Genomic DNA, 57,671 nt, shown 5'->3' on the forward strand with positions numbered 1-57,671 from the left:
AGTCTGCAGATGGAATTGGCCGCTCTACAAGCGGAGGAGTCCCGAGAGGAGATGAGAATTCTCGGTGATTTAACCTCTCTGGCCGAATCGTATAACCGTGAAATCGCACTGAACACCGAAACGGTTGGTGTATTGGACTTCCTGTTTGCCAAAGCCAAATATGCGGCCACCATGGACGGACGTACCGTTCAAGTCAATACTCAGGGTCACATCAGCCTTCAACGTGCACGTCATCCGTTCATGGGTTCTTCCATGGTTCCGCTTGATTTTGCCATTGGCAGGACGTATTCGTCACTCATTATTACGGGCCCGAATACCGGGGGTAAAACGGTCGCACTCAAAACCCTTGGTTTGTTAACCCTGATGATGCAATCCGGTTTGCTTATTCCGGTGGAGGAAGGTGGCGAGATGGCTGTTTATAACGAGGTAGCGGTTGATATTGGTGACGGGCAGAGTCTGGAACAGGCGCTCAGTACATTCTCAGCACACATTCGCAATATGATTGGCATACTGGAACAGGCCAATACGTCAACCTTGGTGCTTATTGATGAGATGGCTTCCGGCACAGATCCCGGTGAAGGTGTCGGACTGTCCATTGCCATGCTGGAGGAGCTGCACAGCCGCGGAGCAACCGTTGTGGCGACAACTCATTTTGGTGAAATCAAACATTTTGCTGCGGCCACGCCAGGATTCGAAAATGCCCGTATGGAATTTGACACCGTTACTCTCCAGCCGCTGTATCGATTGCGTATCGGAGAAGCTGGTGAGAGCTATGCTTATTCCATCGCATTAAAGCTGGGCATGCCACAGCGAATTATCGAGCGCTCCAAGTCCCTGTCAGATCAAAGTATTTCGAGAGATCGTACAATGGTGTTCACGTCACCTCCTATGGAAACTCCGATCCTGACGCCAAAGCGTTCCGCTAAGGAGGCAGACGACCCGACAGAGTTATCCAAGCTGAATCAGTTGAATCAGACGAAGCAATCCAAAAATTCAATCGGTCTCCACAAACAGAGAACAACCAGAGAGTCGAATTCTCTTGCTCCTGCCAAAACGTTTCGCAAAGGGGATCGGGTGTATGCGGCCTATCTGAATCAGTCGGGAATCGTATGTGATGTGGAGGATAGCCGTGGAAATATCGGGGTCATGCTACGTGGACGCAAAGTCAAAATCCATAAAAAACGCCTGACCCTGCATATATCTGCCGATGAGTTATATCCGGGTGACGATTATGATCTGGACATTGTGCTGGAGACAAAAGAAAACCGCAAGAAACGCAAATTAATGGGACGTAAACATGTGGAAGGCCTGCAGATTGAACTACCGCCTGAAGAATGAATAACCCCTGGGAGAAACAGATGTGGTGGTAAACTGGAAGTCATATATACACAGTGAATTCCATAATCACTGACGCATTTCTGTTATACTGGGAGCAGTATGTTCAACTTCAGCTCGTAGCTATTCCACAGGGAGGGAAGAACTGTATGTCTGCAGAACAAGACGATCAAGAGCACATCCCTATCGATGTTCTTGTCTGCCCATTATGCGGTGAAGCTAATCGCTGTTCTTATGCCGCAGGACATCCTCATTCGGAATGCTGGTGTAACCGGGCTACTTTCCCCGAGGGTGTATTTGACCGCATTCCGGCAGAACAGCCCCGAAAATCGTGTATATGTCAGCGCTGTTTGGATGAATATGCCGATAAACATCAACCAAAAGAAGAGCCACACAGTTAACAACTGTATGGCTCTTCTTCATTATGCCTCATCTATATTGTTAGCTGGCTACCGCTGCTCTTACATTTGGTTATACTGGGCAACAGCCTGTTCAAGCACCGGATGATGCTCATCCATCGACGTGTAATGGTGGAGCGCAGCTGTAATTCCCTTCTGGCGAATCATGTCCTGTAATTCCACTGCTTCCGGATCATCGGAGACATCGAACTTGCAGGCTGCTGCCATGCCCATAGCCAGATAGATCGTTTCGGTTCCATCCGCATATGCCTGAAGGGCAGGGCGAACCAGACGATCATTCGGAGACAATTTACGCAGCGGGGAACGACCAACACGAGTAACCTCATCAGTGAGATACGGGTTGACGAACCGTCCCAATATTTTGACAATATACTGCTCATGCTCTTCCGGGTTGAATGCAAAACGCTTCACCAATACTTTCCCGGTTTCCTGCAAAGCACCGTATACAATCGATTTCACTTTCTCATCGGCAATAGCCTTCTGAATCGTGTCATACCCGTGTACATGACCGATATATGCTGCAACGCAGTGTCCTGTATTCACCGTGAACAGCTTCCGTTCGATATACGGCTCCAGATCATCAACATATAGAATGCCCTCAACCGGTTTGAATGCCGGGGCCATCTGGGAACGATCCACCACCCACTCGTAAAAAGGCTCCACCTGTACATGCAGAGGATCTTCATGATGCTGGATAGGCACGATCCGGTCTACGGCCGAATCTGGAAAATACACATACTGATCCGCAAGGGAACGTGTCTCATCATTGAGCAGAGCATATACATGCTCTTTCAATTGTGTACTGGCTCCAATTGCGTTCTCGCAAGCAATAATGTGAAGAGGGTTTTGTGCAGGACCGGAATTCAGTCTTTTTTCAAGTCCCTTCACAATACCTGGTGCAATATGTTTCAGTACGCCCACGCCCACTGCGGTTGTGATCAGATCAGCTTCCACAACGGTTTGGGCAACCGTCTCCAGCTGGGTTCCATCGATCGCATTTACGCCTGTCACAGTCTCCTGATCCTTGCTCTCGTTAGCCAGTTCCACAGTATACTGCCCCCGTTGCTGAAGAGCGGTTACCAATTCCTGATTAACGTCGGAGAAAACAACCTCATACCCTGCACGAGACAGAATCAATCCAATAAAACCGCGTCCAATGTTACCTGCTCCAAAGTGAAGGGCCTTCATAGCTCCATTTCACTTTCCAGAATAGCGATAACTTCTTCGGCTGTTTTCGCGAGACGCAGGGCCTCCATGTTCTCATCCTCAGCACAGATCACCGCAATGCTAGTCAAGATCTCCATATGTTCCCCGCCTTGAGCCGCGATACCAATGACCATATAAGCCTTCTCATCGCCAAAATCAACACCCTGTGGGTACTGAATAACGGAAATGCCTGTGGATAAAATGAATGCTTTGGATTCCTTCGTACCGTGCGGAATCGCAAGACCGTTCCCTACATAGGTTGAGACAATCTCTTCACGTTCAATCATCTTCTCAATGTAATCAGCGGTAATATGTCCCGCATCCTTCAGAATCTGTCCTGCCATACGAATCGCTTCGTATTTGTCCTGAGCCGTCGCATTCATGATGACTTTATCTGTTGTTAACATACTCATAGTGGTTGACCTCCAATTTCGGTTTTACTGCGATAGAATCCAACGAGTTCCTGGGAAAGGTAATGAATGAGTTCATCCCTGATTCCCTTTTCCAACAATGTAATCATTTCTTCCTGCAATAACAGGGCACTAATCTCACTGAGAACCTCCAGGCTTTCCTTGGATAATTCTCTCGGACCGAGCATCAAAAGAACATGGGTAACTCCTGCCGGATCATCCGGCGTACGAAGAAGTGGTTCCGTGAGCTGAAACAAGCTAATGGACGGCCTGTATATTCCCTCACTTCGTGTATGAAACAGAGCAAGTCTTGTGCCGGGAATCTTCTGACTCCCCACTGCTTCACGTGCCTCCAGCCGTTTTGCGATCTCCTCTGGCTCCTTCAACACGCCCGTTCCATGGAGCACGTTGCACATCGCATACACCGTTTTATAGAACCCGATATCCTGATTATCCAGCGGGTACACCTGAAACTTGCCGATAATTCGGACGATTTCAACTAAAATAGCTTCCATTCCATCAGGGTCTGAGTAACGACTTGTTGTCTGAACCTCTGCTCCACGGGGCTTATTATGCTGTCGTTGTAACGTTGTTGTTCGGATAAAATGACGCAGACGTTCGCTCTCTTCTGCCGTAAGCAGTGGACTCACTTTGTAATACTGATGCTCATCCATCGGCAGATCGACCGTCGATAACACCAGATCATACTGATCTGTAGGTATCCGGGCAGCTTCATACCAGGACACGCTATCCATGATTCGAATCTCGGGAATCTCCTTGGACAATCGGCTGGATAGCATGCGTGATGATCCAATTCCGCTTGTACACACGATGATCGCCCTGATCTCCCGTTTCAATGTACGCAACCTCTCGATGGAAGCCCCAAAGTGCATGACCAAGAAACCAATTTCCTCATCCGGAACGTCTGTGCCTGGCCAAGCTTGCCCAACAGATTGTTTGACCTCTTCGAACAGGGAGTCATAATCTTTGCGAATCTGCTGCAGTAGCGGATTACGTATCATCTGTTGCCCTTCAATTCGCTCCATTACAGGTTGCATATGACCAAGCAGACCTTCACGAAGCAATCGATCCTCATGAAAGGTGTAATGCGTTCTTGCCTGCATCTGATCAATCAGTGAATGTACCCTGTCCAGTAAAATCAAGTCGTCGATTGGCAACAGCCGCGAAGAGTGAATTCGCTGCTCTGTCTCAACTAATAATCTGTGAAAATAAGCTTGCTCATCTTGGGAGAATGTCAGCCCCAGTTGAGTGGATAACACACCGCATAAGCGGGAAGCCATATAAGGTGGAACCTTCATCTCATCCTGCTCTGCAGTTGCATCTTCCATGTTCTCTCGCGGAGAAATACGGCCAATGCCAAAGCCTTTACGAATACGTACAACTGCGACGGATAATTGAATCAGCAGCTTCATGTATTGGCGTTCCGGGATGTTCTCCAGCCATTCGATATCTGGTTGCCATAACGCATTTTCGATCGTAAGCACATCACCGTGTCCAATCATATCCAGCAATTTTTGGTTTACGATGGAGCCACCTTGTTCAGGTTGTCTTCCGAACAGGTCGGATTCATCCAGAAATTCCAAAGCAAGTGCAGCTATGGCTGTGCGATGAATCGTCTCACTCCCGTTAATCTTGACGCCATATCCACGTCTGCGAACCAGCTTCAGTCCCGCCTGACGAATCCGTGACTCCAGATCATCCAGATCTGTGGTTACGGTGGATACGGTCACTTTCAAATCCGAAGCCAGAGCGAGTAACTTCACAGGCTCCGCTTCATCAAGCAGGATGCAAAGCATGAAGAGCTTACGCTCTTCCGGCGTAAACTCTACATATTCTTTACCCTCCAGTTGCTGGCGCAATACAGCCAGATCATCGGAACTGGCATCAATTCGGATACCGGTTCCTGATTTTTTTTCCAGCCTCATGCCCAAAGGTTCAAGCCATTGTTCAATCATTTGCAGCTCCCGGTGAACCGTTCGGGTACTAACCTTTACTTCAACGGCAATTTCACCGGCAGTGACTTCATGTGGATGCTCCAGCAGAAACTCCACGATTTCACGTTGTCTTTTGGTAATACTCATATCTCAGCCTCCGGCTCAGGGAAAACGAATGCGCGCAATTACTTCAGACGTTCAACAAGCGCATCGTATTCCGGGCTTTTTAGGAAGTTGTCGATGGATATATGTTCTGCGTTCGGCGCAACGGAGCGGGCACGATCGGTTAATATTTGTTGTGTGATTACCACATCTGCATCCGGCGGGATATCACTGATGGCTGTATTGGTCACCGTAACGTCAATCCCCTCTGCCTTCATCTTCTTGCGGAGAATGGAAGCACCCATGGCACTCGACCCCATGCCTGCATCACAGGAGAAGACAATCTTCTTCACATCTGTTTTCACTGTAGAAGAAGCCTTATCTGAAGCTCTGTCTGCTTCACGATGACTAGCTGTAATGCCAGCGTTCGGTACGTTTCCTTGACTCTTCATGTCTTTCATCCGACTGGATGCGGACTCCAAATCTTCGTCCTTTTGTTTACCCGTTTTCAGCAACACTGCTGCAATCAAGAATGAAACGACTGCTGCTACAAGCACCCCTGCGAGCATTGGCAGGTATCCACCTTTTGGTGTTAACAGGAAATACGCGATAATACTACCCGGTGATGGTGCCGAAACAAGTCCTGCTCCGGTGAGCATGAATGTTAATGTACCTGCGACGCCACCCGCGATTGCGGCAAGAATCAGAATCGGTCTCATCAGAATATAAGGGAAGTAGATCTCATGAATTCCCCCGAAGAAATGAATGATAACGGCACCTGGTGCAGAAGATTTGGCCATTCCGCGTCCGAAGAAGCAGTAAGCAAGCAAGATACCAAGTCCCGGACCCGGGTTGGATTCAAGCATGTATAGAACAGATTGTCCTAATTCTCTTGCCTGATCTGTTGCAATTGGTGTTAGAATACCGTGGTTGATTGCATTGTTCAGGAACAACACTTTACCTGGTTCGATAATCAGGTTGACCAGCGGTAGCAAGCCCAGATTCATCAGACCTTGCACACCGGCAGACAATACTTTGCTAATCGCTTCTACAGCTGGCCCAATACCCAGTAGAGCAAAAATCCCCAAGATCCCGCCAATAATACCGGCTGAGAAGTTGTTAACCAGCATTTCAAATCCGGCTTTAACTTTACCTTCAATGGATTTATCGAACTTTTTGATGATCCATGCTGCCAGTGGTCCGGCAATCATGGCACCGAGGAACATCGGAATATCACTACCCACGATGACCCCGATGGTCATAATGGCACCTACGACACCACCACGCTGACCATGCACCATCGTACCCCCGGTGTAACCAATTAACAGTGGGAGCAAATATTTAATCATTGGATCAACTAACTGTGCTAGTGTCTCGTTAGGGAACCAGCCTGTTGGAATGAACATGGCCGTAATTAATCCCCAAGCGATGAACGCTCCCATATTCGGCATGACCATACCACTCAGGAATCGGCCAAAACGTTGCACACCTACCCGTAGCCCACCTTTGGAATTGGACGATTGGTCCAAATTACTCATTGTATTATCCTCCTTGGATCAAGTGATTATGACTTATGAAAGGGGTATCATTTCTCCCCTGCTGTAATCCTAAGCGAGAATGCTCTCCTGTTCAATGAAATGAAAGCGTACTTTCGTCATGAACAATGATGACAACATTAGGTTATGTAATCGTTTTTATTGATGCATAATGGCTAAAACCATTGGTACACAAGGCTTTTCCTGCCTATGACTTTTGTCATTTCCAGCATCATTTTCTAACCTATAGCTTGGTCCAATCAGGTGATTTACATCCCTAATCTGCCTCGATCCCTATTCAAAACCATTCCTGGAAAGCACAAAAAACCTGTGCAAGCATCCGGCTCACACAGGTCGAAACAATATGAAGCTAATTTCATTATTTTATAAAGTATATGTTAATAAGTACAAGTCCGTTGAGCCTATTCTTCCGTATGTTTACGATACGCATCTGCATTCATCAATGTAGACAACGCTGCTGTCAGATCTCCCTCAACACGGATCTCAATCATCCAGCCTTCCTCGTAAGGAGAACTGTTCACAAGTTCAGGCGAGTCCTGCAACGAATCATTCACTGCAATAATTGAACCTGTGACGGGAGAGAACAAGTCCGACACCGTTTTGACCGATTCAATCGTTCCAATGCTGTCTTCTGCTTTTACATTGGATTCAAGGTCAGGCAATTCCACAAACACAATGTCACCCAGCTGATGCTGCGCGAACTCGGTAATGCCAATACGTACAGTATCCTCCCCTACGGTTTGCACCCATTCGTGCTCTTCACTGTACAGGAAATCACTTTTCAATTCGCTCATCGATATCCGCCTCGCTTTTCATTAATGAGTGCATGCGTTCTTTGACCTTAACCTTTTTCCCAGAACATAGCGTATGATATTTCGGATTCAAATGTCAAGATACCTCACAATTTATTTGATAACGGCCTCTCCAAACCGTAACCTAAATACACTCTTTCTACATATACTGGTGAAAACTAGAATAGTAAGCGCAGTCTTTTTAAATACACGAACAATATCATTTAAAATACAATAAATATTCGGTTTTAATTCAATATCAATGATATCGTTCTTGACATCAGTAGTGGATTCACGTTTTAATGAGGAGAGTAAATGTGTTTATTGGACTATGTTATACCCGCGGATGAATGTAAAGGGAGAGATTACCTGTGCCACCCGATTCGGGATGTACATGAGGTAACGCCGAAGGAGTAAACCACCGATAAGCGGGGGTGAATCTCTCAGGCAAAAGGACTTTTACGGGACGCAACTCTGGAGAGCATCTATTCGCCCTGTACGGGCGTTATGATCACCCAAGGGGAAACCTGTTGTACAATACAGCGGGGTAACTCTCAGGTACAAGGGACAGAGCCTTAGAATACAGCGTGCTACTTGGCATGCCGATTCTTTGGCCTGTCCTTTTCCTTTTTCCCAAAAAAACGAAAAACAGGATTTCAATCGGCGCTGCCATAGCTGCCTTACCATACTTATCTACGAATGACTTCTAGCTGAAAAATTAAAAAATACCCTGGTTCATTGATCCACGATTGCATATTCGGCCGTTTGACGGCCCATGACGAGGTGATTTGATGTCCGATTTGCTTAGAACACCACTCTTTCCCCTGTATCAGCAATACGAAGGCGTACGGTGCATTGATTTTGGAGGCTGGGAGCTTCCGGTGCAATTCAGCGGAATCCAGAAAGAACATGAAGCGGTGCGTGAGCGTGCTGGACTGTTTGATGTATCCCATATGGGCGAATTCACTGTACAGGGTGAGCAGGCTGAAGTTTTTTTGCAACAAATGACAACCAATGATGTAACCACGCTGGTTCCCGGTCAAGCCCAGTACACCCTGATGTGTTATCCAGATGGTGGTGTGGTGGATGATCTGCTCGTGTATAAGCTGGAAGATCAGCATTATATGCTCGTCGTTAACGCCTCCAATATCGACAAGGACTGGGCGTGGCTGCAAGATCACTTGATCCCTGGCGTAAACATGACCAACGATTCGGAGCAGACGGCGCTACTTGCCCTGCAAGGTCCACTGGCTGTGGATATTATCGGAAAAGTTACCGAAACGGATGTATCCACGATTGAACCGTTTCGTTTTGTGCAGGATGCCGAAGTCTGTGGAGTAAAATTGCTGTTGTCCCGTACCGGTTATACCGGTGAAGATGGCTTTGAACTATATATTCCAGCAGATCAGGCCGCTACCGTCTGGAACGGATTAATGCAAGCTGGAGAAGAGCACGGGCTGGTTCCCGCTGGACTTGGTGCAAGGGATACGCTGCGTTTTGAAGCCAAGCTGCCTCTGTATGGGCAGGAATTATCTGCAACGATCTCTCCGCTAGAAGCTGGCGTTGGTATGTTTGTGAAACTGAATGCTGGACCTTTTATCGGACACGAAGCCTTGTTACAGCAAAAAAATGACGGGCCCGCCCGTAAACTGGTCGGCATCGAAGTGCTGGAGCGCGGTATTCCTCGCCCCCACTATCCGATTTACGCCGAAGGCGTACAGATCGGTGAAGTGACAACAGGCACGCAATCACCTACATTGAAGCGTAATCTGGGGCTTGCCCTCATCGACAGCAAATACGCTGCGCTCGGAACCCCACTTGAGATTGAGATTCGAGGTAAGAAACTAAAAGCCGAGGTCGTAAAGACCCCTTTTCATAAACGGACACGTACGTCAAAGACACCTACCCAAGGAGCTGATCAATCATGAGCAAGCACCGCTACATTCCCATGACAGAACAGGATCAGAGTGCCATGCTCGCAACCATCGGTGTGGATACGCTGGAGGAACTGTTTCAGGACATTCCTCAGGAGATTCGTTATCAGGGCGAGCTGCCCGTATCCTCCAAACTTGATGAATATGCGCTGACACGGCACATGTCCAAACAAGCTGGTGCCAACGCCAATTTCGAAACACACGCCAGCTTCCTCGGCGCAGGCATATACGATCATCATGTTCCTTCCGTCATCAATCATGTCATTTCACGTTCCGAGTTCTACACTGCCTACACACCTTATCAGCCTGAGATCAGTCAAGGTGAACTACAGGCCATTTTCGAATTTCAATCCTACATTTGTGAATTAACCGGTATGGCTGTAGCCAATGCCAGTATGTATGACGGCGCAACCGCCTTTGCTGAAGCAGGTAATCTGGCCGCAGCGGCAACTCGTCGCAAACAGCTTATCGTATCCCGTACCGTTCATCCGGAAGCCCGTCAGGTATTGCAGGCGTATGCGCACGGACTCCGTCTGGAGATTATCGAGATCGGTTATAAGGATGGGGTCACGGACTGGGATGCCCTGCAAGCCGCCATATCGGATGATACCGCAGCTGTCATGATCCAGAGCCCGAACTTCTTTGGTGCCGTGGAAAATGTAAAACAAGCGGCTGACCTTGTGCATGCGCACAAGGGCCTGCTCGTCGTAAGTGCTAACCCGCTATCGCTGGGTCTGCTGGAAGCCCCAGGCAAGCTGGGTGCCGACATCGTCGTTGGCGATGCACAGCCCCTCGGCATCGCCGCTTCACTCGGCGGCCCGACATGCGGATATTTCGCCGTATCCCAGCCTCATATGCGCCGGATTCCTGGCCGAATTGTAGGCCAGACAACGGATCGCAACGGCAAACGTGGATTTGTACTCACACTGCAAGCGCGTGAACAGCACATCCGCCGCGAAAAAGCGACATCCAACATCTGTTCCAACCAGGCTTTGCTTGCGCTCAGCGCATCTGTATATATGTCCATCATGGGTAAACAAGGCATGATCGATGTCGCGGATCTGAATCTGCAAAAGAGTCATTACACCTTAAATACATTAACTGCGATTCCCGGTGTTAGCCTGACGTTTAAGGCGCCAACATTTAATGAATTTGTGATTAAGCTGCCTGAAGGAACTGACATCGATGCCCTTCAACTAAAACTGCTGGATGCGGGCTTTATTGGCGGCTATGAACTTGGACGTGATTATCCGGAGCTTGCCGGACATATGCTGATCGCCGTAACCGAACGACGTAGCAAAGAAGAGATCGACGAATTCGCACGAGTATTGGAGGGATCGCTGTGACTCAGGAAACGACAACAACGACAACATCGATAAAAGGACAAGGACAATCTGAAATGGGTGCCTCTGTCTCCACTCCGGCTCAATCTGAGACAGCTACAACATTCAGCGCACAGACCTTATCTCCTGCTCCGGAACAATCATTGATCTTTGAACTCAGCAGCCCTGGACGTGTCGCTTATTCCCTGCCGGAATGTGACGTTCCTCGTCAGGCTGTTGATACGTTGATTCCCCGGGAAATGCTCCGTTCGGAAGCAGCGGCACTGCCAGAAGTATTTGAGGTAGATGTTATCAGACACTATACTGCGCTGTCCCGTCGTAATTTCGGCGTAGATAACGGATTTTATCCGCTGGGTTCTTGTACGATGAAATACAATCCGAAGATTAATGAGGATGTTGCACGTTACAATGGTTTCGCCAAAATCCACCCTTATCAGCATGAATCCAGCATTCAAGGTGCACTTGAACTGTTATATACATTGCAAAATGACCTTGCGGGGCTGACAGGTATGGATGCGGTAACCTTACAACCAGCCGCTGGTGCCCATGGAGAATGGACTGGACTTATGATGATTCGTGCGTACCACGAAGGTCGTGGTGAACAACGTACCAAAGTCATCGTGCCCGATTCATCTCATGGCACCAACCCGGCAAGTGCAACCGTTGCAGGATTTGAGACCGTGACGATTCCATCCCGCGCAGATGGACTGGTTGATCTGGACGCACTCCGTGCAGCCGTTGGTACGGATACAGCAGCATTGATGCTGACGAACCCGAATACACTGGGTTTGTTCGAGAAAGACATTCAGGAGATTGCATCCATCGTACACCAAGCTGGTGGCTTGCTGTACTACGATGGCGCGAACTCCAATGCCATTATGGGCATTACCCGTCCGGGTGATATGGGCTTTGACGTGGTGCATCTGAACTTGCACAAAACGATGAGCACGCCTCATGGCGGTGGTGGACCTGGTGCCGGACCCGTCGGGGTGAAGAACCGTCTGATCCCGTTCCTGCCTAAACCGATGGTGATCAAGAATGATGATGGTGTGTATTCACTGGACCGTGAAGGAGATCAATCCATTGGCCGGGTCAAAGCGTATTATGGCAACTTCGGTATTTTGGTACGTGCCTATGCCTACATTCGCACCTATGGACCGGAAGGCTTGCGCCGTGTATCGGAGTGTGCGGTACTGAATGCCAACTATATGATGGCCCGTCTCGCACCTTACTACGAGATTCCGTATCCAGGGGTATGCAAACATGAATTCGTCATGTCTGGTCGGGGATTGAAGCAGTATGGTGTGCGTACACTGGATGTTGCCAAACGATTACTTGATTTTGGATATCACCCGCCAACGGTGTACTTCCCGCTCAACGTTGAGGAATGCATCATGATCGAGCCGACGGAAACCGAAAGCAAAGAAACGCTGGATGGATTCATTGATACGATGATACGGATTGCCAAAGAAGCGGAAGAGACACCAGAGTTGGTACTCAACGCACCTTACGGAACACCGGTCACTCGTCTGGATGAAACAACAGCAGCTCGTAAACCTGTACTGAACTGCGCTTGCAGTTAATCCAATCATTGTTCTCACACAAGCTCTTACTGACATTCCGATCAGCAAGAGCTTTTCGAATTGCCTTCCCTCCGAATCAGATTACCCCGCTCATAACAAAAAAAGCCGATATCCACAATGAATCGCGGATACCGGCAAAATTGCTGCACGACTGCAGCTTTTTATCGGAAAAAGAAACCCTTAAAATCGGGTGGAAACCCCTTAAAATTACATTATGCTTGAATGCTTTGAACCAATTCAACGACTTGTTCAGCCGTTTGCATATCCAGAGCTTTAGCAGCCAGTTCCTGCATATCCGCACGGGACAGCTTGGTGATCTGACTACGAGCTGGCAGAATGGATGTTGCGCTCATGCTGAACTCATCCAATCCAAGGCCGAGCAGCAATGGAATTGCTGTTTCGTCTCCTGCCATCTCACCGCACATGCCAACCCATTTGCCTTCACGATGCGCTGCATCGATAACCATTTTAACCAAACGCAAAATGGCTGGGTTGTAAGGTTGGTACAGATACGATACACGTTCGTTCATACGGTCTGCAGCCATAGTGTATTGAATCAGATCGTTCGTTCCGATACTGAAGAAATCCACTTCTTTGGCAAACTGATCCGCGAGAACTGCAGTCGAAGGAATTTCGACCATGATTCCGAGTTGAATGCTGTCAGAAACAGCAATACCTTCAGCAACCAGCTTCTCTTTCTCTTCGAGCAAGACAGCTTTTGCTTCACGGAATTCACCCAGTGTTGCGATCATTGGGAACATGACACGCAGGTTTCCATGTACGCTTGCCCGCAGCAATGCACGCAATTGTGTACGGAAGATATCCAGACGGTCCAGACACAGGCGAACTGCGCGGAAGCCGAGGAATGGATTCATTTCTTTTGGCAGATCCAGATATGGAAGTTCTTTGTCTCCACCGATGTCGAGTGTACGAACAACAACAGGTTTGCCTTCCATTTTTTCCAGTACCGCTTTGTAAGCATTATACTGAATGTCTTCGGAAGGAAGCTTGTCTCTACCCATGTACAGGAACTCGGTACGGTACAGGCCTACAGCCTCGCCGCCATTCTCCAGAACACCCGTTACATCATTTGGTGTACCGATATTGGCTGCAAGTTCAACATGAACGTTGTCCACGGTTACTGTTGGCTCATCACGCAGTTTTCTCCACTCTGCACGTTGTGCATCATACTGTTCCTGTTTGGTACGGTATTCAGCAATAACTTCATCAGTAGGGTTAACCAGTACGTGACCATCCAGACCATCAACAATGATCATATCGCCTTGTTTCGCTTGAGCCAAGATGTCCTTGGTTCCAACAACAGCTGGAATTTCAAGAGAGCGAGCCATGATTGCTGAGTGAGAAGTACGTCCACCAATGTTAGTTGCGAAACCTTTAACAAATTGGCGATTCAATTGAGCCGTATCGGAAGGCGTCAGATCCTCCGCAAGCACGATCACTTCTTCATTGATCTCAGCCGGACTCATGAAGTCGATACCAAGCAAGTGATTTAGCACACGTTTGGTAACGTCACGCATATCTGCTGCACGTTCCTGCAGGTAGGCACTCTTCATGTTCTCAAACATGGAGATAAATTGCGATGCCGTTTCATTCAAAGCATATTCTGCATTGATCATGTTATCAGCAATACTCGCTTTAACCGGATCAATCAATTCCGGGTCATTCAAAATGAGCAAATGCGAAGCAAAAATCTCTGCTTTTTTCTCGCCAAGCTCTTGTAAAGTACGCTCTTTGATCGCCTCAAGCTCAGCCTGGGACTTGCCCAGAGCTGAGTCGAGTTTTGCGATCTCTGCGTCAACGTCGTTAATTTGGCGTTTTTCTACAGAGTAGTCAGGATGCTCCAAGATAAACGCCTTGGCGATAGCAATACCCGCCGAAGCCGCGATCCCGGAGACATTAAGCATTAATTTCGCCCAACCCTTCGTTAACCATAACGTCAGTCAAAGCTTGAAGAGCTTCTGCTTCGCCTTCGCCTTCAACGATAATGCTGATGGTGTCGCCTTGTTCCAATCCGAGGGAAAGAACACCCAAGATGGATTTCAACGTTACTTTTTTACCGTTAGCTTCTGCAAAGGATTCTGCACCTTTGAATTTGTTTGCTGTATTAACCAGGGCTGTCGCCGGACGTGCGTGGATACCATCTTCGTCTGTAATTCTGAATGTTTGTTGCATTACAATCATCTCACTTTCAGTAGTTTGGTTTAGGCATTGCATATATTTACACTTGCTTGCCATCGTCGTAACACTTCTTATTTTATCTCAATGATTGGCTGATCGCCAACTTTGAGCACTCCACTCTTCTTCAGGGTTACCGTGGAGCCCTCTGGCAGGTTGGTGAAAATAACTGGCGAAATGATCGATGGAGCGTTTGCTTTCACATACTCCAGATCCACTTCCATAATCGGCTGACCCGCCGATACCAGATCACCTTCCTGTACCAGTACGTTAAAGCCTTGACCCTTCAGCTTCACCGTATTGACACCTATATGAACAAGCACTTCCTTGCCTCCGTCGGACATGATGCCCACGGCGTGTTTGCTTGGAAATACATTAAACACCTTACCATACACAGGAGAAGTTATTGTACCATCATGTGGCAAAATTGCGAATCCATCACCTGTCATTTTCTCAGCAAAGACTGGATCAGGTACATTCGTAATGTCCATCAACTCACCATTGACTGGCATGACGATGTCCTCAGCAACGATACGCTCGCCTTGCTCACCTTGTGCCTTCTCCTCTTCTGGAGTTGGTTTGGCTGCTACTGGCGTTGGTGCTGGTGTTCGTCCTGCAATAATATCCTGCATTTGAGATTTGATCGTGTCGGAACGTGTTCCGAAGATGGCTTGAACATTATTACCCACTTCAAGCACACCAGATGCACCCAATTGTTTCAAACGATCTTTTTTCACATTGGATTTCTCATTAACTTCAATCCGCAAACGAGTAATACAAGCGTCCAGATGTTTGATATTTTCCTTGCCACCGAAAGCTTCGAGAATATTATGGGGCAGATCATCCGTTGAACCGGAGCCTCCACCAGATTCGGTTTCAGGCGTTGCATCTTCACGTCCTGGTGTTTTGAGATTGAATTTGCGGATGATAAACCGGAAACCGAAGTAATAGATTACCGCGAGAATCAATCCGACAATAATAACGTCCCACCATGGTGTACGGTTTGGAATAATACCAAAGATCAGGAAGTCAATGAACCCACCGGAGAAGGTCATACCGATCTTCACACCCAGAATTTGCATGGTCATGAAAGACAAACCTGCAAAGATGCAGTGTACTGCAAACAGGATTGGTGCTACAAACAGGAACGAGAATTCAAGTGGTTCTGTAATCCCTGTCAGGAACGAGGTCAGCGCAGCTGAACCCATGATACCTGCAACATACTTTTTGTGTTCCGGTCTTGCTTCATGGTACATCGCAAGAGCGGCCGCTGGCAAACCAAACATCATGAACGGGAATTTACCAACTTGGAATGTTCCCGCTGTGAGGTTAACACCATCACGCAATTGATTGAAGAAGATTTGCTGGTCACCACGAATGACATCTCCAGCTTTGTTCACATACTCACCGAATTCAAACCAGAATGGGGAGTAGAAAATGTGGTGAAGACCAAACGGAATTAATGACCGTTCCACGACACCGAAGATAAATGCCGACAATGTCGGGCTTGTATCGACCATGAAGTGAGACACAGCATTCAATCCATTTTGAATTGGTGGCCAGATAATCACCAGAACTAACCCCAACAAGAGGGAAACAACAGAAGTGACAATCGGAACAAATCGTTTACCTGCAAAGAAACCCAGGTAGGACGGCAGTTCAATTTTGAAAAATCGATTGTAACAGAGCGCGGCGGCAATACCTATGATAATACCTCCGAACACGCCTGTACTCAATGTTGGGATACCCAGAATGCTGGCATAACCCGGTACTTCGCCGATCATTGCTGGTGTAACCCCTACGGCTGTACCCAGTGTGACGTTCATGACCAGATAACCGATGATGGCTGCAAGACCCGCAACCCCTTCGCCACCAGCCAATCCGACGGCTACACCGACCGCGAACAGCAATGCCAGATTGTCGAATACGATCTGCCCTGCGTTCATCATAATTGTTGCGATCGAATTCACCCAAGGGGTGTCGAGCGCCGTTACATATTGCAAGAAATCTGGATTAACCAGCATGTTACCGATTCCAAGCAGCAATCCTGCCGCAGGTAGAATGGCTACAGGCAACATAAGAGCTTTACCTACTCTTTGCAATACACCAAAAAGCTTTTTAAACATCGCGTCGTATCTCCCTTTCGTCTAAGTTATATGTCGTGATGCAAGCAAGGAAACACAAAAAAAGGCATGAATTAATAAAGTGAACTGTGCCAACCTTCGGGTATAGCATACCCTGTATAAGGTAAGAACAATCACACTCAAATTAACTCATGCCTGATCGAGTCAGTAACACGTCGCTTATGTTTATTCAGTTGCTTGATTACGGACACCATTGTAGCACCAGTTCTAATCTATTGCAAGCCTTTACACCAAAAAAATCAATCCGTCATTCCATCACTGGTCACTTATCCTCTTCTTCTTTCCGCTGATTCAGCCGTTGCAGGTGAATGGTTAGATAGCCTACCTCTGCAGGATAAACAGGCAGATTCAGTCTTTTCTCCATCACTTTGGTCAGTTTCCATGCAAGCGAGTACATTTCGGGATACTCCAACTTCAGCAGGGAATCCAACTTATGAAGCTCTTCCACTTTGTCTCCACGGCGAACACGCTCAAGAGCGAACCGAAGATGAGTCAGCAAACGAGAGTAATCAAGCGATTCCGTTTCAAACGAATAATCGAGTTGATTAGACACCAGGTTCACCAAATCCGTGATCAATTGAGAATGCTCACGTACTTGGGATATATTTTGATTGGTCATTGCACTATAGATATGGAGCGCAACAAAACCAATCTCGTCCATCCCGAGATCTACGCCCATTCTCTCTTTGATCAGACGAATGGCGTAATCTGCCATTCGATATTCTTCCGGATAAATCTCGCGAGTCTCATATAAAAATGGATTTTGTATGACAATACCCTGCTCTTTGCGTTTTAACGCGAAAGAAATGTGATCGGTTAATGCAATATGGATATGTTCATTCAGAGGAACATCTGTACGCTCTGCAATATACGTAATAACTTCGTTAATAATCTCGATCAGCGCTTCATCCACCTGTGGAAGAAGCTGTTTGTACTGCTCTTGCTCCTGCTGGTTTTTCAGAATAAACATTTTCTCCACAGCCATCAATGGAATGTGATCACTAGGTTTTCGGTTAAAGCCAATGCCTTTTCCAATAACAACGACTTCCCCGTGTTCAGGATGCTGTGCAATGATTACATTATTATTTAGCGCTTTATCTACATGCAGGCTGCTCATTGTTTGCACCTCTTTTTTCACACCATCTTAGGTGCGATTAAGTCACACCCTGTTACGAACGAAAAGACACCCGGAGCGGGCAATCCGCGCCGGACGTCTCGCTTAAAAAGTAACAAAAATTCGCCTTAAGGTCAATAGAGCAACCATGCAAGATTCGAAGTACTTCTTACTCGTCAACCCCAGCTCTCTCCACAATCTTGTCGATAATAGAAGGAGTTGTAACAGCCTCGCTCTGTTGAATGGCAACTGGAGCAGGTGTTTTGGACTTGGTAAGGCCTTTAATCAGCTGCTCTACATCGATGCCGGATACACTCTTCAGCATCTCTGGAGCCGTCGCCATAAGTTCGGTAACATAGTTACTCACTCGCGCTGCACCTTCACCTTTACCTGTATCTACCACCGTCAGTTTATCAATAGATGCAATTGGCTCTGCAATTTTGCCAGCCAGTTCAGGCAGCATTTTGACAATGATATCGAGTACAGCCGCTTCGCCAAACTTCTGGAACGCCTCGGCCAGTTTTTCCTTCGCTTCGGCTTCTGCAAGACCACGCAAACGAATAACTTCTGCATCCGCTGTACCTTTGGCAAGTTCTGCATCCGCCATGGCCTGACCTTCGAGTCGCTTCTGTTCAGCTGTTGCTTTGGCATGTGTTTCAATGGAATACTGCACAGCATCGGCTTCCCGCATTCTTTTGGCTTTATCCGCCTCGGCAGCCTGCTCCACCGCATAACGATCCGCTTCTGCCTTTTTCTTCACTTCAGCATCATATTGCTTCTCACGTACGACAATTTCTTTTTCCTGGAGATCGATCTCACGTTCCTTACGAACGAGTTCAACTTTCATTTCTTCTTCCACTACGGTTTGTCTAGCACGTGCTTCATGGATATGGTATGCCTGATCAGCTTCCGCTTTGGCTGTATCCTGATCCCGCTTAAATGTGGCTACTTTCAGTTCCTTCTCTTTGGCTGCCTCGGCGATATTGGTATCACGCAGCAACTCTGCTTTTTGACCCTGCTCTTCTGCATTGGCCTTTTGAATACGTGCATCACGCATCGCTTCCGCTTCGGCAATCTCGGCATCACGCTTCACCGCCGCAATTCTTGGTTTACCGAGAGCATCCAGGTAACCCTGTTTGTCACGAACATCTTTGATGGTAAAGGAGACAATTTGCAGACCCATTTTCTTCAGATCTCTAGCGGCTACGCCTTGAACCTCTTGTGCGAAACGATCCCGGTTCCGATATACTTCTTCTACCGTCATTGTACCGAGGATGGCCCGCAAATGCCCCTCCAGTACCTCCTGTGCTTCGCTTCTCAGCGCTTCTACAGGTTTACCGATGAATTGCTCAGCTGCCGTAGCAACGTCTTCTACAGCGCCTCCAACCTTGATAATAGCTACACCGTCAGCAATAACCGGAACCCCTTGCTCCGTGTACACTTCAGGTGTAGAGACATCCAGCTTGTGGGACAACAAAGAGATGAACTCCGATTGCTGGAACACGGGCAGGATAAATGCACCGCCACCACGAACAATTTTAATTTTTCGGCCAGAATCATCATCGGAGATATTCTTGCTACCCAGGAAAGACCCCGTAACGATCATCGCTTCATCCGGTCCAACCGTTTTATATCTCGCCCAGAAAGCCAAGCCCAGAATCAGTATTACAGCAACCACAACTATAGGAATCAACAATACATCCCAATTCAAATTCAAACTATCCATTCCACATCTCTCCCCTTATTCATTCATGATGAGTGCTCAAAACTACTTAGGTGACAAGAATACTTTATAAATCTTTAAGTACATTTTCATCCCATTCCGACACACGCAGTACGCCATCTACGACATCCACAACAACAACACGGGCTCCCGCCGCAATGGGGAGGTGTTCAAAACTGGATGCCGTTTGAATCGTACTGCCGGATGCAAAGCGGATCATGACTTCACCAAACCCTTTTTCCGGCACCGGAATGGTAATTTCCCCAATTTTCCCAGATAACTCTTTCATTGAAAATGCAATCGAGACATCGCTGTTACGCATCGGTTTGATATATGCGAAGAATACCAGCATGGCTGCAGCAATACCTATAAGCAGGGATAATATTAGACCCGACATCGCACTTAATGAACTGTAACGTGTCAGCATAATGCCTGCCCCACCGAAGGTTGTAATGGAACCAGCTAACGCAACGGGTTTGAAAAAATCAAGACCTGGCATCTCAAAAGCCCCGTCCAGCAAGCCGTCAATCAAGTCACCCAGCACCAGGCTGACAACCGCAAATATGGCCCCTCCGATCAGACACCCCCAATAGATCGTCTCCATCCCCTGTTCCTCCTCTCTCTGCCGCAAATTCATCCTAACTGGGCATTCCACATGTAAATAAATACGTAGCTAACATCAAAATGTTTCAAAATCTTTCCTCAAATGTATTCTGGAACCGATAATGGGTATTATCACGACATTCTTTACTTCATGCTTCAAGATCCTCCATCATTCGCGTACGCATCCAACACATAGAAAAACCGCAAGCCCCCATAAAGGAGACTTGCGGTTTTTGGACAACAGGATGTGTCCGTTCACTTGTATGTGATTATAGAATTACAGAGAAGCCTTGTAGATGGATACAACATCTTCCCGTTGCAGTTTCTTGAAGTTACCGAATGGACCAAACAACATAGCTTTATCAGCCATAACATCGATCTGGCTATCATCGATATCGTAATCAGCCAAACGGTTAGGGGCACCGATGGATGTCCAGAATTGGCTCAGCGCATCGATACCTTCTTCAGCAATCTGTCTGTCCGACTTGCCTTCAGGATTCACTTCGAATACATTAATTGCCAGACGTTTGAATCGATCCACATTGACATCCAGGTTATGTTTCATCCAGTGCGGGAACAAGATCGCCAGTCCGCCACCATGCGGGATATCATACACTGCGGATACCGCGTGTTCGATATTATGTGTTGCCCAGTCTCCTGCGAGACCCATATTCAGCACACCATTCAATGCCATCGTTCCGCAATACAGAATCGTTTCGCGCAGTTCATAGTTCTCCAGATCCTCAACCAGACGAGGTGCTGCTTCCATTACCGTACGCAGAATCGTTTCACAGAAACCGAGTTGAACCGGTGTGTTGGCATCCAGATGGAAATAATGCTCCAATACGTGGGACATCATATCCACCATACCATATACTGTTTGGTCCAGTGGAACAGTGTATGTATTCACCGGATCCAGGATGGAGAATGCAGGGAATGAGTATGCACTACCCCAGCCCAGTTTTTCTTGTGTATCCTGATTTGTAATAACCGAACCGGAGTTCATCTCTGAACCCGTTGCTGCCATCGTTAATACGGTACCAAGCGGAAGAGCGTCTTGTGCAACGGCTTTGCGCTGAGCAAAATCCCACATGTCGCCATCATATTTAGCACCTACAGCAATCGCTTTGGAGCAGTCCAGTACACTACCGCCACCTACAGCGAGAATCAGGTCAATGTTATTCGTTTTGCAAAGGTCTACCCCTTTATGCACTGTAGAAAGACGTGGGTTAGGTTCAACGCCTGCCAGTTCAGTCACTTCTGCTCCAGCTTCCTTAAGCAATCCGATCACTTGATCGTACAGCCCACTGCGTTTGATACTGCCGCCACCATATACAAGCAGAACCCGTTTACCGTATTTCGGCACTTCTGTCTTTAATGCTTCCAGTTGTCCTTTACCGAATATCAGACGGGTTGGATTATAGAATTGGAATGATCTCATATCTATTGTCGCCTCCAATGGAGTTTAGAATTTTTTGTGCAACTCCAATTATAGTACCCCGTTTATAGAAAAACAAATCGATAGCCACTCACTTTATAACAATCCGTTAATCTCCAAATGTGCTCTAAACATCTCGCTCGTTGAAGGCAAATCCTCAGCGTCCACCCATGTTTCATGGGCCCATAACCCAGCCTGTTTGAATGCTCGCGGACAATGAATAAAGCACTCTTCCACATCCACAATGACAGCTGCACCTATGGTTTTACCACTCCATCCCATGCTCGCAATGAATTCTTCATCCTTGGTGATGGAAGCTGTACCATTGATACGCAGCACTTCATTCATTCCCGGAATCAGAAAGAGCATACCGATACCTGGGTCAGACAGAATGTTCAACAAGGAGTCTATCCTTCGATTGCCTGGGCGTTCTGGATAAACGAGTCGATATGTATCATACACTTTTACGAATCCTGCTCCATCGCCCCGTGGAGATACATCACTTTTACCATTATGATCGGACGTGGAGAGGAAAAATAATGGTGACATGGATAAAAAATTCTGAACATGTGAATCCACAAATGAAATTGCCTTGTTACGCACATGTTCATGCGGTTCACCCACCATGCCTTGCAGTTCCTCAGCATCTGTAATCAACGTAATATCCAATGCCTGCTTTTCCAACATATTAACCCCATTTCCTCAATTCATTGTGGTACTCTAGGACTTCACTCCATTATAACTGGCTCGGAAGTTCATTCCAATGCACACAAATATCAAGAAAGACAAGAACACCCGCTCATGATTGGGCGGGTGTTCTTGGGTTATGTTAATTATGTTGATTCCTATTCCGTGTATCCCATGCTGCTTACAAAACGACGGAAAGCCTGGCGTCCTGCTTCATCATATTTGTAGACACCTGCATGTTCGAGAATCTCGGCAAATTTCAAGCCGACTTCCTGCTGTACGATGGAAATGGCTTGTTCTTTGTCCAGGTTAGGCCCAAATCGTTCAACCAACTCTTCGGCCCAGCCCAGATGTTTGTTCAACACATGATCAGAAGCTTTGGCTGCTTCAGCAAGTTTGGCATCTCCAGCGAGAATATCCGCGATACTGTCCAGCTCTTCCTTCAAACGGCCCGGCAGGATGGCAAGTCCCATCACTTCGATCAGACCAATGTTTTCTTTCTTCAGATGGTGCATTTCACGGTGAGGATGGAAAATCCCTTCAGGATGCACATCATTTGTGCGATTGTTACGCAAAACGAGATCCATCTCGTAGCCACCGTCTGCACTGCGGCGAACGATTGGTGTTACCGTATTGTGTGGTACCTGTTCACCGTCCACTTCACTGAATGCTTCGATATCCACAGCCGAATCACTGTAAACCTTCCACGCTTCATACACAGCGTTACCGGCTTCAAGCAGCTCTGCAGGATCGTGTGAAGCCAGACGCATGACGGACATTGGCCATTTCACAAGACTCAAAGTAAGTCCAGGTGCATCCGCATGGCGGAAGACTGCCTCTGCCTGTGCATTTTGAATGGCAAACGTATGACGTCCGCCCTGGAAATGGTCATGTGTCAGGATAGAACCGCCAACGATCGGCAGATCTGCATTAGACCCGATAAAGTAATGCGGGTACTCCCCAACAAAAGCAAGCAGCCTGCGCAGCGTATCTTTGGTCAGTTTCATCGGCACATGGTCATGATGGAAAATGATACAGTGCTCGTTGTAGTACACATATGGCGAGTACTGGAACAACCAAGGCTCGTTGTTAAGCTCCAGCGGAATGACTCTCAAATTCTGACGGGCTGGGTGATTTACCCGTCCCGCGTAGCCTACGTTTTCACGACACAGCTGGCATTTTGGATATACCGGTGGCGGAAGCAATTTCGCCATGGCAATTTCCTTCGGGCTTTTCTCCGGTTTGGAGAGGTTAATGGTAATCTCCATCTCCCCATAAGCCGTATCCTGCGTCCAATAGACGTTCTTCGAGATGCGATCCATCCGAATGTAGTTGGAGTTAATGGATAAGTCATAGAATTGGGATGTGGCCGCCTCAATGCCTTCCGTCTGCTCGGTGTGGCGGAATGCGCGTACCACTTCCGATGGGCGTGCCATCAAATGACCCATGATTTTGGCATCCAGCAAATCACGGAACGTATCGCTATTTTCAGGAATGAGTCCAATGGTAAATCCATAATCGATCAACGTATCCAGCATCGCCTGTGGACCATCGGGCACTGTTGTGTCCAACTCGCCGGCATAAGGCTCCGAGAATCCGAATTGTTCCAGCAAGAGGTTGCGGCTGTAATCCCAATCCGCTTCCTCAATTAATTGTTTCTGCAAGGCAAATGCAACCAGACGTTCAATGGCATGCAGTGCTTCCTGCTGCTCCGGTGTCCGCTCTGTGGCACCTGCTGCAATATGAGTCTGTGACATAAGGTGTTCGCCTCCTAGTTTTTTCCGTAGCCGTCAGGACGTGATTGGTGCCAGCTCCAAGCGCTTTGAATGACATCTTCCAGATTGGTCCATTTTGGATTCCAGCCCAGAACAGATCTCGCTTTTGCAGATGAAGCTACTAGCACTGCCGGGTCACCCGCACGACGTGGTTCCTGTACAACCGGGATATCGAGGCCAGTCACTTTTTTAGCTGTTTCGATCACTTGTTTTACCGAGAATCCTGTGCCGTTACCCAGGTTAAACACGTTACTGTTCTCACCTTTACGCAGGTAATCCACTGCACGCAGATGTGCATCAGCCAAGTCGCTCACGTGGATGTAGTCACGGATACATGTTCCATCTTCGGTTGCATAGTCGTCACCAAACACAGCGATATGCGAGCGTTGTTTCAAAGCCGTTTGCAGTACGAGGGGGATCAGGTGACTCTCTGGCTGGTGATCTTCACCAATTTTGCCGCTCTCATGCGCACCGGCTGCATTGAAGTAACGCAGGGAAACGTACTTGATATCCTGAACTTTATCGAACCATGACATCATGCGTTCCATCATCAATTTCGTTTCACCATATACGTTGGTCGGCTCTGTACGATCGCTTTCTTCGATTGGCACTTTCTCAGGCTCACCGTAGGTCGCTGCCGTGGAAGAGAAGACGATGCGACGTACATTTGCTGCATTCATCGCTTCCAACAGACACAGTGTACCAAACACGTTGTTGTCATAATATTTAACCGGGTCTTTCATACTTTCGCCTACGAGTGAGTTGGCTGCGAAGTGAATAACCGCATCAATTGAATTTTCAGCGAATAGCTTCGCCAGAATTTCTTTGTCACGAAGATCTCCTTCATACAATTTACCGCCCAGCAGCGCCTCACGATGCCCTGTCTGCAAGTTATCCAGTACAACAACCTCTTCTCCACGTTCCAACAAAGCCGCTACCGTATGAGATCCAATATACCCTGCTCCACCTGTCACCAAAATTGCCATTTTACTTCGCCTCCTTCAATTCTTTAACACCGTCACCTACGCCGCATACATAAAAATCACCTTTGAGAGTGGTACGTGCTTCATATGCAGCGCCCACTTCGCTTACAAAACGCTCGACATCATTTTCATGCACCAGCGATACGGTGCAACCGCCAAATCCTGCGCCAGTCATTCGGGCACCAAGTGTGCCAGGAATCCGCTGAGCTTCTTCCACCATAACATCCAGCTCATCACAGCTTACTTCGTACAAGTCGCGAAGCGATTCATGAGAAGCGTTCATCAATTGGCCGAAGGTTTCCAGATCATTACGCTGCAATGCTTCGACTGATGCGAGCACACGCGCGTTCTCTTCCACAACATGTTGTGCACGCTGTCTAACTTTCTCATCCTTGATCTGATCCTGTAGTGTTACGAACTGCTCTGGCGTCAATTGAGCCAGGTAATTCAGTGCAGGCAGCTGTTCCTTCAAGATGGCAAGTGCCTGCTCGCATTGGGAGCGACGTTCATTGTACGCCGAATCCACCAGCCCGCGGCGTTTGTTTGTGTTCCCGATGACCAATTTGTAAGAGCCTGTACGGAAAGGAACCTTTTCGTACTCCAGTGTGTCACACATCAGCAGAATCGCGTGATCCTGCGCACCGTTTGCAACAGCGAACTGATCCATGATTCCACAGTTGACGCCTACGAACTCATTTTCGGCTTTCTGGGACAGAAGTGCCAGTTGAACCGTATCAATATCCGACACGCCCTCCAGAGACTGAATCGCGAATCCGGTAAGTACCTCCAGAGATGCAGATGATGAAAGTCCTGCCCCGTTCGGAATCTCCCCGTGGTACAGGAAGTCGTACCCTTTCGTTACATTCACACCTTTGCCTTGCAATTCCACCATGACACCAACAGGATAGTCGGTCCATTCACCCGTTTTCTCCTTACCAATAGTGGAAGTATCCAGTGCTCCTTCATAAGACATGTTCGTGGAAGCCAGTTGCAACTTGTTGTCCTGACGCTCACGGATTATTAATGTTGTTCCAAATTCAAGTGCTGCCGGAAGCACGTATCCACCATTATAGTCAATGTGCTCACCAATCAGATTCACACGACCAGGGGCATGAAATACACGGATGTCCGCTCCACTCTCTCCGTACCTCTCAATAAACTTTTGTTTCAATTCAGTTACGTTCACTGCTTCTGCACCTCGCCTCGTTGTTGTGGTTTTCTTAATGTTATTATATAAGAAAGCGGTGCCTCATGTAATGCAACCATGTGTGTTTCATATGGATAAATGTGACCTTAAGGCGTATAATGATCAGAGCATCCCGGAAAGAAGGAAACAACTATGGCAGATCAATCCAACGCCAAGAAAGACCCGTTTGCATCTTCAATAGAAAGAATACAGGAATCACCTTCCGGTAAAAGTGGAGCACTCAGTTATTCGGTTGCCTCCAATCCAGTCTATTATGTGCAAGGCGCACTGCATGTCCTGTTTGCGGGAGCAAGTCAGACCCTTCCGGGTCACGCCCTCGGCCCTAAATTGTTTGATTATTATCTGCTGCATTATGTAGAAAAAGGGGCGGGTACGTTCCGTACCGAACTGCACACCTACGAATTATCCGCAGGTGATTGTTTCCTCATTCACCCCGGGCAGCTGGTGAGCTACCAGTCACATGCCCGTAACCCATGGCAATACCGCTGGATCGCCTTTACCGGCAGCCAGGCTGCCCAGCATGCCGAGGAGGCAGGATTCCGCCCGGAGAAGTCCGTTTTTCATGCCGGACCTTCCTGTGGAATATCCGATTGGTTATCCGTGATGCAGGATGCTTTTGCCGAGCGCAAAGAAAGCTCCCATTTCACATCACTGGGTACGTTATATATGATTCTAGCCGAAGCACAGAATCACCTTTCGCAGGGTCAAACCTTAATTCCAGGTGAATCCTCCATCCGACGTACGGTGAAACAAATGATTCAATATATGTCCACCCAGTATGCCTATCCGGTCTCCATTGAACAAATGTCTGCGAGTCTCGGGTATAATCGTGCGTATCTTTCTCGTATTTTCAAACAGGAAACCGGACTTTCGCCAGTCACTTATCTGCTAAAACTGCGGATCGACAAGTCGCGCCAACTCCTAAGAGAACGCCCGGATCTGTCCATCGAACAGGTATCTGCATCGGTCGGACTGCCAGACGCGCTGTATTTCTCCAAACAGTTCAAACGATTCCACGGTGAAGCGCCCAGCTTGTATCGAGAGAAAATCCTCTCGCGTCCACGACATCAGGGGTTACAGAAGAATGCTCAACCTAACAAACGGTGATCAACATAATGGACCAAGAATCATATACGACAAAAAAGGTGCATTCCGCCATTATGGCTAAGATGCACCTTTTGCACGTTAATTATTTGTCATCAGACTTGGGTGACAGAATGGACTCAATCCGTTCCAATTCCTCTGTAGAGAAATCCAATTGGCTGAGTGCAGCCACATTCTCTTCAATCTGGGAAGGACGGCTTGCGCCAATCAGCGCAGATGTTACCCTGCCATTACGTAGAACCCATGAAAGTGCAAATTGGGCCAAGCTCTGACCACGGGCTGCTGCAATCTGGTTGAGCGCACGCACTTTGCGGAGCGTCTCCGGAGAGATGTTGCTCTCATTCAGGAATACCGACGGTCCTTTGGCACGTGAGTCTTCCGGGATACCATTCAAGTATTTGTTCGTGAGTACACCTTGTGCCAGTGGACAGAAGGCAATACTGCCTGTTCCATATTCATCCAACACGTCCTGCAGACCATCTTCAATCCAGCGATCCAGCATCGAATACTTCGGTTGATGGATCAACAGCGGCGTACCCAAACTTTTGAGAATCTCAGCGGCCTCTCTCGTCTGGTCTGCGGGATAGTTGGAGATTCCCACATAGAGGGCTTTACCCGAGCGAACAATATGATCCAGTGCCATCATCGTTTCTTCCAAAGGCGTTTCGGGATCATAACGGTGGGAATAGAAAATATCCACGTAATCCAGGCCCATACGCTTCAAGCTCTGATTCAGACTGGATACCAGGTTTTTGCGTGAGCCCCACTCGCCATACGGGCCGGGCCACATATAATATCCTGCTTTGGTGGAGATCACAAGTTCATCCCGATAAGGTTTCAGATCCTGGGCAAGCACCTGTCCAAACAACTGCTCTGCCGAACCTGCCGGTGGACCATAATTGTTGGCAAGGTCAAAATGGGTAATACCCAGATCAAATGATCGGGTGATCATATTTCGTCCATTCTCAGCGTTATTGATACCGCCAAAATTATGCCACAGCCCCAGTGAAATCGCTGGCAGTTTCAAACCTGAACGTCCAACGCGGTTGTATTTCATCGTTTCATAGCGAGTATCGCTTGCTACGTAGACCATCATGAATCCCTTCTTTCCCCAGGTTCCGCCTCCTGATCCGGTCAACACCGGAGAATGCGGTTATTCAGTCCATACGTTTAACCAAGAAGCTGGTCCACATCATTCATTACCTCACCAATCGGCTCTGTAATCAGCAAATCCGCCCTGCTGTCGTAAGCGGTAGGTGTAGCATTGAGCAGAACGGTATGTTTTCCCTGAAAATACGTAATTAACTGGGCTGCTGGATATACCGTCAGTGACGTGCCGCCCACGAGTAACAGGTCTGCGGAAGACAATGCATCAATAGAGCGATACAATGTTGTCTGATCCAGCTCCTCCTCGTACAGCACCACATCCGGCTTGATCACACCACCGCATGCGGTACAGCGAGGTACGATATCTTGGGATTGTATAATATCATTCAGTGCATAAAACTGCTTGCAATCCATACAGGCATTACGATGAATTGAGCCGTGTAGCTCCAGGACATTGCTACTGCCTGCCTTCTGATGCAATCCATCGATATTTTGCGTGATCACTGCCTCAAGTTTTCCCTCCTGCTCCAGACGGGCTAACAGTCGATGGCACCCATTCGGCTCCGCATCTGGATGAAGCATTTTGCCTCGATAAAAATCATAAAAAATATTGGCATGCTGATCAAAAAAATGCCGGCTTAACAACTCTTCCGGTGGATAAGGGGAATGCTGCTCCGTCTGATACAGACCCGCAGCCGAACGGAAGTCGGGAATCCCGCTTTCCGTTGAAGTCCCGGCCCCTCCGAAAAAAACAATACGGGAGCTTTCCTGAATCCAGGCAGCCAGTTGTTCTGTTGCGTTCATCCTCTCTCCTCCTTTTATATACAATATAAATTGAACTAAAGAATATTTACACTGACCACTCCGATGACAGAACAACCTTCCGATCGCTGTTATCCCCAGATTTTTTGATTCCTTCTATGAAGGGTAAATCCGGGGATAGCATATGCTTCCGATGTAGCTTTATTCTAAAAAGCTTTTAGACGAACGTTCCACTTCTTCAGGTTAATTCTGCCCTCTCCGTTTTGTGTAAATGATTAGTTCAATTTATATAGTTCAATCTGGCCAGAGCAACTTATATAATCACACTTAGCTCATTATAATGGCGAATAATGGCATGGGCATCAACCAGGTGCGATCCTTGATCTAACTGCGGACAGTAACCCAGCGTATAGGATACCTCTGCATGCCGTCCCATCTGCATATCCCCATTACTGTCTCCAATGACAACGGCCATCGCAGGATCGATATGTAATTCCCGGCAAGCCAAAAGTGCTGCTTCTCCATCCGGTTTGCCCTGGGTCACCCGATCACAGCCTACAATGGATGTAAAAAAGGAACGGATTCCCATCCAATCCAGATGTGTCTCTGCTGCAGCTGTACTGTCTGAAGTAACAACCGCCAGAGGTATGTCCGCTGCCTGGCAACTCTGCAAGAAATCCAGCAATCCTGGCATCGGTTCAGCCGATTTGCGCTCTCGTACCGATCTCATGGCTACACTTGAGAATTGCCGTATCGTTGTGATCGCTTCATTCCATGGCATGCCTGCTGCATATAGCTGCCCGGCAAGCAATCCCGTGCACTCATCCACAGTTGCAATCGCGAGGGGACCTTGCGGATCATAACCGACAATATGCCCCTCTGCATTATGGGTGGTGCCCAGAACGTGCTCCAGTTCAACCGTAAATGAAGCACCAAGTTCGTTCATACGTGATTGTAACTGATTCAGTAACGTCTCTGCCCACGGCCCCCATAACTGGAGGAATTCCAGCAGTGTTCCATCTTTATCGAACAGGATACCTTTACATGGGATCTGCGCTCCATTCACTTGAAGCATGGCCATCCGTATCACCTCCATCATGTTATGCTATAAATGCATACAGTCCTCAATGCAGACAGATTAATCTAGATCACTTAATGGTACTTAACCAACCCAGGACTGTCTTGACGGTCTGATTCAGCTGTTCTTCTCCACTCACTTCCGGCTCGCCATCCCCTTTTTGATGACCATAATCACCAAACTGGGCGTGGTTTCCACCTTCAATGGTGTAATATACCGTATCTTCTGGAAGATACATCCGTCCACTCTGATACTTCGTAGCATTCACGACCTCATCTTTGGTACCCAGAATAGATAAAGCAGGTATTCCGAGTGACTTTACGCTTCCTTTTTCATCCGGGTAAGATGCCAGGAAGAAGATGCCCTGTAGTGCATCAGGATGCGATGCTACATAACGTGCAGCCATGGACCCACCAAGAGAATGCCCACCCATGACGAATTGTTCATCTGGATATGCGGCCAGAATCTCATCTGCCAGGTTTGGCTTGAGCACTGCCAGGTTAACTGGCATCTTGGCAATAATCGTGTGATGACCAGCAGCAGCCAGCTCATGGGCAAGTGGTGCATAACTTTCCGGTTTTACCAGTCCGCCGGGGTAGAAAAGAACACTCTTACCCGCCGGTTTGTCTGGCGCAAAATCAATCCAGTTCTCTTGTTCGCTCACCGTCACCTGATTGACTGTTTCCATGGCCGTTTGAGCTGTTTCCTGTGGACCGTATGGTGTGAATAATTTCCACGCAACAAATCCACATCCAATAACAATGAGCGCCAGAAGTACGAGCAGGAATTTCCCGATGCCCCTCTTCTTGCGCCCTGTATTATACCGATTTCTCAACGTTAATCACCTTTCTTCACTTCCGCAGGTGCCGCGGCTCACAGAATTGGGAGCCTTCGTTAATCAGGCTCCCCTCTCCGGATTGAAAAAATATTATTCAGCCTTGGCCTTGCGGTAAGCATCCATATATTGTTCTGCTTTGCGACGGACATGACTCAGGTCACCCGTCTTCACAGCTTCCGATGTCAAGTCGGAGCCGATCCCTACAGCCACTGCTCCACCCTTGATCCAATCCCCCAGATTAGATAAGGATACTCCGCCAGTTGGCATAAAATTCGCCTGCGGCATAGGACCTTTCATCGTTTTGATAATCGAAGGATCGTACAGATTACCCGGGAACAACTTCACAATGTCCACACCAAGTTCCAAGGCGCGTTGAACATCAGCAATCGTCATCACACCAGGCAGGATCGGAATTCGATACAGGTTGCAGATCTGAACGGTATCCGGATTTAGGGAAGGACCGACGACAAACTCGGCACCCGACATGATGGCCGCTCTTGCCGTTTGCGGTTCTAGCACCGTTCCCGCACCAATAATCGCGAACTTCTCTGGATCTTGTGTGTTCCAATGGTATACACGGCTTAATTTTTCAATGGCTTTGAGTGCACTGGGTACGGTCATCGTAATCTCGATAACTTTAATGCCACCCGCAATCGCTTGCTCGGCCATGGCAATGACCTGATCCGCAGAATCTGCACGCAGAACTGCCACAACCCCATTGTCCGTAATCTTTTGCAACAGCTGAAGCTTCTTCATTTCATTCTCTCCCTTGTCAATGTGGTGGTTGTGTATACAAGCCTTACATTTGAAGAACGAAGATGAGCCATATATGATTTCAGCAGCGACTAGCGCTCAACATGGGCAACGTTGTTCAGCTTGGCCTCGACCTGCCCCCACGTCGGGAGCGCCTCCCAATCGCCAACAGCCTGTATAACCATGGAACCGGTCAAATTGCCGAGACGAGTTGCTTCCTGCGGGGAGTATCCTTTTAATAGACCTGATAAAAATCCCGCGCAGAATCCGTCTCCTGCTCCTACCGTATCCAGAACATGATCCGCCTTAAAGTACGGAACTTCCGTTAGGGTACCATTCGCCAATACGTAGGTCAAATCAGGGCCACCCTTCACGATGCACACAGCATTCATGGCAGATAAACGCTCAAGTACTTTTTGATCATTTTCTTCGTTGTATAGAAGTTTCATCTCATCCAGACCCGGTAAAAAGTAGTCCGCCAGTTCAGCCAGACGCAGTAAAACCGGACGGGCCTCATCCGCTGACCACAGTTTGAGACGCAGATTTGGATCAAAGCTTACTTTCACACCTGCCTGTTTGGCAATATGTATGGCAGCTTCTACCGTTTCAAGTCCAGACGAACTAATGGCGGCTGTAATACCTGTAACGTGCAATATTTTAGCTCCGGCAATATATGCGGGATCCAGATCATCTGGTGTAATCGCACTTGCTGCCGATAGCTTCCTATAATAATGTACCGAGGCTTTCCCGGAAGCGTTCTCACGAATCATCAAACCAGTGGGCTCGTGATCACTTAACCTTGCACGTGATACATCTACACCTTCACCGCGAATGGCTTTCAGAATCATGTTGCCGATCGGATCATTGCCCAAACGTCCAAACCAGCCACTGGTATGCCCGAGCCGGGATACACCAATAGCCAGATTGCTCTCGGCACCCCCAAACGACTTGTCCAGTGTGGCTGCATATTCCAGCCCTCTTGTATCTTTGGCAGTCAGCAAACCCATACTTTCCCCAAACGTAATAATTTCCGGGCTTGGATTGGGACTCGTTGACATGATTTCTTCCCTCCTTATCGTTACATTTCCTCATCTTCTGTTACTATTGTCATCCTCTATGCAACCGTTGTCAATCCCGGAGCGTTCATTTTGTTGTCACAGCTTTGAGAAAAGATAACGCTTACTAATGTGAATTAAATCACAATAGATAATGTACATCCGTATTACCCTTATTACAGATGCAAATGACCTTGCAGCTAGGGTCTATAAGGGGGCTACACCATGAAAAATCAGACACTGATCCAGGATGATCAGGAATCTTTCTTTTACAATCTGCGCTTTATGCTTATCGTCTGTGTCCTTGCCGGTAATGCACTGGAACCACTCATCACACGCTTTGCAGGAGCAGAAGCTCTGTTCTTGTGGATATATACGTTTCACATGCCACTCTTTGTATGGGTGACCGGGTATTTTGCGACACACTCACTTCAAGGGGCCTCGGGGCGAAACGTCCTGAAACAGATTGCCTTGCAGTATGTGCTATTTCAGTCCTTATACGCATTAATGGACTTTACTGTGTTCCACACACCCCATATGCGACTATCCTTCTTTGCACCATACTTGCTGTTATGGTTTCTCGCGAGTCATTTCTGTTGGCGACTGTTGCTTCGTCTGACGATTTCATGGAAACCGATATATCGGCTGATTGGATCGATTGCGCTCGGTGTCATTGCCGGGTATTTGCCCATCGACGGATTCTGGCTCAGCTTCAGCCGTACGTTTGTGTTCCTGCCGTTCTTTGTCATCGGTTATGACTATGGGGCATCCATCCGTTCTCGTTTATTATCCGGTTGGGGGCGAAGAACCGCAGCCGTCCTCTCCGCTGCATTGTTGGTATGGATCGGGTATGGCGGTTTAAATATTACATCGGGATGGTTACTCGGCAGCATGACTTACGCCGAATTGGGCCATCACGAATGGTATGCCGGCATCTTCCGACTTGGCATCTATTTGCTGGAAATCGGATCGGCAGCACTATTCTTGGCCTGGGTACCCTCCTTGACTTCCAGACTGACGGACCTTGGAAAACGCACACTCTATGTATTCCTGCTGCATGGTTTTCTCGTTCGTCTCGCAATCTGGTCTGGAGTCTACAGTTATATGGGAAGCTCGGCGTATATTCCAGTCATACTTGTCATCGCCTTACTCTTCGCAGTCACATTGGCTCTGCCGGCTGTTCGCCACACGTTCAAACCCTTGATCGAACCGGATATATCCCGCTTTTCTTTCAATCGACATGAGGTGTTTAAACGGTCGGCCTAATCCTCTGACGGATTCTCTTCGCCATCGATTCTAACCTGGTTGGTTGTTTCAGGCTGGAAATGATGTGGTAATTTAGGGATACGCGCTACAAAAAACAACTTATTGTTGTAAGGAGTGATTTGTAATGGCACGTCAACCGACGTCAGAACGCAAGATGAGCCGTGAGGAAGCCGGAAGATTAGGTGGGAGAGCCACCTCCAAGAACCATGATCGAAGCTTCTATCAGATGATTGGAAAAAAAGGTGGAGAAGCGACTTCAGATGCCCATGACACTGACTTTTACAAGCAGATTGGCCGCAAGGGCGGCGAAGCAACCTCCGAAACCCATAATAAGGAATTCTATCGTGAGATTGGACGCAAAGGCGGAAGCAACTAATGATTTCCGCTCCCACATCGAAACATGATCATAGTTTTCCCGCAAATCAAGAAGTCTGATTCCATGAAAATGGTTTGAGGCTTCTTTCTATTGATTGTAGAAATATGACGATGGTTGTGATAGACTCAATAGAAAAACCGGGTGTTCACGGGTTTAAAGCAGCAAAGAATTTCACAAACTACGGGGAGCTCGACACCGGCAAACCGATCTTTTTTTTAGAGTACGGATGAAATTAAACGACAGATGCACTGCCATTTACTTTTCCATTCATGTTGCTCAATATTATATATTTGGGGGGAAACACACCATGTCAGCCAAGAAGATGCGTTCCGATATGATCAAAAAAGGTTTTGACCGTGCACCGCACCGGAGTTTGCTCCGCGCAGCGGGCGTTAAAGAAGAGGATTTCGGCAAGCCATTTATTGCCGTATGTAACTCTTACATCGATATCGTGCCCGGCCACGTCCACCTTCAGGAATTCGGTAAAATTGTAAAGGATGCTATTCGTGAAGCCGGTGGCGTTCCATTCGAATTTAACACCATCGGGGTAGATGACGGAATTGCCATGGGACACATTGGTATGCGTTACTCGCTGCCAAGCCGTGACATTATCGCGGACTCCGTGGAAACCGTTGTATCTGCTCACTGGTTCGACGGCATGGTATGTATCCCGAACTGCGATAAAATCACACCCGGCATGATGATGGGTGCACTCCGCTGTAATATCCCTACCGTGTTTGTCAGCGGTGGACCGATGAAAGCCGGTCGCGACAGCAATGGTAAAGCTCTTTCCCTGACTTCCGTATTTGAAGGCGTAGGTGCTTACCAAGCAGGTAAAATCGATGATAAGAGCTTGCTTGAACTTGAACAGTTCGGTTGTCCAACTTGTGGATCATGCTCCGGTATGTTCACAGCAAACTCCATGAACTGTCTGGCTGAAGCGATGGGACTGGCGATGCCAGGTAACGGAACCATCCTGGCTGTTGCTCCTGAGCGTCGTGAGTTTGTTAAACAATCTGCCAAACAACTGATGGAACTTATCAAAATGGATCTGAAACCACGTGATATCGTTACTGTAGAAGCGATCGATAACGCGTTTGCTCTGGATATGGCGATGGGTGGATCTACGAATACAGTACTGCACACGCTGGCACTGGCTCATGAAGCGGGCATCGAGTACCCAATCGAACGCATCAATGAAGTAGCTAACCGCGTTCCGCATCTTGCTAAACTTGCACCAGCTTCCGATCTTCACATCGAAGACGTTCACAATGCAGGCGGCGTAAGCGCAGTGCTTAACGAATTGCTCAAGAAACCAGGCGCGATTCATGGGGATTGTATTACGGTTACTGGTAAAACGATTCGCGAGAACGTTGAAGGAAAAGAAATCCAGGATACCAATGTCATTCACCACTTGGATAACCCGCATTCCGAAAAAGGCGGCCTGGCTGTATTGTTTGGTAACCTTGCACCACAAGGCGCTATCATCAAAGTTGGTGCGGTTGATGCTTCGGTTGGTGGATACCACAAAGGTCCTGCTATCTGCTTTGACTCCCAGGAGCAAGCGCTCGAAGGCATTGCTAACGGCAAAGTAAAAGAAGGACATGTTGTTGTTATCCGTTATGAAGGACCAAAAGGCGGACCAGGTATGCCTGAGATGTTAGCTCCTACTTCCCAGATCGTTGGTATGGGGCTTGGTGCCAAAGTTGGTCTGATCACCGATGGACGCTTCTCTGGCGCATCCCGCGGAATCAGTATCGGACATATCTCACCAGAAGCAGCTGAAGGTGGTCCAATCGCCTTTGTTGAAGAAGGAGACATCATCGAGCTGGATCTGAACAACCGTATCATCGAATTGCACATCAGTGACGAAGAGTTTGAACGTCGTCGCGCAGGTTGGAAAGGCTTTGAACCGAAAGTAAAAACCGGTTACCTGGCTCGTTATTCCAAACTGGTTACCAATGCAAGCAATGGTGGCGTACTGAGTATCTAATTTACGTATTCCATACTTGACCTATTGGAAACAATCTAATAAATAAAGGGTTGCTCTTCTGCCAAATCTGGCGAAGGGCAACCCTTTTCTTTTGCTGGTTGGTGTAATTAGTCCGTTTAATTCCGCTCTGGCAATATCTCTTGTTCAATTAACAACGATTCATCTCTGGATTCTTCTATCGTTGCAGCCACCTGTGTCGTATGTTGACCGTAACGTTCCAACAATATATCCAGCGGCATGGCAATCATCTTGGGTACCAATTGTTCTGTACGCTGTTTCAAGCGTTTGGTTCCTGCCGGATGGATCACACTTAAGAGCAGTTTAAGGTATACTTTGGATGCAGCGCTGAACGGTCCAGGGGGCAATTCTTGTATGGTAAATCCAAATTTTTCAGGACCTCTGTTTATCATACTTACACCGTATATGGCTTTGGCAGAGCGTAACTCAGGATCGAGCGCCACCATATGTGCCAAATCCGGCAATTGCTGTTCCATCGTACGAATCATGCGAATAGCCAAATGCATACTTGAACGCGAAGTCACTCCAAGTTCGAATAACTTCTGATTGTCAAAATGCAATTCAATGACCGGATCTCCGTTTTGGATGACATGGCCATCGCTCATCTCCATTCGTGCTCCGTGATATACACGAGATCGAAAGTGTAACATGGGATCTTCGGGCGAAGCCGTCCGCAGATGATATACCCAGTGGAACAATTTCTCCCAGCCAAGCCATAAGGCAACAACGATCCGCTTCCATAGCTTTAACGTTGTCTGTGGTTGATTCTTGTTCTGAGATTCGCTCACTGTAACACCTCCCATCAACGTGTCGACACGTACGCTTTGCAGACCCAGCCTTTCAGCTTCCTGCAATACGACTTCCAGCGCCTGAAGCATCTGCTCCGGCGCGTGTGCATCAGCACCAAGAGTCGTTCCTCGATCATGCAGCAGCATGACCTCTCCGCCTCTTAACTCCTTCAGCATCCGTTCGGTCAGTCGCTGGACACCTACTCGGCTTCTCCAGTCTTCAAACATGGAAGACCATAGTACAATCTTTCGTTCTTTCTTGCTGAAAAAATCAAACAGATTCATAATGCCCCATGGTGGACGATAAAAACAAGTTTTCACACCGGTTACTTCATGGATAATCTGACCTGTTCGCTGAATCTGGTCACGAACCGTACGCGGCCGCATAAGCCAGTTCGTCTTGTGAATATAATTATGAATGCCAATAAGGTGGCCTTCGTCATGTATGCGCTGAATGAGTTCAGGATGACTCGCGGCATGTTCTCCCACGACAAAAAATGTTGCTTTTGCTTGATGCTGACGAAGCAGATCGAGCAATCTCGGCGTATACTTCGGATCTGGCCCATCGTCAAACGTTAATGCAAATTGTGTATCACTTCTCCCCCGTCTAAATACACGAAAACCGAAAATCCTGCTGATCAAACTTGGAATAAAGGCGTAAAAGGATGAAAGATACAATAACCACAGTAGAATACTCTGAAGTATCGTTGTCATGTTGCAAGCTCCCCACTTCTCCTGCTGAATTACGGTGCGCTATGGCACTATCAAAAATAAACCGCCTTTAATTTTATCATAGTTCAGACTTTTCTTGAATCCTGTTTTCCCAAAAAGATAGCTATCGTGTACAATATATACATTATAATGATCTGCCTGCAAAGGAGCCATGTCCATGCTACCGCTTTACAAAAAATACGGGCGAACTGTCTTTGATATCGCTTTACTCGTATTAACCGTGTACGTCATCATGTACAGTTTTAGCCAATTATATCAAATCGCTGCACCGGTTTTTCTCTCATTTATCGTGTACTGGATGATTGAGCCATTAGCCAAATTTCTACATCGCAAAGGACTGCCCAAGACGCTTGGAGCTGCCATATCCGTCCTGTTATTTCTCGCGATAATTATCGCGGCCTTTTTTGGTGTGGGCTTGATTATTATCTCACAGATATCCAATCTTCAAGATAATTTTCCTGTATACATTGAAATGATACAGCGTGAGTTTACCAATCTGGTGTTATTCATCCAGGACAAGTCAGACGCTCTCCCTGATGGGATTATGGATAAAGCTAATGATTATTTTGCAACACTGACCGGCTTTCTTTCCAAATGGGTAACGAGCGGAGCGCAATTCATTGTAGGTTTCCTCAGTTCATTCTCTTCATTTATTACGAACTTCGGAATTGCGATTATTCTGGCCTTCTTTCTCAGTATCGAGATTGAATCCTGGCGCAAGTTTGCCCGTGCGAAGACGCCTAAAACCTTGAAGTTAGCTATTGAATTCATGCGTAATCACGTGTTCAAGACGATCCGTTCGTATCTGAAGGCACAGATGATCATGATGCTCATTACGTTCGTATTGATTTATGCAGGTTTGTTGATTTTGGGAACCTCTAACGCCTTTACCATTGCAGTCGTCTGTGCAGTTTTTGATCTGGTACCATTGCTAGGGGTTCCTGTTGTATTCATTCCATGGATTATCTACTTGTTCATTATAGGAAATAGCAGCCTGGCCATCGGCCTGATTGTGATTCTGGCAGTGACGATGCTGACACGACAATTGTTGGAACCGAAGATATCGGGTAACTCGATTGGTGTATCTTCGGCGTACTTGATGCTTTCGTTCATGCTAATCTCCCTTTCGATCTTCGGCCTGGCTGGTGTAGTGTTATCTCCAGTGCTGCTGATCCTTTTGAAAGAATTATTACAACAAGGGTACCTGCAAAAGTGGATTCACCTGCCAAAAGATGAATTTGAATCTTCTCCATTGGTTATGGACCCGCCCGTTAGCACGGCCTCAACGAGTTCTGCCGAGTCCGCGATGCATACGCCTGTTCCTGCGAAGGATCACGAGGACCCAGCCAAATAGTCCATGACCTTCCTGAAGAGAGCTGTCGCCTGATGATGGCTGTCTGGAGAGACATTTTGAACAAGCACAGCTACGGCGTACTTGGGTTGTTCTATCGGTCCATAACCGATGAACCATTGATGATTACGCTTCTCCCCATGTTTCTGTACCTGAGCTGTACCTGATTTCCCTGCAACTTGCCACTGCGCATGCTGCAGGGATTTTCCTGTTCCCTCACGGACTACCTTATTCATCCAGGATAACAGTTTATGCGCAGTTGCGGGAGCAATCTGCCCTGCGGCTGAAGGAGAATCATGCAATGGCATCTCCAGCATGATGCCACCATCCGCATATCGGATTCTCTCAACGAGACGTGGGGCACTAACCTTTCCATCATGTAATAGTGTCACAATCAGATTGGCGGCTTGCAGCGGTGTGACCAGCACATCTCGCTGACCAATGGCTGTCTGTATTTTCGCACCTTCATCACCAGAAGAAACAGCCTCTGTTCGCACACGCCCGTGATCTTCGTGATCAAAGTGTCGCAAGACGGGCATTCCTGCCATCTTTTTCCCCTCCCAACCAACAGGTCGCGCCAGTCCCAGACGATCTGCCGTGTTCTCCAGTTGCTCCATGCTAAGCCTGCGCGCCGTTTCCGCGAATACGACGTTGCAAGACTCCGCAAATCCTTGTTCCAGATTCAGGTTACCATGCCCATGCTCTTTCCAGCAGGACAAACCATACTTTCCATACTCACCACCACAATGAAATTCTTCTCCATGAGAAACCGCATGGTATTCCAGCGCAGCAGCCGCAGTGACAATTTTGAAAATGGAACCCGGGACGGCTCCCTGTACTGCACGATTTCCCCAGGCCGATTGTTTGGGGTCCACATGTTGTGGCTGATAGAATGGACTTGAAATCATGGCGCGAACATCTGCGTTAGCCGCATCTAACACAACAACGGCCCCTTCTTGTAAGCCAGCTTCTTCTGTCAACTGCTCCAATCCACGCTGCAACTTGGCATCCACAGTCGTTTCTACACGTAAAGGATAATGGCCATTGGCCGGTGCAATAACGTGCGGCTGAATTTCAGGGATAATCTCCCCACTACCCGAGACCATACGTGATACAAGCGTAGGACCAATTCCCCTCAACAGGGGTTCTAGTGTCCTCTCCAGTCCAGCTGCCCCTGATTTCATGGCAAATGGCTGTTTTACTTCATCCTGATGCCCAGTTAGAGCTCTGGAGGACTCAGGCTGTTCAGCCAGATAACCCATCCACTGCATTCCCGTATGCCCCTGAAGATACCTTGTCATCATTGGATAGATACCCGCTCCTTGCAGGTGCAGATTACGCAGACACTCCACCTGAGCAGCTGTCAAATGAACAGGCTGAGTTGCACCTGCTGTCCAGAAATGAGGTGCATTTTCCCGATTCCATTCCTTCTTCAATTGATCCAGATCGGTATGTAATATAGCTGCCAACTGCGTCATCTCTGAGCCTTCTAATGCCTCTTGCTTGCGTAGTTTACCTGATGGCACTGCCTGTGGGAAAAGAACCAAGCCCCATTGCAGCTTACCCGTCAATGCCTCACCTTTGTAATCCGTAAATTGTCCACGGCCCGGATCTAACATCACCCCGCGTTCACGCTGCAATACGGACATTTCACGTACCGTTCGGTGAAATCCAGGCATCGTCTGATTCACCTGAACGATCTGGACCCATCCCAATCGCAATATAAGCAATCCAAAGACAAGAGTTAGCATAATACAAGCTATATAGATTCGCCGTTTCGCAAGGAGATGCATCCCAGTCTCACCCTTTGTCGTTTTGACATATTATTGCTAATACAGCTTGGAATTATCCGGTAAACAGCAAGAAGGCCTGTCCCATGTACGGGACAGGCTCCTTAGCAATATTAATCCGCATATTTCACGGATATGCTTTATTTTTTTGTTACACCGTAAAGCGTGACAACGTTTCTTTCAGTTCCGTGGACACATTCTCCAGCTTACCAGACAGATTTACCAGCTGATTACTGATATTTTGCTGTTCACTACTCAAGGAAGCTACTTCTTGGGACGTTGCAGAAGATTCTTCAGCTACAGCGCTAACATTGCTCATGGCTTCAGACAACGTAGCTTGAGATTGGTTTAATTCTCCAATGGAACCTGTCACCATGCCCAGACGCTCCACAAATGCCCCCATCTGTTCCTGCACAGAAGCAAAGATGACGTTGGTATCTTTAACCGCATCCATCTGTTCCTTAAATAACGGATAGGCTTCAGACAAAGCATCCACGGTCTCGTTCATTTCGGTCATGATTTTGTCTGTGATCTCTCCAACCATTTCAATGGATTGTCTGGATTGAGCCGCGAGCTGTCGGACCTCATCAGCCACCACCATGAATCCGCGTCCGGCTGCACCGGCACGTGCTGCTTCAATGGTTGCATTCAGGGAAAGAATATTCGTCTGTTTTGTGATATTTTGCAGCACTTCAAGCACTTTAAGAACAGAGGATGTACTCTCTTTCAGCGAATCTACCTTATTCACCAGTGCACCAATCATTTCTTCTGTCTTCTGAGTTTTGGTCATCAACTGATTCAGATGTTGTGTTCCTGTCTGACTGGACTTCTCTACATGACGAGCAGAATCACCCATCTGTTCATTAGTAGCGATTACACTCTGCATCTGACGAGAGATATTGTCCGTTAATTCATTGCCACGTTCCGCTTCGGTTGCCAAACTGCCTGCACCGCCTGCGATCTCTTCTGTGGCTACGGCAATCTCCGAAGCGGATACAGCCGTTTTCTTGGATGCACTGCTCAGCTCAGACGCCGTATCCAATACTTCCTGCGCAGAACGATTCGTTTGTTCAACCAGCTTCGTAATCTGCTCCATCATCAGATTAAAGGCGGTAGAGAGCTGACCGATTTCATCTTGGGAGCTGTACGGTGTTCGAACTTTAAGATTACCTTTAGCACCTTCCTGCATCAAGTCTTTCAGTTTGCCGAGTGGACGAGCAAACATACGCACCATCCAGACCCCGATCAATACTGCAATCCCCGCATCAACCAGCGCCATCCACAAGGTCAGGGTCAGAATGCCTTTTGCATCCTGAACCAACACAGAGGTAGGTATCATACCAACCAGTTTCCAATTGGATGTATCCATCGTGCTGTATACAGCCAGCATTTCCGTAGATTTTCCATCTACAAGATACTTCGTATTCGTGCTACCTGCTGGTTCGGTCAACTCTTTGACAAATGCAAGATCTGTATCTTGTCCCGTACCATCCGAGATGGAGGATGCGACCACTTTATTATCCGGAGCAATCAGTTGAAGAACAGCTCCTGGCCCCAGATCAAGCGATTTCAATTGTTCCTCCAAAACTTCCAGCTTCAGCTCAATAACCAGAACATACGACTGAGTAGTCCCCTGCAAGTTTTTCATGGAACGTGCAATTTTGAACGTTGGCGTTGAGCCATCTTCCTTGACCTCGGTTGGAAGCCAGCGATAACCGCCCGACTCAATCAACTCAGTGTACCATGCTTCCTGACGAATACCGCCCATGGATGAACTGTTGTTGCCCGTACCCATAACGGACTTTGTTTCGTCTGTAGGCACCAAATAAATCGCTTCCATAGATTTATTTGTAAATGCAACATTGGACAGTTGCTTGTTGATTGAACTTGAATTCACAAATGTATCATACGCAGTCAGATTCTTATCTGACATCTTTTGCAGCAAGGACTGCATTTCCGGATCAAAGAAAATCTGTGTGGATGTATCCACAAATCTCTCCAAAATAATGTCCATTTTTTGTTTGGTCTGATCAATGGTCTCCTGATTGGCACGCGAAGCATTTTTCTCTATCGTACCCTTGGCTTTTGAATAGGATAATAGACCCAAACTCACTACAAAAATCATGATCCCCGCAAAAAAGATCAAGAACAGTTTAACCCCTACGGATTTTACCGGATTTGCCTTCCTAATTTGTTTAAAAGAAGCTCCCCCAAGGTTTTTCCAATCCCGGTTTTTGAATTGTTTCTTTACCCAATCGGTCTTGATCCAGCCCAGCTTCAGTTTACTACGATCAAGCTTAAGTAATTTTTTCCCATTCCCTGTAATTTTACTTTTACCTACTTTTTCTTTCTTCACTTTCTGAACCTGCTCAGGATTAACCTGCTCATCTTTTGTCACTTGCTCTCCACTGTCTTTCTGCTTCTTTTGAACCAATCCCATTCACCTGCCAGTTATTTACTTGTTAGATTTTTGTGTCTCTCCCCTATAATTATGTAGTATTCGACAGCTTTCTTCGTTCACCTTTCATTTCCCAGAAATTTTTTACAACTTTATTCCTATTTTTCTATAAAAAAAAGACCCCCATATGCCGATAACGGAGGTCCTTCCTGTTGATTTCATAACACTATTTTGTTAAATCATAATACTATTTTGGCACATTGTAGGTATTTGAACCTACTTCTTTTTTCTCATCATGTCAAAATACGAAACCGGCTGATCCACTTTCATTTTAACCAGCTGTAAAGGGTGACGAGCAGCATCTAGAACATTGCCTTCTTCATCCTGTATTTCGCCGACCACCTGTTTGAAAAAGTGACCTCCCGGACCAAAAAATTCGATTTCCTGTCCTGGTTTGAAGTGATTGCGTTGTTGAATGGTTGCCATTCCTGTTTCGGCATCATACCCCATAACCAATCCAGCGAAGTCAAAAGGTACAGCTTTTTCTTCCGGTTCATAGATATGATCTTCATGGTCTGGTGTATCATAGAAAAACCCGGTATTCAGCGGGCGATTCGCCGCTTTGTTCATTTCTTCAACCCATTCAGGTTTCAGAACATAATTCTCCGGATCTGCCATATAGGCATCAATGGCTTGACGATATACGTTAACCACGGTTGCCACGTAGTGAATCGATTTCATACGTCCTTCGATCTTGAAACTGTCCACACCCACATCAATCAACTCGGGAATATGGCCAATCATGCACAGATCCTTTGATCCCATGGAGAATGAATTATCCTGTTCCTGGAACAGGGGAAGCTGGTTCTCACCCAGTTTGAATGGTGCAGGTGTCTTCATCTGCACGTCCTCTTCGCTAACCCACACTGCATCTTCTCTCGCATCCTCAAACAAATCATACTTCCAGCGGCAAGACTGGCAACAGCCGCCCCGGTTGGAGTCGCGATCCGTAAAATGGTTGGAGAGCACGCAACGTCCGGAATACGAGGAACACATTGCCCCGTGAATAAAGGCTTCAATTTCAATATCCACATTTGCCTTGATCTCTTCAATCTCTTCGAAACTGGTCTCACGTCCGAGAACAACCCGTGGAAGTCCTTCATCTTTCCAGAACTTCACAGCCTGCCAGTTGAGTGTGGATTGTTGCGTACTCAGATGTACCTCAAGACCTGGCACAGCACGCAGGGCTACTTCAATAATAGCAGGATCAGCTACGATGATCGCAGAGATTCCAGCATTATAGAGATTTTGCAGGTATGTTTCAATACCCTCAATATCCTCATTATGTGCATAGATGTTCGTCGCTACGAACACTTTGGCTCCATACTTTTTGGCAAACTCCACACCTTCACGCATCTCTTCAAAGCTGAAGTTGTCCGCGTTGGAACGCAGTCCATAGGCCTGTCCACCGATATATACGGCATCTGCACCGTAATGGATTGCAAATTTCAGTTTTTCCAGATTACCCGCCGGAGCTAGCAGCTCCGGTTTGTCCAGACGGTTACGTTTACCCGAGAACTTCCGCTGTACCGCCACTGTTTCCATTCTGTTCACCTCGTCTATTAATACACTTGTTCTTTATAGAAAAATCCAAACGACAATTCACGTTCAGGATCCTGTAACTCCCGTACCTCATCGAGCCACTCTTCGGAGAACGCATATGCGTCAGCATCGGCAACATAACTGTCAATCGCTGTCCGATATGCACGTACAACAGCTTCATTGTAGGCTAGTGATTTTAGGATACCTTCAATTTTGAAACTGTGTACACCCGCCTCCATCAACAGATGAAGATCTTCGAGGATACATATATCCTCCGAACTCATAATATGTGTGCCGTTAATGTCTTCATAGATCGGGAATTTCTCATCCCGGCGTTCAGCCTCGATCAGGAACAATCCACGTTCTTTACCCAAGTGTCCCTCGACTGGCCGTCCTTGATGAGCCATATAACTTTGCACCAGGCTACGCTTGGAGTGATATATATTCGTCATGCCATGTACCTGAACCTGAGCTTCCACCTTGAGAAAAGGAACCATCTCCGTCAACTCGTCCATATTCAACTCACGGGCAAGCACAACGCGACTCGCTCCTTTGGTCCCCCAATAGTTAGCTGTTGCATAGTTCGTCGAAGTCATCTCCGCATTCCAATGCAGCTTCACATGTGGAGCATATTCCTTCATGGTAGCCAGCACGGATGGATCATTAAATTCCACACCGTCAATACCGATTCTGCCAAGTGATTGAACATATTCGGGCAATTCTTTCAACAGCTCGTTGGACATCAGATTCGTCATGGATACATACACCCGCGCCTGATGTTTGGCTGCAATGGCAACCACCTCTGCTGTCTCCTCCACGCTGAAGCTGCCTGGAAGACGCATACCGAATCGATCATCTCCAATGACCAGAGCATCTGCTCCAGCCTGGAGCAGCACTTCTGCCTCTTTCACATTCGCTGCTGTAACGAGCAGTTCATGTTTCTTACTCATATAATCCCCTCCGCTTATTGCGCAGCCTTACTTTTGGCTATATTTTGCTGGTGTTCCTTATACGTTTTGGCAAATAGATGTCCAGACGAGCCGTCCTTTTTTGTCACATAGAACAGATACTCCGATGCTTCCGGATTTAGTGCTGCTTCAATGGACGGAAGACTTGGACTGGCAATTGGACCAGGCGGCAGGCCTTTATTCAGATACGTATTATAAGGACTTTTCACCTTCAGATCCTTGTAATACAATCGCTCCTTTGGCCTGTCGAGCAGATATTGCACGGTAGCATCAATTTCCAGCTTCATATCCTGATTGATCCGATTGTAGATTACCCCTGCAACCAGTGCACGTTCCTCATCCACTACAACTTCTTTCTCCACCAGTGACGCAATGGTCAGCAGCTCGTGCAGGGAAAGATTCTTCTCTTGGAGCTTAGCTTCCAAATCCGGGATAGAATTGATCTTGGTCTGGAATTCTTCCAGCATACGTTGCATCACATCATGGGTGGAACTTCCCTTTTTCAGCTCGTAGGTCTCCGGGAAGAGATACCCTTCCAATACGTAGCGAAGTTCTTCATCCACTGGAATATCTTTGAGGATATCTACATCGAAGGCCGAAGGATCATTGGCCAGCTTGATGAATTCATCCCGATCGAGAACATGCTCATAAGAAAGCTTGCCCGCCATTTGCAGAACATTATAACCCTCTGGAATCGTGAATTTCACCATTTCCTCCGGTACCACTTCACCACTACTCAGCTTGCTAACAATCTCATCATATGTCACGCCAGGATTCATAGAATATGTACCCGCCATGAAATTAGATCCCATTTTTTTCCACTTTAAATACCCTTTAAAGGTTAACCCGCTTCGAATGAGCCCTTCTTCTTGAAGCTGATCCGCGATTTTTGAAGTTCCCGATCCGCTCTTAATCTCGAATACGACCGGTTCTGTAGAAGCTTCCACAGGACGCATCATACTCCATACGTAAACACCTGCGCCTCCGGCAAGAACTACAATGATAAGCAGTATGACTACTATTGCTTTCCCTTTCAAAAAAGAAACAACTCCTTTACACAACCAAAAAGAGCGGACTTCTCCGCCCTCCCGGTTTCTTCAATTTGAAGCTGATTAATCTTCGTCAATGGGGAGTGTACATTCATCATACAGTTCTGAGATGTTCTCCCACTCATCATCATCGTCGATCGTAACTAACTCTGGCATGATCTGGTTCTCACTTCCAGGTAATACCCGCAGAAGTTCAACCTCGTCATAAGGTCGCAACGAACTGCGGAGCACCGCATATTGCTGACCGTTCACTTCGAACTCAGCCAACAAGTCATACGGTTGTGATTTACCGTTCTCTTCCTCGAGCTCAACATGAGCACCGAATGCCAGACGCAGTGAATCTGTCCATTTCAGGTCTTTGCGGCTATATTCCGTCATTTAGTTCGCTTCCTCTTCATCATCTTCAGCAAGAAATGTATTAAACGTCTCCTCGACGATATCCCACTCGGCATCATCTTGGATAACGAAAAGTTTGATATCGTCGCCCTCTTCTTCATAACGGAATGCATATACATCCGTTTCGCCATCTTCAGGTTCAACCGGAGCAACCATCATATACTTGGCCTCCGAACCGTCTACTTCAAACTTCATGATGACTTCGAATTCCTCTTCATTACCCTCGTCATCCGCAATGTAAATGATTTCCGCTTCTTCTTCCATACCCAGTTGATCTTCAGCCATTGTTGATCCCCCTCACCTTCTACTATTGGCATCCAAATAATTTTGCAAAATCAAGCTTGCGGCCATTTTGTCCACAACTTGCTTGCGTTTTTTCCGACTGACATCCGCTTCAATCAGCGTACGTTCTGCTGCCATGGTTGTCAGCCGTTCATCCCAAAGGTGAACAGGTAAATTCAGTTCATCCCGCAGGCGATCGGCAAAAGCAATGCATATCTCACCGCGCGGTCCTACGGTGCCGTTCATGTTTTTGGGAAGTCCCACTACGATCTCACTAATCTCATGCTCACGCACAAGTTCGGCAATTCGAGCGAACTCGCCTTCATCACGGCGGCGTTCAAGTACTTCCAATCCCTGGGCAGTCCAACCGAAGGCGTCACTCGCGGCAACTCCGATTCTTCGGTCCCCATAGTCCAAACCTAATATTTTCATCCATGCTCTCCCATCCTGGGGCCTGCTCAGGTCGATTCAACATCGCCTTCTCAAGCTTCAGGCTGTATTCTGTCGGTTCATTTCCCGCTGCCTGCATGGCTGCAACACAGCGGAAGCGGCGTACATTACCGGTGATTGGCCAGATAGGAACGTACAAGCTCTTCAATCAGCTCATCGCGCTCCTTTTTACGGACCAGACTACGTGCGTTGTTGTGACGAGGAATGTATGCCGGGTCTCCGGAAATCAGATACCCAACAATCTGGTTGATCGGATTATACTCCTTATCGACCAGTGCATCATATACCGTGAGAAGAATCTCTTTGGATGATGCTTCCTGTTCGTCACCTTTCACATTAAATTTAACCGTCTTATCCATGGAGTCCATTGATGACACCTCGCTCCTGCATGAACATGGGGACCATGTCCTGCCGAATTGATTTCTGTTTATATAATAACATATTCTGACTGCCACAAGTAAACAAAGGATAAGGCAATTGTGTTTTTTGCTTGTCCTTTACTGGCTTCAGCATACTGCATCATTGGATTTCAGTCGTTCTCAGGTACAAAATACAAATGAACAGAACCATTTCGATTTATATTTTGACGATGATAAGCTGCTCAATGGATTATGCAGTATGCCCGCTAACCAATGAAACCGCCAGTTTCAGCGCTTCATCCAGCTTGGTAGCATCCTTGCCTCCGGCTTGCGCCATATCTGGACGTCCACCGCCACCGCCGCCGCATACTGCTGCGACTTCTTTGACGATTTTACCTGCGTGCAATCCTTGTTTTACTTGTTCAGCAGGTACCGCTACAACAAAATTCACTTTACCATCCGCCGGAGCACCCAATACGAGTACTGCATTAGGCAATTTTACTTTCAGCTCATCTGCCACTGTACGCAGTGCATCCATGTTCGGAGCATCTACGCGTACTGCCAGTAATTGAGTATTTCCTGCTTGTACCACTTGATCGGTCAGTTGACCAGCTTCCATGGCACTCAGCTTGCTTTGCAGGGATTCCGTCTCTCTTGCAGCTTCTTTCAGTTGCAGGTTCAGACCTTCAATCCGTTTAGGTACATCAGCCACATTTGCTTTGAGCAGTGCTGCTGATTGCTTGAGCAGTTCCAACTGGCTTTCCACATACAGATATGCGCCACGGCCAGTTACAGCTTCGATCCGACGAACGCCGGAGCCGATTCCGCTCTCGCTTACCAATTTGAAGATTCCAATCTCTGAAGTATTATTTACGTGACAGCCGCCACAAAGTTCCAAACTGTAGTCTCCAACTTGAACAACACGTACAATATCTCCATATTTTTCGCCAAACAGGGCCATCGCACCCATTTCTTTCGCTTCATCAATAGCTTTCAGCTCGATGTTTACGTTCAGACGATTCCAGATCTGTTCGTTCACCTGACGCTCAATCTCTGTCAACTCTTCCGGCGTGATGCTGCCGAAATGAGAGAAGTCAAACCGCAGACGCTGTGGCTCAACGAGCGATCCTGCCTGGTTTACGTGTGTGCCGAGCACATCTTTGAGTGCCTTGTGCAGCAAGTGGGTCGCTGTATGGTTTTTGATAATGTCGCCACGTTTGGCTGCATCCACTTCAGCGTTAATCACATCACCTAAACGCAGTTCACCGGACTCCACCGTTACCAGATGTACGTGTTGTCCTAGTGGAGCTTTGAACAAGCCTTGTACTTTCGCTGTTACACCAGCACCGCGCAACAAGCCTTGATCACTCACTTGACCGCCACTTTCCGCGTAGAACGGAGTCTTGTCCAGAACAACCTGACACGTTTGTCCTTCGCCTACGGTTTCAACAAGGGCGTCACCAGCGACGATGGCTACCACTTTTGCTTCCGTCAACAGGTCAGTATAACCAACAAACTCGCTTTTAACCTCCAGCTCAGCAAGTGGTCCACCTTGAACTTTCATGCTCTCACTCTCTTGACGCCCAGCACGTCCAAGCTCACGTTGCTTCTGCATGGAAGCATCAAAACCTTCACGGTCCACAGTCATACCATGCTCTGCAGCATAATCTTCTGTCAGGTCAAACGGGAAACCGTACGTATCATACAGTTTGAAAGCTTCAGGTCCGCTAATAACCGTGCGTCCTTCGGATTTGGCAGTACCGCTAATATCAGCCAGAATCGCCAGACCATCTGTTAGTGTTTCGTGGAAGCGCTCTTCCTCCGTTTTAATCACTTTGGCGATAAACTCTTGTTTGTCTACGACCTCAGGGTAGTACATGCCCATCACTTCACCAACCGTTGAAGTCAGTTCATACAGGAATGGACGATCGAGTCCAAGCACTTTTCCATAACGAACTGCACGACGGAGCAGTCGGCGGATGACATATCCACGTCCTTCATTACTTGGCAGCACGCCATCACCTACTGCAAAGGCAACGGTACGGATATGATCGGCAATGACTTTCAGTGCAACATCGATTTCGACACTGTCGTTATATTTCACACCCGCAAGAGCGGCTGTTCTTTGAATCATCGGTTGGAACAGGTCTGTGTCAAAGTTGGAATCCACATTTTGCAGAATGGAAGCAAAACGCTCCAAACCTGCACCTGTATCAATGTTTTTGTTAGGAAGCGGTGTGTAGCTGCCGTCCTTGTTATGGTTGAACTGGGAGAATACCAGGTTCCATACTTCCAGATAACGTTCGTTTTCCCCACCTGGATACATTTCAGGATCACTCATGTCGTTTCCGTAAGCTTCGCCGCGGTCATAGAAGATCTCGGTACAAGGACCACATGGACCTTCGCCGATATCCCAGAAGTTTTCATCCAATTTAATGATACGCTCAGCAGGCAGTCCCACTTTTTCGTTCCACAGTTTGAAGGCTTCTTCATCTTCCGGATATACCGTTACGGAAAGACGTTCCGGATCGAATCCGATCCACTCTTTGCTGGTCAAGAATTCCCAAGCCCATGTTACGGTCTCTTCCTTGAAGTAATCTCCAATAGAGAAGTTACCGAGCATCTCGAAGAACGTATGGTGACGACGCGTTTTGCCGACATTCTCGATATCATTGGTACGGATACACTTCTGGGAGTTCGCAAGACGCGGGTTCTCCGGCTTCTCACGTCCGTCAAAATAAGGCTTGAGCGGTGCCATACCTGCATTGATCCACAGAAGGGAAGGATCGTTGTGAGGCACGAGCGATGCGCTCGGCTCGATTTTGTGACCTTTACTTGCAAAAAATTCTATCCATTTGGACCGGATTTCACTGGCTTTCATACTGGATGCCCCCATTAAATTATAATAGTCCGTTGCGTATTCGCTCCGGTTGGTCAACATTGTTTTCTGTAAAAATAAACACAAAAAACGCCCCTGAATAATCAGGGACGATGTTATCGCGGTACCACCCTGGTTATTGCTGTTTATCCCTTGCTGCGTAGATAAACAAACAATCTCCTCGTTCATGCGAAATAACGGTCGCTCCCGGCAGGGTTGTCCTGCACTCCGAAATTAGCTTTCTGCCGCTTCATCTTTCAAGACTCTTCCAGCCATCAGTTCAGGTTCACCCTGATCCGAAGAAGTCTATTCTCTGAGGAAAGGAACCCTCGGCGTACTTTATTTCATCATCGATTTCATGTTCTAAACATACACACTCATTATATCGGTAGCACAAGCGGGTGTCAACGCAGGCTAGCTGTTGTTGTAACCCTATTTATCAGTCGATCCTACGTTTGATGTAATAGGCGAAAAAGTGTTGCACAATCACCTTTAGTACGGCAAAAACGGGTACTGCCAGAATTAAACCTACAATGCCTGCCAGTTCGCCTCCGACGAGCAGTGCAAATATAATGGACAGTGGGTGCAAATGCAACGTACGTCCCACAACCTGAGGAGAGATAACGTTACTCTCCAGCACTTGGCACAGGGTGTTCACAATGACCACAAGCAGCACCATTTTAAACGACACGGTTGATGCCATGACCACAGCAGGAGCAGCACCAAGGAACGGCCCCAAGTAAGGCACAATATTAAACACAGCTACAATGCTTGCAAGCAGCAGGGCATATGGCATATCAATGACGATATAACCAATGTAGGCAAAGATGCCAACAATAACACAGACAATAAACTGGCCCCGAATGTAGTTCCCCAGTGCAGTATCAATTTCTTTCATCACGGAGACAATCGCTTTACGGCGTGAACGCGGGAGATATGCCACTATAGTGCGCTCAAACACCTCAAAGTCTTTTAACATATAAAATATCAGAAATGGCACGATGAATACATTGAATAACACATTAATGGTCGCCCCGATATTGTCCATAAGCACGGTAATGCCCTGAGTTAGTCGATCCTCCATCTGAAAGAACCAACTGTTCATGCCTGTTCGCACACTTGGCGGCATTAATTTGTGATCCATATTGTTCATCAGGCTCTGGGCACGCATGGACAGCTCCGGCATATGCTCGTTGAGTTCCTCCAGCTGTTCAATCAATACCGGAATCACATTCATCAGAATGACACCGATGCAGGTCAGGAAAAAGGCATATATGAGCAGTACCGCAATCGTACGCGGCACCTTGCGCCCTCCCAGCATGCTGACAATCGGATTAAGTACATAGGATATGATAAGAGCTACGATAAAGGGTGCCAGCACTGTTTTCAGGAATGCATATATATGAAGCAGTAAAGGCCGCAGCAACCAAATAAAATATAGAATAATTAATCCGAGCAGCAGCCAGATCGCATAACGGAACAGCTTGTTTTTGGTTAATTGCTCCACTTGTATCTCTCCTTTTGGACTGGCTCTGAGAGTCAGTATATGTAGGAAAGGTAAAATTTATTAACACAGCGCAGAAGTGGAAGGAGCAATTCGAACATTTTTTCTTAAACCCCAAAAAACGCCTCCTTCATCAGAGAAGGAAGCGCATTTTGCAGTAAAGGGTAGCATATAATCATACATGTGCAACCCGAACCATTATGTAACCGCATCTATATACATGTGCCATCATATAACGACAGCATCCCATGACATGCATTGTCATGAAACCGCATATAGAGGAAGTTATCCTGCTTATTAAGAAGAAGCGTGAAGATGAGGGAAGTCTTGTGGCAGCTCGTCCCCGAAAAACAGATCATCCAGGGAGCTCAGCGTACCGTCTTCTTCCACTTGATATACAGACATTTTCTCACCGTTTACCGTTAATTCGATAAAGCATCCCCAGCAATAAAACTGGTGGGAACCAATTTTCCCGATATCTTTGGAACTACAGTTTGGACATTTCATATTCATTCACCTATCCATTAACAGAATGAATGGCATTTTCCAAGCGCTGTTCACTCAGAGACGGTACCATAATGGCACTTTCCCCGATAGACATATCGCTTGTACATGGCAGCCATTTGCGGCCCTCGATCAGATCGGACACAAAACCGTCCGTAATTTCAATCCCTATTATTGTATTTCCCAACTCTTGGTCAAAATAAACATCGGAGACACGCCCAAGCAGCAAACCTTCTTCGGTGAGCACGGACATCTCCTTCAATTTAGACCGACCGAGGAGGTACGTGTATTTTATGTCGTCGGCTCCCGTCTTGCGGACAGCCTGTTGATTACGGATCATGACGGCATCTTCGCCGTAGGCAACGATATCTTGCCACTGCACGATTTTGACATGATTGGTAAACAGGCCTTTGTTCTCAAGTTCAATGCCTTCAATCTGCCAATCATCATTCACAATGAAATCCTGGATTTTACCGACCTGCTTCCCGTCCTCCACATCAAAAACGGCAAGTCCGATCATTTCCTGAAGCTTCATCGCTGGGTCCCCCTCATCTTCTTATCATTAAATAGGCGCGGCGCTATTGCTAGGTATGCCCAAAGTTGATGAGTGGCAATCAGACGCCGATCATCAAAACCGCTTCTATCCAACCGATGAAATGGAACTTCTTCCCTCCTTCTGTTCCATGTGTAAAGTTCCCCTTAGGGTCTATTACGCAGTCGTCCAAGAATGGTTCCAATTTTTTCGGCGGTTATCATGATTTCTTCCGTAGTATTACCCAATCCCCAGCTAAAACGAATCGCAGAATGTAAAAATGTTTCAGGCAGTTTCATCGCTTTGAGCACATGAGAGACTTCAAGTGAACCGGAAGTGCAGGCAGAACCGCTTGCAACAGCAATCCCTTCCATATCCAAATTCATTAACATCGTCTCTGTGGACACTTCCGGAAAGCTGATATTCAGGATGTTCGGCAGCGTATGCTCCGCGTGTCCATTCACATGAAAGTGCTCCGTCCCCACATGGATTTCAAGCTGTTCCAACAAAAGTTTGCGCAATTTCAAATCATGCTGACGATGCGTCTCCTTTTGAGCTGATGAAATCTTGAGAGCCTCTGCAAATCCGGTAATACCTGCGATATTTTCCGTACCAGCGCGCCGCTGACGTTCTTGCAACCCACCGTGGGCTCTTGCTTCCAACACGATTCCTCGCCGTACATAGAGTACACCGACACCCTGAGGCCCATTGATTTTATGCGCTGAGAAGCTAATCAGGTCCACAGGAAGTTCCTTACAGGAAATATCCTGGCTACCCAGAGCCTGAACTGCATCAGTATGGAACAGAATATTGTGTTTACGTGCAAGCTCACCGACCTCACGGATCGGCTGAATGGTGCCCACTTCATTGTTGGCAAACATCATGGTAATCAGAACCGTATCCGGCCGGATGGCCTCTTGCAATTCATCCAGATTTATTCGACCGTGACGATCCACAGATAGATAGGTTACTTCATAACCTTGCCGCTCCAATTCCTGACACGTATGCAAAACAGCATGGTGCTCAATTGCGGTCGTAATGACATGTTTCCCCTGATCTTGCCTTGCTGAGACTGCTCCGAAAATCGCCAGATTGTCGCTCTCCGTGCCACCTCCGGTAAACACCAATTCGTCCGGGAAACAGTCCAAAGACGCCGCAATGACATCCCTTGCTCCGCTGACAGTCCGTTTGGCTTCACGCCCAAAGGCATGGATACTTGATGCATTGCCAAATTGTCCTGTCATGACGTTCATCATCGCTTCTGCGACTTGTGGATGCATAGGTGTCGATGCGGCGTGATCCAAATAAATTCGTTTCATTTATTTCCACCCCGTTATATGTTAAATTTCTATCTCATGGCGTACTGTCAAATTGGAAATTGAAATGGATGCTCTATTGTCGCATCTTCGTGTATAATGTTCTATATCCATTTCAAAAAGGAGAGAGAGACATGAGTGATCCCATTCTCGGGCAGATTCTGAATCAACTTCAACAAATGGACAAACGATTCGACAGCATCGACGTACGTCTTGAAAAGATGGAAGACAGACTAATTACCATGGAAAGTAGATTAGACACCATGGATGGTAGATTGGATACCATGGATAGCAGATTAGACACCATGGATGGTAGATTGGATACCATGGATAGCAGATTGGACACTATGGATGGCAGATTGGACACCATAGATGAACAAACCAAGAATATCCCACTTCTTCAACAAGCTGTTCTGGAAACATTGACCGTTACGAAACGGCTTGACGCTTCCCACTCCGCCTCTGAACGCAAAGTAACTACCGAATTGAATACCCATCAGCACAGCATTGATATTTTGAATCGCCGTCAGTTACGCATGGAAGCTGATATAGAAACTTTAAAAAGTCGCTGATTCACAAGATATCCGGTTAAGCTCAACTTCACCAACTTGTAAATCCGCGGCTGAATACATAGTCCTTACTTCCCTGAAGTGATCTGTAGAAATTGAAGAACAAAGTACCCATTGGTGCGTGTTCAAAGAGTCTTCTGTTCAATACCGAGAAAATCAGACTTTTTGAAATATCTCTATTGGCATGTCTAAAGCCCCCTAGTTGGGGGCTTTAGTGTGTCTTCTGCGATGCGAATGATGACCCTAAATATAAAACATGTAGCTATCTTTTTTCTCTTGATCCTGGAATGTAATCAGGTCTTTCAGTGTTGTGGAATCCAACACTTCCGCAATACCGTCACGGATTCGCAACCATAGATCACGCTTTGCCGGATCATCTTCCTCTGTGAAGTCTACTGGAGAGATTGGCCCTTCCAGTACACGGATGACATCGCCTGCAGTTACGGTTGCAGGGTCACCTGCAAGGATATAACCGCCGTATGCACCTCTAATGCTCTTCACCAGTCCTGCATTACGTAGTGGAGCAATCAGTTGCTCCAGGTAATGCTCCGAAAGCTGGTTGCGCTCGGCAATGCTCTTAAGTGATGTAGGGCCTTCGCCTGTTCTGGCAGCAAGCTCCATCATGATTGTGAGGCCGTAACGGCCTTTTGTCGATATTTTCAAAGGAGTCACCTCTTTCAATTTTCAGTAACGATTGGAAACTTTATATTGTATCCTGTAGTCCATGACCGTTTGTTTCACGATCTGTCCACAGCAGAGATTCATAGAACTCATTTTTAACTTTCTAATTCTCCGTATTCCGATCATAACCCTCAGCTAATGTTAACATATCTGCATGCTTTATGGAAAAGAAAGATTGACGATATTCCAAAATGTGCGTCTGTGGTGGACACTATCCAAAATTGGCCGGGTGTATCGTATCTTGGGTCCGGTTATGCTAGAATAAGAAACGAAACACATTTATATATAGAAATGGTGATAACGATGTCCAAAACAATTGAAAATACACGGGTCGTCGTTGGCATGTCCGGAGGTGTCGATTCTTCTGTTACCGCGTTGCTGCTGAAAGAACAAGGTTACGATGTCATCGGCATTTTCATGAAAAACTGGGATGACACCGACGAGTTCGGCCACTGTACCGCTGAAGAAGATTCAGAGGATGTACGCCGCGTATGCGAACAGATCGGCATTCCTTACTACACTGTCAACTTCGAGAAAGAATATTTTGATAAAGTATTTACCTATTTCCTTGATGAATATAAGTCGGGTCGCACGCCAAATCCGGATGTCATGTGTAATCGTGAGATCAAATTTGGTGAATTCCTGAACAAAGCTCTGGATCTCGGCGC

The 57,671-nt window shown here is 47.2% G+C and carries 49 protein-coding genes, 1 pseudogene and 1 riboswitch (2 of these 51 cut by a window edge); of the genes and pseudogenes, 12 read left to right on the plus strand and 38 right to left on the minus strand.

Features of this window, described 5'->3' with window-relative positions; all coding sequences use genetic code 11:
• Both MKZ12_RS22870 and MKZ12_RS22875 read left to right on the plus strand, forming a co-directional pair.
• Positions 1-1,338: the 3' portion of a DNA mismatch repair protein MutS gene (locus MKZ12_RS22870; protein WP_339256929.1), read on the plus strand. 675 nt of this gene lie to the left of the window's left edge; only the last 1,338 of its 2,013 coding nucleotides appear in the window; the start codon falls outside the window, past its left edge; the stop codon is at positions 1,336-1,338.
• A gap of 146 nt (positions 1,339-1,484) precedes the next feature.
• Positions 1,485-1,736 carry a cysteine-rich CWC family protein gene (locus tag MKZ12_RS22875; protein WP_339256931.1) on the plus strand — a complete coding sequence of 84 codons (252 nt, stop codon included), beginning with the start codon at positions 1,485-1,487 and terminating at the stop codon, positions 1,734-1,736.
• Between the two features lie 60 nt (positions 1,737-1,796).
• On the opposite strand, the gene MKZ12_RS22880 is transcribed toward MKZ12_RS22875, so the two are convergent.
• From MKZ12_RS22880 to gcvH, 5 genes are all read right to left on the minus strand, one after another.
• Entirely contained in the window at positions 1,797-2,942 is a 1,146-nt protein-coding gene (locus MKZ12_RS22880) for a mannitol-1-phosphate 5-dehydrogenase (RefSeq protein WP_339256933.1), read from the minus strand.
• Entirely contained in the window at positions 2,939-3,373 is a 435-nt protein-coding gene (locus tag MKZ12_RS22885; protein WP_339236891.1) for a PTS sugar transporter subunit IIA, read from the minus strand. Before MKZ12_RS22885 ends, MKZ12_RS22880 begins: the two co-directional genes overlap by 4 nt.
• On the minus strand, positions 3,370-5,472 hold the full coding sequence (locus MKZ12_RS22890) for a BglG family transcription antiterminator (protein WP_339256935.1): 2,103 nt from the start codon (positions 5,470-5,472) through the stop codon (positions 3,370-3,372). Before MKZ12_RS22890 ends, MKZ12_RS22885 begins: the two co-directional genes overlap by 4 nt.
• A 38-nt stretch (positions 5,473-5,510) precedes the next feature.
• Positions 5,511-6,965: a PTS mannitol transporter subunit IICB gene (locus MKZ12_RS22895; protein ID WP_339256937.1), complete on the minus strand. Its 1,455-nt coding sequence runs from the start codon at positions 6,963-6,965 to the stop codon at positions 5,511-5,513.
• Positions 6,966-7,384: 419 nt separating this feature from the next.
• The gene (gene gcvH / locus MKZ12_RS22900) at positions 7,385-7,777 is read right to left on the minus strand and encodes a glycine cleavage system protein GcvH (RefSeq protein WP_145150142.1); all 393 of its coding nucleotides are present in this window, start codon (positions 7,775-7,777) and stop codon (positions 7,385-7,387) included.
• Between the two features lie 343 nt (positions 7,778-8,120).
• Positions 8,121-8,243, plus strand: a riboswitch (glycine riboswitch).
• 322 nt (positions 8,244-8,565) lie between these two features.
• Here gcvH and gcvT point away from each other — a divergent pair.
• Genes gcvT through gcvPB form a run of 3 tightly spaced genes read left to right on the plus strand, consistent with a single transcriptional unit; the run spans position 8,566 to position 12,634 of the window.
• Positions 8,566-9,702 carry a glycine cleavage system aminomethyltransferase GcvT gene (gene gcvT / locus MKZ12_RS22905; protein ID WP_339256939.1) on the plus strand — a complete coding sequence of 379 codons (1,137 nt, stop codon included), beginning with the start codon at positions 8,566-8,568 and terminating at the stop codon, positions 9,700-9,702.
• Complete coding sequence (gcvPA, locus tag MKZ12_RS22910; protein WP_339256941.1) at positions 9,699-11,054, plus strand: aminomethyl-transferring glycine dehydrogenase subunit GcvPA; 1,356 nt, start codon at positions 9,699-9,701, stop codon at positions 11,052-11,054. Before gcvT ends, gcvPA begins: the two co-directional genes overlap by 4 nt.
• Positions 11,051-12,634 carry an aminomethyl-transferring glycine dehydrogenase subunit GcvPB gene (gene gcvPB, locus MKZ12_RS22915; protein ID WP_339256943.1) on the plus strand — a complete coding sequence of 528 codons (1,584 nt, stop codon included), beginning with the start codon at positions 11,051-11,053 and terminating at the stop codon, positions 12,632-12,634. The genes gcvPA and gcvPB overlap by 4 nt, the downstream gene beginning before the upstream one ends.
• A gap of 212 nt (positions 12,635-12,846) precedes the next feature.
• On the opposite strand, the gene ptsP is transcribed toward gcvPB, so the two are convergent.
• The 11 genes from ptsP to MKZ12_RS22970 all read right to left on the minus strand — a co-directional run bounded on the left by ptsP (position 12,847) and on the right by MKZ12_RS22970 (position 26,483).
• Positions 12,847-14,559, minus strand: coding sequence for a phosphoenolpyruvate--protein phosphotransferase (gene ptsP, locus MKZ12_RS22920; RefSeq protein ID WP_339236905.1), 1,713 nt, complete (start codon positions 14,557-14,559; stop codon positions 12,847-12,849).
• Complete coding sequence (locus MKZ12_RS22925) at positions 14,552-14,827, minus strand: HPr family phosphocarrier protein (protein ID WP_036617010.1); 276 nt, start codon at positions 14,825-14,827, stop codon at positions 14,552-14,554. Before MKZ12_RS22925 ends, ptsP begins: the two co-directional genes overlap by 8 nt.
• A gap of 77 nt (positions 14,828-14,904) precedes the next feature.
• Positions 14,905-16,956: a glucose-specific PTS transporter subunit IIBC gene (ptsG, locus tag MKZ12_RS22930; protein ID WP_253440114.1), complete on the minus strand. Its 2,052-nt coding sequence runs from the start codon at positions 16,954-16,956 to the stop codon at positions 14,905-14,907.
• Between the two features lie 280 nt (positions 16,957-17,236).
• Positions 17,237-18,091 (minus strand): PRD domain-containing protein, encoded by an 855-nt coding sequence (locus MKZ12_RS22935; RefSeq protein WP_339256945.1) that lies wholly within the window; start codon positions 18,089-18,091, stop codon positions 17,237-17,239.
• A 166-nt stretch (positions 18,092-18,257) separates the two neighbouring features.
• Positions 18,258-19,814, minus strand: coding sequence for a flotillin family protein (locus MKZ12_RS22940; RefSeq protein WP_339256947.1), 1,557 nt, complete (start codon positions 19,812-19,814; stop codon positions 18,258-18,260).
• A 64-nt stretch (positions 19,815-19,878) separates the two neighbouring features.
• Positions 19,879-20,415, minus strand: a complete 537-nt coding sequence (locus MKZ12_RS22945) for a protease (RefSeq protein ID WP_339256949.1) — start codon at positions 20,413-20,415, stop codon at positions 19,879-19,881.
• Positions 20,416-20,691: 276 nt separating this feature from the next.
• Complete coding sequence (locus tag MKZ12_RS22950) at positions 20,692-21,855, minus strand: iron-containing alcohol dehydrogenase (RefSeq protein ID WP_339236914.1); 1,164 nt, start codon at positions 21,853-21,855, stop codon at positions 20,692-20,694.
• 93 nt (positions 21,856-21,948) lie between these two features.
• A complete protein-coding gene (locus tag MKZ12_RS22955) occupies positions 21,949-22,539 on the minus strand; it encodes an MSMEG_1061 family FMN-dependent PPOX-type flavoprotein (protein WP_339236916.1) in 591 nt (196 codons plus the stop codon).
• 158 nt (positions 22,540-22,697) lie between these two features.
• Positions 22,698-24,296 (minus strand): UDP-glucose--hexose-1-phosphate uridylyltransferase, encoded by a 1,599-nt coding sequence (locus tag MKZ12_RS22960; protein ID WP_339256951.1) that lies wholly within the window; start codon positions 24,294-24,296, stop codon positions 22,698-22,700.
• A 14-nt stretch (positions 24,297-24,310) separates the two neighbouring features.
• Positions 24,311-25,300, minus strand: coding sequence for a UDP-glucose 4-epimerase GalE (galE, locus tag MKZ12_RS22965; RefSeq protein ID WP_091020409.1), 990 nt, complete (start codon positions 25,298-25,300; stop codon positions 24,311-24,313).
• A 1-nt stretch (position 25,301) separates the two neighbouring features.
• The gene (locus tag MKZ12_RS22970) at positions 25,302-26,483 is read right to left on the minus strand and encodes a galactokinase (RefSeq protein ID WP_339256953.1); all 1,182 of its coding nucleotides are present in this window, start codon (positions 26,481-26,483) and stop codon (positions 25,302-25,304) included.
• 153 nt (positions 26,484-26,636) lie between these two features.
• Between MKZ12_RS22970 and MKZ12_RS22975 the strand changes: the two genes are divergently transcribed.
• Positions 26,637-27,611, plus strand: a complete 975-nt coding sequence (locus MKZ12_RS22975; RefSeq protein WP_339256955.1) for an AraC family transcriptional regulator — start codon at positions 26,637-26,639, stop codon at positions 27,609-27,611.
• Positions 27,612-27,693: 82 nt separating this feature from the next.
• Here the strand turns inward: MKZ12_RS22975 and mgrA are convergent, their stop codons facing one another.
• The 6 genes from mgrA to MKZ12_RS23005 form a co-directional block, all read right to left on the minus strand.
• Entirely contained in the window at positions 27,694-28,701 is a 1,008-nt protein-coding gene (gene mgrA, locus MKZ12_RS22980; RefSeq protein WP_339243184.1) for an L-glyceraldehyde 3-phosphate reductase, read from the minus strand.
• Positions 28,702-28,778: 77 nt separating this feature from the next.
• Positions 28,779-29,519, minus strand: coding sequence for an NAD-dependent protein deacylase (locus tag MKZ12_RS22985; RefSeq protein WP_339236926.1), 741 nt, complete (start codon positions 29,517-29,519; stop codon positions 28,779-28,781).
• Positions 29,520-29,790: 271 nt separating this feature from the next.
• Positions 29,791-30,558, minus strand: a complete 768-nt coding sequence (locus MKZ12_RS22990) for an HAD family hydrolase (protein ID WP_339256957.1) — start codon at positions 30,556-30,558, stop codon at positions 29,791-29,793.
• Positions 30,559-30,625: 67 nt separating this feature from the next.
• On the minus strand, positions 30,626-31,390 hold the full coding sequence (locus MKZ12_RS22995; RefSeq protein ID WP_339256959.1) for an alpha/beta fold hydrolase: 765 nt from the start codon (positions 31,388-31,390) through the stop codon (positions 30,626-30,628).
• Positions 31,391-31,483: 93 nt separating this feature from the next.
• Entirely contained in the window at positions 31,484-32,149 is a 666-nt protein-coding gene (locus MKZ12_RS23000) for a bifunctional 2-keto-4-hydroxyglutarate aldolase/2-keto-3-deoxy-6-phosphogluconate aldolase (RefSeq protein ID WP_017686833.1), read from the minus strand.
• A gap of 89 nt (positions 32,150-32,238) precedes the next feature.
• Positions 32,239-33,204 carry a sugar kinase gene (locus MKZ12_RS23005; RefSeq protein ID WP_339256961.1) on the minus strand — a complete coding sequence of 322 codons (966 nt, stop codon included), beginning with the start codon at positions 33,202-33,204 and terminating at the stop codon, positions 32,239-32,241.
• A 222-nt stretch (positions 33,205-33,426) separates the two neighbouring features.
• Here MKZ12_RS23005 and MKZ12_RS23010 point away from each other — a divergent pair, with 222 nt between their 5' ends.
• The 3 genes and pseudogenes from MKZ12_RS23010 to ilvD all read left to right on the plus strand — a co-directional run bounded on the left by MKZ12_RS23010 (position 33,427) and on the right by ilvD (position 36,836).
• Positions 33,427-34,467, plus strand: coding sequence for a fucose 4-O-acetylase (locus tag MKZ12_RS23010; protein WP_339256963.1), 1,041 nt, complete (start codon positions 33,427-33,429; stop codon positions 34,465-34,467).
• Between the two features lie 124 nt (positions 34,468-34,591).
• Positions 34,592-34,834, plus strand: a pseudogene (locus tag MKZ12_RS23015) (general stress protein); the annotation flags it as partial.
• Between the two features lie 316 nt (positions 34,835-35,150).
• Positions 35,151-36,836, plus strand: a complete 1,686-nt coding sequence (ilvD, locus tag MKZ12_RS23020; protein WP_074096200.1) for a dihydroxy-acid dehydratase — start codon at positions 35,151-35,153, stop codon at positions 36,834-36,836.
• A 116-nt stretch (positions 36,837-36,952) separates the two neighbouring features.
• Here the strand turns inward: ilvD and MKZ12_RS23025 are convergent, their stop codons facing one another.
• On the minus strand, positions 36,953-38,356 hold the full coding sequence (locus MKZ12_RS23025; RefSeq protein WP_339256965.1) for a polysaccharide deacetylase family protein: 1,404 nt from the start codon (positions 38,354-38,356) through the stop codon (positions 36,953-36,955).
• Between the two features lie 175 nt (positions 38,357-38,531).
• Here MKZ12_RS23025 and MKZ12_RS23030 point away from each other — a divergent pair, with 175 nt between their 5' ends.
• Positions 38,532-39,728, plus strand: a complete 1,197-nt coding sequence (locus MKZ12_RS23030; protein WP_339236939.1) for an AI-2E family transporter — start codon at positions 38,532-38,534, stop codon at positions 39,726-39,728.
• Here the strand turns inward: MKZ12_RS23030 and MKZ12_RS23035 are convergent.
• The 14 genes from MKZ12_RS23035 to MKZ12_RS23100 all read right to left on the minus strand — a co-directional run bounded on the left by MKZ12_RS23035 (position 39,707) and on the right by MKZ12_RS23100 (position 55,756).
• Positions 39,707-41,446, minus strand: a complete 1,740-nt coding sequence (locus MKZ12_RS23035) for a penicillin-binding protein 2 (protein WP_339256968.1) — start codon at positions 41,444-41,446, stop codon at positions 39,707-39,709. The genes MKZ12_RS23030 and MKZ12_RS23035 overlap by 22 nt on opposite strands.
• A gap of 220 nt (positions 41,447-41,666) precedes the next feature.
• The gene (locus MKZ12_RS23040; protein WP_339256970.1) at positions 41,667-43,949 is read right to left on the minus strand and encodes a methyl-accepting chemotaxis protein; all 2,283 of its coding nucleotides are present in this window, start codon (positions 43,947-43,949) and stop codon (positions 41,667-41,669) included.
• 240 nt (positions 43,950-44,189) lie between these two features.
• Positions 44,190-45,518 carry a U32 family peptidase gene (locus tag MKZ12_RS23045; protein ID WP_339256972.1) on the minus strand — a complete coding sequence of 443 codons (1,329 nt, stop codon included), beginning with the start codon at positions 45,516-45,518 and terminating at the stop codon, positions 44,190-44,192.
• Positions 45,519-45,535: 17 nt separating this feature from the next.
• Entirely contained in the window at positions 45,536-46,465 is a 930-nt protein-coding gene (locus tag MKZ12_RS23050; protein WP_339236949.1) for a peptidase U32 family protein, read from the minus strand.
• A 14-nt stretch (positions 46,466-46,479) separates the two neighbouring features.
• Positions 46,480-47,520 carry an endolytic transglycosylase MltG gene (gene mltG / locus MKZ12_RS23055; protein WP_339256974.1) on the minus strand — a complete coding sequence of 347 codons (1,041 nt, stop codon included), beginning with the start codon at positions 47,518-47,520 and terminating at the stop codon, positions 46,480-46,482.
• Between the two features lie 75 nt (positions 47,521-47,595).
• On the minus strand, positions 47,596-47,910 hold the full coding sequence (locus MKZ12_RS23060) for a DUF1292 domain-containing protein (protein WP_339256976.1): 315 nt from the start codon (positions 47,908-47,910) through the stop codon (positions 47,596-47,598).
• Positions 47,911-48,213 (minus strand): DUF1292 domain-containing protein, encoded by a 303-nt coding sequence (locus MKZ12_RS23065; protein ID WP_278298550.1) that lies wholly within the window; start codon positions 48,211-48,213, stop codon positions 47,911-47,913.
• Positions 48,214-48,225: 12 nt separating this feature from the next.
• On the minus strand, positions 48,226-48,642 hold the full coding sequence (ruvX, locus tag MKZ12_RS23070; RefSeq protein WP_036616953.1) for a Holliday junction resolvase RuvX: 417 nt from the start codon (positions 48,640-48,642) through the stop codon (positions 48,226-48,228).
• Between the two features lie 125 nt (positions 48,643-48,767).
• The gene (locus MKZ12_RS23075; RefSeq protein ID WP_036616950.1) at positions 48,768-49,028 is read right to left on the minus strand and encodes an IreB family regulatory phosphoprotein; all 261 of its coding nucleotides are present in this window, start codon (positions 49,026-49,028) and stop codon (positions 48,768-48,770) included.
• Between the two features lie 241 nt (positions 49,029-49,269).
• A complete protein-coding gene (gene alaS, locus MKZ12_RS23080) occupies positions 49,270-51,900 on the minus strand; it encodes an alanine--tRNA ligase (RefSeq protein WP_339256978.1) in 2,631 nt (876 codons plus the stop codon).
• A gap of 436 nt (positions 51,901-52,336) precedes the next feature.
• Positions 52,337-53,404 carry an AI-2E family transporter gene (locus tag MKZ12_RS23085; RefSeq protein ID WP_253440170.1) on the minus strand — a complete coding sequence of 356 codons (1,068 nt, stop codon included), beginning with the start codon at positions 53,402-53,404 and terminating at the stop codon, positions 52,337-52,339.
• A 294-nt stretch (positions 53,405-53,698) separates the two neighbouring features.
• Positions 53,699-53,908, minus strand: a complete 210-nt coding sequence (locus tag MKZ12_RS23090; RefSeq protein ID WP_017686815.1) for a hypothetical protein — start codon at positions 53,906-53,908, stop codon at positions 53,699-53,701.
• 10 nt (positions 53,909-53,918) lie between these two features.
• Positions 53,919-54,440, minus strand: coding sequence for a PRC-barrel domain-containing protein (locus tag MKZ12_RS23095; protein ID WP_339236963.1), 522 nt, complete (start codon positions 54,438-54,440; stop codon positions 53,919-53,921).
• A gap of 164 nt (positions 54,441-54,604) precedes the next feature.
• Positions 54,605-55,756: a cysteine desulfurase family protein gene (locus MKZ12_RS23100; RefSeq protein ID WP_339256980.1), complete on the minus strand. Its 1,152-nt coding sequence runs from the start codon at positions 55,754-55,756 to the stop codon at positions 54,605-54,607.
• Positions 55,757-55,887: 131 nt separating this feature from the next.
• Between MKZ12_RS23100 and MKZ12_RS23105 the strand changes: the two genes are divergently transcribed.
• Complete coding sequence (locus MKZ12_RS23105; protein WP_339256982.1) at positions 55,888-56,325, plus strand: hypothetical protein; 438 nt, start codon at positions 55,888-55,890, stop codon at positions 56,323-56,325.
• A gap of 240 nt (positions 56,326-56,565) precedes the next feature.
• Here the strand turns inward: MKZ12_RS23105 and MKZ12_RS23110 are convergent, their stop codons facing one another.
• On the minus strand, positions 56,566-56,985 hold the full coding sequence (locus MKZ12_RS23110) for an Rrf2 family transcriptional regulator (RefSeq protein WP_062835876.1): 420 nt from the start codon (positions 56,983-56,985) through the stop codon (positions 56,566-56,568).
• A gap of 321 nt (positions 56,986-57,306) precedes the next feature.
• Between MKZ12_RS23110 and mnmA the strand changes: the two genes are divergently transcribed.
• Positions 57,307-57,671: the start of a tRNA 2-thiouridine(34) synthase MnmA gene (mnmA, locus tag MKZ12_RS23115; RefSeq protein WP_150364602.1), read on the plus strand. Its footprint extends 760 nt past the window's final position; only the first 365 of its 1,125 coding nucleotides appear in the window; the start codon lies at positions 57,307-57,309; the stop codon falls past the right edge of the window.

Source organism: Paenibacillus sp. FSL R5-0713 (assembly GCF_037973325.1).
Lineage (GTDB): Bacteria > Bacillota > Bacilli > Paenibacillales > Paenibacillaceae > Paenibacillus.

Coding starts and splice junctions, on each gene's coding strand:
- MKZ12_RS23075 (WP_036616950.1), bottom strand. CDS start 49,028: ATGGACTCCATGGATAAGACGGTTAAATTTAATGTGAAAGGTGACGAA.
- MKZ12_RS23065 (WP_278298550.1), bottom strand. CDS start 48,213: ATGGCTGAAGATCAACTGGGTATGGAAGAAGAAGCGGAAATCATTTAC.
- MKZ12_RS22945 (WP_339256949.1), bottom strand. CDS start 20,415: ATGGAGACGATCTATTGGGGGTGTCTGATCGGAGGGGCCATATTTGCG.
- MKZ12_RS23045 (WP_339256972.1), bottom strand. CDS start 45,518: ATGGAAACAGTGGCGGTACAGCGGAAGTTCTCGGGTAAACGTAACCGT.
- gcvT (WP_339256939.1), top strand. CDS start 8,566: ATGTCCGATTTGCTTAGAACACCACTCTTTCCCCTGTATCAGCAATAC.
- MKZ12_RS23000 (WP_017686833.1), bottom strand. CDS start 32,149: ATGAAGAAGCTTCAGCTGTTGCAAAAGATTACGGACAATGGGGTTGTG.
- MKZ12_RS22950 (WP_339236914.1), bottom strand. CDS start 21,855: ATGAGATCATTCCAATTCTATAATCCAACCCGTCTGATATTCGGTAAA.
- MKZ12_RS23010 (WP_339256963.1), top strand. CDS start 33,427: ATGAAAAATCAGACACTGATCCAGGATGATCAGGAATCTTTCTTTTAC.
- MKZ12_RS23025 (WP_339256965.1), bottom strand. CDS start 38,356: ATGACAACGATACTTCAGAGTATTCTACTGTGGTTATTGTATCTTTCA.
- ptsP (WP_339236905.1), bottom strand. CDS start 14,559: ATGCTTAATGTCTCCGGGATCGCGGCTTCGGCGGGTATTGCTATCGCC.
- MKZ12_RS22960 (WP_339256951.1), bottom strand. CDS start 24,296: ATGTCACAGACTCATATTGCAGCAGGTGCCACAGAGCGGACACCGGAG.
- MKZ12_RS22990 (WP_339256957.1), bottom strand. CDS start 30,558: ATGGCCATGCTTCAAGTGAATGGAGCGCAGATCCCATGTAAAGGTATC.
- ruvX (WP_036616953.1), bottom strand. CDS start 48,642: ATGAAAATATTAGGTTTGGACTATGGGGACCGAAGAATCGGAGTTGCC.
- MKZ12_RS23105 (WP_339256982.1), top strand. CDS start 55,888: ATGAGTGATCCCATTCTCGGGCAGATTCTGAATCAACTTCAACAAATG.
- MKZ12_RS22875 (WP_339256931.1), top strand. CDS start 1,485: ATGTCTGCAGAACAAGACGATCAAGAGCACATCCCTATCGATGTTCTT.
- MKZ12_RS23030 (WP_339236939.1), top strand. CDS start 38,532: ATGCTACCGCTTTACAAAAAATACGGGCGAACTGTCTTTGATATCGCT.
- gcvH (WP_145150142.1), bottom strand. CDS start 7,777: ATGAGCGAATTGAAAAGTGATTTCCTGTACAGTGAAGAGCACGAATGG.
- MKZ12_RS23095 (WP_339236963.1), bottom strand. CDS start 54,440: ATGAAGCTTCAGGAAATGATCGGACTTGCCGTTTTTGATGTGGAGGAC.
- MKZ12_RS23060 (WP_339256976.1), bottom strand. CDS start 47,910: ATGACGGAATATAGCCGCAAAGACCTGAAATGGACAGATTCACTGCGT.
- MKZ12_RS23050 (WP_339236949.1), bottom strand. CDS start 46,465: ATGAGTAAGAAACATGAACTGCTCGTTACAGCAGCGAATGTGAAAGAG.
- MKZ12_RS23005 (WP_339256961.1), bottom strand. CDS start 33,204: ATGTCAACGAGTCCCAATCCAAGCCCGGAAATTATTACGTTTGGGGAA.
- galE (WP_091020409.1), bottom strand. CDS start 25,300: ATGGCAATTTTGGTGACAGGTGGAGCAGGGTATATTGGATCTCATACG.
- ilvD (WP_074096200.1), top strand. CDS start 35,151: ATGTCAGCCAAGAAGATGCGTTCCGATATGATCAAAAAAGGTTTTGAC.
- MKZ12_RS22940 (WP_339256947.1), bottom strand. CDS start 19,814: ATGGATAGTTTGAATTTGAATTGGGATGTATTGTTGATTCCTATAGTT.
- MKZ12_RS23100 (WP_339256980.1), bottom strand. CDS start 55,756: ATGAAACGAATTTATTTGGATCACGCCGCATCGACACCTATGCATCCA.
- MKZ12_RS22935 (WP_339256945.1), bottom strand. CDS start 18,091: ATGAGCAGCCTGCATGTAGATAAAGCGCTAAATAATAATGTAATCATT.
- mgrA (WP_339243184.1), bottom strand. CDS start 28,701: ATGGTCTACGTAGCAAGCGATACTCGCTATGAAACGATGAAATACAAC.
- MKZ12_RS22890 (WP_339256935.1), bottom strand. CDS start 5,472: ATGAGTATTACCAAAAGACAACGTGAAATCGTGGAGTTTCTGCTGGAG.
- MKZ12_RS22955 (WP_339236916.1), bottom strand. CDS start 22,539: ATGTTGGAAAAGCAGGCATTGGATATTACGTTGATTACAGATGCTGAG.
- MKZ12_RS22985 (WP_339236926.1), bottom strand. CDS start 29,519: ATGAACGCAACAGAACAACTGGCTGCCTGGATTCAGGAAAGCTCCCGT.
- MKZ12_RS22895 (WP_339256937.1), bottom strand. CDS start 6,965: ATGAGTAATTTGGACCAATCGTCCAATTCCAAAGGTGGGCTACGGGTA.
- MKZ12_RS22885 (WP_339236891.1), bottom strand. CDS start 3,373: ATGAGTATGTTAACAACAGATAAAGTCATCATGAATGCGACGGCTCAG.
- gcvPA (WP_339256941.1), top strand. CDS start 9,699: ATGAGCAAGCACCGCTACATTCCCATGACAGAACAGGATCAGAGTGCC.
- MKZ12_RS22880 (WP_339256933.1), bottom strand. CDS start 2,942: ATGAAGGCCCTTCACTTTGGAGCAGGTAACATTGGACGCGGTTTTATT.
- ptsG (WP_253440114.1), bottom strand. CDS start 16,956: ATGTTTAAAAAGCTTTTTGGTGTATTGCAAAGAGTAGGTAAAGCTCTT.
- MKZ12_RS22975 (WP_339256955.1), top strand. CDS start 26,637: ATGGCAGATCAATCCAACGCCAAGAAAGACCCGTTTGCATCTTCAATA.
- alaS (WP_339256978.1), bottom strand. CDS start 51,900: ATGAAAGCCAGTGAAATCCGGTCCAAATGGATAGAATTTTTTGCAAGT.
- MKZ12_RS23090 (WP_017686815.1), bottom strand. CDS start 53,908: ATGAAATGTCCAAACTGTAGTTCCAAAGATATCGGGAAAATTGGTTCC.
- MKZ12_RS22925 (WP_036617010.1), bottom strand. CDS start 14,827: ATGCAACAAACATTCAGAATTACAGACGAAGATGGTATCCACGCACGT.